Annotated in this window: 36 protein-coding genes and 5 pseudogenes; 19 read left to right on the forward strand and 22 right to left on the reverse strand. The window is 58.1% G+C overall.

Annotated features, from left to right (window positions below; translation table 11 throughout):
- Positions 1-142: 142 nt before the first annotated feature.
- The 3 genes from SO156_RS33130 to SO156_RS33140 all read left to right on the forward strand — a co-directional run bounded on the left by SO156_RS33130 (position 143) and on the right by SO156_RS33140 (position 3025).
- A complete protein-coding gene (locus SO156_RS33130) occupies positions 143-886 on the forward strand; it encodes a GMC oxidoreductase (RefSeq protein ID WP_498537695.1) in 744 nt (247 codons plus the stop codon).
- Positions 887-913: 27 nt separating this feature from the next.
- Positions 914-1291 carry a c-type cytochrome gene (locus SO156_RS33135; RefSeq protein WP_498537696.1) on the forward strand — a complete coding sequence of 126 codons (378 nt, stop codon included), beginning with the start codon at positions 914-916 and terminating at the stop codon, positions 1289-1291.
- 681 nt (positions 1292-1972) lie between these two features.
- Complete coding sequence (locus SO156_RS33140; protein ID WP_498537733.1) at positions 1973-3025, forward strand: hypothetical protein; 1053 nt, start codon at positions 1973-1975, stop codon at positions 3023-3025.
- Between the two features lie 302 nt (positions 3026-3327).
- Here SO156_RS33140 and SO156_RS33145 read toward each other — a convergent pair whose 3' ends face one another.
- Both SO156_RS33145 and SO156_RS33150 read right to left on the reverse strand, forming a co-directional pair.
- Complete coding sequence (locus SO156_RS33145; protein WP_498537734.1) at positions 3328-3735, reverse strand: helix-turn-helix domain-containing protein; 408 nt, start codon at positions 3733-3735, stop codon at positions 3328-3330.
- A 51-nt stretch (positions 3736-3786) separates the two neighbouring features.
- Positions 3787-4197: an AraC family ligand binding domain-containing protein gene (locus tag SO156_RS33150; RefSeq protein WP_498537697.1), complete on the reverse strand. Its 411-nt coding sequence runs from the start codon at positions 4195-4197 to the stop codon at positions 3787-3789.
- Positions 4198-4564: 367 nt separating this feature from the next.
- On the opposite strand from SO156_RS33150, the gene SO156_RS33155 reads away from it, so the two are divergent.
- Positions 4565-5707: an MFS transporter gene (locus SO156_RS33155; RefSeq protein WP_498537698.1), complete on the forward strand. Its 1143-nt coding sequence runs from the start codon at positions 4565-4567 to the stop codon at positions 5705-5707.
- Between the two features lie 41 nt (positions 5708-5748).
- Positions 5749-5820, forward strand: a pseudogene (locus tag SO156_RS33160) (hypothetical protein); the annotation flags it as partial.
- Between the two features lie 129 nt (positions 5821-5949).
- Here SO156_RS33160 and SO156_RS33165 read toward each other — a convergent pair.
- Positions 5950-7395, reverse strand: a complete 1446-nt coding sequence (locus tag SO156_RS33165) for an MFS transporter (RefSeq protein ID WP_498537699.1) — start codon at positions 7393-7395, stop codon at positions 5950-5952.
- A gap of 32 nt (positions 7396-7427) precedes the next feature.
- Positions 7428-7904 (reverse strand): redoxin domain-containing protein, encoded by a 477-nt coding sequence (locus SO156_RS33170; RefSeq protein WP_498537735.1) that lies wholly within the window; start codon positions 7902-7904, stop codon positions 7428-7430.
- 1056 nt (positions 7905-8960) lie between these two features.
- On the opposite strand from SO156_RS33170, the gene SO156_RS33175 reads away from it, so the two are divergent.
- A complete protein-coding gene (locus SO156_RS33175) occupies positions 8961-9287 on the forward strand; it encodes a hypothetical protein (protein ID WP_498537700.1) in 327 nt (108 codons plus the stop codon).
- Between the two features lie 563 nt (positions 9288-9850).
- Here the strand turns inward: SO156_RS33175 and SO156_RS33180 are convergent.
- A pseudogene (locus SO156_RS33180) lies at positions 9851-10131 on the reverse strand (DUF427 domain-containing protein).
- 185 nt (positions 10132-10316) lie between these two features.
- The gene (locus tag SO156_RS33185; protein WP_498537701.1) at positions 10317-11234 is read right to left on the reverse strand and encodes an NADP-dependent oxidoreductase; all 918 of its coding nucleotides are present in this window, start codon (positions 11232-11234) and stop codon (positions 10317-10319) included.
- A gap of 594 nt (positions 11235-11828) precedes the next feature.
- Between SO156_RS33185 and SO156_RS33190 the strand changes: the two genes are divergently transcribed.
- Entirely contained in the window at positions 11829-12515 is a 687-nt protein-coding gene (locus SO156_RS33190) for an antibiotic biosynthesis monooxygenase family protein (RefSeq protein ID WP_498537702.1), read from the forward strand.
- A gap of 340 nt (positions 12516-12855) precedes the next feature.
- Here SO156_RS33190 and SO156_RS33195 read toward each other — a convergent pair whose 3' ends face one another.
- From SO156_RS33195 to SO156_RS33220, 6 genes are all read right to left on the reverse strand, one after another.
- Complete coding sequence (locus SO156_RS33195; protein ID WP_498537703.1) at positions 12856-13440, reverse strand: carboxymuconolactone decarboxylase family protein; 585 nt, start codon at positions 13438-13440, stop codon at positions 12856-12858.
- A 16-nt stretch (positions 13441-13456) separates the two neighbouring features.
- The gene (locus SO156_RS33200) at positions 13457-14092 is read right to left on the reverse strand and encodes a nitroreductase family protein (protein ID WP_498537704.1); all 636 of its coding nucleotides are present in this window, start codon (positions 14090-14092) and stop codon (positions 13457-13459) included.
- Positions 14093-14842: 750 nt separating this feature from the next.
- On the reverse strand, positions 14843-15055 hold the full coding sequence (locus SO156_RS33205) for a LysR substrate-binding domain-containing protein (RefSeq protein WP_498537736.1): 213 nt from the start codon (positions 15053-15055) through the stop codon (positions 14843-14845).
- A gap of 3 nt (positions 15056-15058) precedes the next feature.
- Positions 15059-15331: a LysR family transcriptional regulator gene (locus SO156_RS33210; RefSeq protein WP_498537705.1), complete on the reverse strand. Its 273-nt coding sequence runs from the start codon at positions 15329-15331 to the stop codon at positions 15059-15061.
- A 182-nt stretch (positions 15332-15513) separates the two neighbouring features.
- Positions 15514-16176 carry a peroxiredoxin-like family protein gene (locus tag SO156_RS33215; RefSeq protein ID WP_498537706.1) on the reverse strand — a complete coding sequence of 221 codons (663 nt, stop codon included), beginning with the start codon at positions 16174-16176 and terminating at the stop codon, positions 15514-15516.
- A gap of 512 nt (positions 16177-16688) precedes the next feature.
- Entirely contained in the window at positions 16689-17150 is a 462-nt protein-coding gene (locus tag SO156_RS33220) for an OsmC family protein (protein ID WP_498537707.1), read from the reverse strand.
- 215 nt (positions 17151-17365) lie between these two features.
- Between SO156_RS33220 and SO156_RS33225 the strand changes: the two genes are divergently transcribed.
- Entirely contained in the window at positions 17366-17500 is a 135-nt protein-coding gene (locus SO156_RS33225) for a hypothetical protein (RefSeq protein WP_498537708.1), read from the forward strand.
- Between the two features lie 195 nt (positions 17501-17695).
- Here SO156_RS33225 and SO156_RS33230 read toward each other — a convergent pair whose 3' ends face one another.
- The 4 genes and pseudogenes from SO156_RS33230 to SO156_RS33245 all read right to left on the reverse strand — a co-directional run bounded on the left by SO156_RS33230 (position 17696) and on the right by SO156_RS33245 (position 21606).
- Complete coding sequence (locus tag SO156_RS33230) at positions 17696-18577, reverse strand: LysR family transcriptional regulator (RefSeq protein ID WP_498537709.1); 882 nt, start codon at positions 18575-18577, stop codon at positions 17696-17698.
- Positions 18577-18906 (reverse strand): annotated as a pseudogene (locus SO156_RS33235) (carboxymuconolactone decarboxylase family protein); the annotation flags it as partial. The pseudogene SO156_RS33235 and the gene SO156_RS33230, both read right to left, overlap by 1 nt.
- A gap of 436 nt (positions 18907-19342) precedes the next feature.
- On the reverse strand, positions 19343-19858 hold the full coding sequence (locus tag SO156_RS33240) for a Dps family protein (RefSeq protein WP_498537737.1): 516 nt from the start codon (positions 19856-19858) through the stop codon (positions 19343-19345).
- On the reverse strand, positions 19855-21606 hold the full coding sequence (locus tag SO156_RS33245; protein ID WP_498537710.1) for a GMC family oxidoreductase: 1752 nt from the start codon (positions 21604-21606) through the stop codon (positions 19855-19857). Before SO156_RS33245 ends, SO156_RS33240 begins: the two co-directional genes overlap by 4 nt.
- Between SO156_RS33245 and SO156_RS33250 the strand changes: the two genes are divergently transcribed.
- Positions 21526-21945, forward strand: coding sequence for a hypothetical protein (locus SO156_RS33250; RefSeq protein WP_498537738.1), 420 nt, complete (start codon positions 21526-21528; stop codon positions 21943-21945). The two genes, SO156_RS33245 and SO156_RS33250, sit on opposite strands and share 81 nt — an antisense overlap.
- On the opposite strand, the gene SO156_RS33255 is transcribed toward SO156_RS33250, so the two are convergent.
- The 3 genes and pseudogenes from SO156_RS33255 to tnpA form a co-directional block, all read right to left on the reverse strand.
- Positions 21877-22044: a hypothetical protein gene (locus tag SO156_RS33255; RefSeq protein WP_498537711.1), complete on the reverse strand. Its 168-nt coding sequence runs from the start codon at positions 22042-22044 to the stop codon at positions 21877-21879. The two genes, SO156_RS33250 and SO156_RS33255, sit on opposite strands and share 69 nt — an antisense overlap.
- Before the next feature lie 1516 nt (positions 22045-23560).
- Positions 23561-29083 carry a trifunctional serine/threonine-protein kinase/ATP-binding protein/sensor histidine kinase gene (locus tag SO156_RS33260; protein WP_498537712.1) on the reverse strand — a complete coding sequence of 1841 codons (5523 nt, stop codon included), beginning with the start codon at positions 29081-29083 and terminating at the stop codon, positions 23561-23563.
- Between the two features lie 191 nt (positions 29084-29274).
- Positions 29275-29680 (reverse strand): annotated as a pseudogene (gene tnpA, locus SO156_RS33265) (IS200/IS605 family transposase).
- 163 nt (positions 29681-29843) lie between these two features.
- Here tnpA and SO156_RS33270 point away from each other — a divergent pair.
- The 5 genes and pseudogenes from SO156_RS33270 (at position 29844) to SO156_RS33290 (ending at position 34477) form a co-directional block, all read left to right on the forward strand.
- Positions 29844-30862 (forward strand): annotated as a pseudogene (locus SO156_RS33270) (transposase).
- Positions 30863-31186: 324 nt separating this feature from the next.
- Positions 31187-32164 (forward strand): TRAP transporter substrate-binding protein, encoded by a 978-nt coding sequence (locus SO156_RS33275; protein ID WP_498537713.1) that lies wholly within the window; start codon positions 31187-31189, stop codon positions 32162-32164.
- A gap of 239 nt (positions 32165-32403) precedes the next feature.
- Positions 32404-32856 (forward strand): TRAP transporter small permease, encoded by a 453-nt coding sequence (locus SO156_RS33280; RefSeq protein WP_498537714.1) that lies wholly within the window; start codon positions 32404-32406, stop codon positions 32854-32856.
- On the forward strand, positions 32853-34133 hold the full coding sequence (locus SO156_RS33285) for a TRAP transporter large permease (RefSeq protein WP_498537715.1): 1281 nt from the start codon (positions 32853-32855) through the stop codon (positions 34131-34133). Before SO156_RS33280 ends, SO156_RS33285 begins: the two co-directional genes overlap by 4 nt.
- 92 nt (positions 34134-34225) lie before the next feature.
- Positions 34226-34477, forward strand: a complete 252-nt coding sequence (locus SO156_RS33290; RefSeq protein ID WP_498537716.1) for a hypothetical protein — start codon at positions 34226-34228, stop codon at positions 34475-34477.
- 90 nt (positions 34478-34567) lie between these two features.
- On the opposite strand, the gene SO156_RS33295 is transcribed toward SO156_RS33290, so the two are convergent.
- Entirely contained in the window at positions 34568-35227 is a 660-nt protein-coding gene (locus SO156_RS33295; protein ID WP_498537717.1) for a response regulator transcription factor, read from the reverse strand.
- A gap of 567 nt (positions 35228-35794) precedes the next feature.
- Here SO156_RS33295 and SO156_RS33300 point away from each other — a divergent pair.
- The gene (locus SO156_RS33300; RefSeq protein WP_498537718.1) at positions 35795-36322 is read left to right on the forward strand and encodes a response regulator transcription factor; all 528 of its coding nucleotides are present in this window, start codon (positions 35795-35797) and stop codon (positions 36320-36322) included.
- A gap of 136 nt (positions 36323-36458) precedes the next feature.
- Here SO156_RS33300 and SO156_RS33305 read toward each other — a convergent pair whose 3' ends face one another.
- The gene (locus SO156_RS33305) at positions 36459-36773 is read right to left on the reverse strand and encodes a sensor histidine kinase (protein ID WP_498537719.1); all 315 of its coding nucleotides are present in this window, start codon (positions 36771-36773) and stop codon (positions 36459-36461) included.
- Positions 36774-38090: 1317 nt separating this feature from the next.
- On the opposite strand from SO156_RS33305, the gene SO156_RS33310 reads away from it, so the two are divergent.
- The 3 genes from SO156_RS33310 (at position 38091) to SO156_RS33320 (ending at position 41805) form a co-directional block, all read left to right on the forward strand.
- Positions 38091-38897 (forward strand): sensor histidine kinase, encoded by an 807-nt coding sequence (locus SO156_RS33310; protein ID WP_498537720.1) that lies wholly within the window; start codon positions 38091-38093, stop codon positions 38895-38897.
- A 684-nt stretch (positions 38898-39581) separates the two neighbouring features.
- Positions 39582-40556 (forward strand): LysR family transcriptional regulator, encoded by a 975-nt coding sequence (locus tag SO156_RS33315; RefSeq protein ID WP_498537721.1) that lies wholly within the window; start codon positions 39582-39584, stop codon positions 40554-40556.
- Between the two features lie 850 nt (positions 40557-41406).
- Positions 41407-41805 (forward strand): hypothetical protein, encoded by a 399-nt coding sequence (locus tag SO156_RS33320; RefSeq protein ID WP_498537722.1) that lies wholly within the window; start codon positions 41407-41409, stop codon positions 41803-41805.
- A gap of 1518 nt (positions 41806-43323) precedes the next feature.
- Here the strand turns inward: SO156_RS33320 and SO156_RS33325 are convergent.
- A complete protein-coding gene (locus tag SO156_RS33325; protein ID WP_498537723.1) occupies positions 43324-43680 on the reverse strand; it encodes a hypothetical protein in 357 nt (118 codons plus the stop codon).
- Between the two features lie 1462 nt (positions 43681-45142).
- Here SO156_RS33325 and hemC point away from each other — a divergent pair.
- On the forward strand, positions 45143-46294 hold the full coding sequence (hemC, locus tag SO156_RS33330; protein WP_498537724.1) for a hydroxymethylbilane synthase: 1152 nt from the start codon (positions 45143-45145) through the stop codon (positions 46292-46294).
- Positions 46295-46756 lie beyond the last annotated feature (462 nt).

Raw genomic sequence — 46756 nt, forward strand, 5'->3', positions numbered from 1 at the left:
ATGCGTCAGGCAGACTGAGCTCCGCATGAGGCGACCCTCGCTTTTAGCGCAGAGAGAGGGACGCCTCGCACATGGATGATCACGCAATTATGCCGCGATCAAAAAAAGTGGACTGCACCTCCAAAAGTGGACTGCAACTCCGATGACCAATGACCAAAGCGACAAAACCTTCCATCTGAACCGTCAAGGCCGTCTCGGCGTTGCCGCTGCCACGGGCGCTGCTTCGCCGGCTCCGGGTGTCCTGATAGGCACCGCCGCGACGACCGCGGCTCTCGCGGAAGCATCCGAACCGGCCCTATCCCAATCCGCAGGCGCTTCCTCGAGTACTCTCGCTGCCAAGTCGCCTTCGCCAATCCCCGGCTATCTGTCATTTGGCCCGGACGATGGCGGTCTCGTCGAGGTAATGATCAACGTGATGTGTCCTGCGGATGTGCTGACCATCGACCGACAACTGACGGGCAGTTTCGGTAACGGCGCGCGCCTTTATATGCGCGGCCCCTGGCAAGAGGGTAACCCTGAACCGGGCTATCAATTGCCGCTCACACCCAGCAGTTTTTCGAGGTGGGACTCGCCGGCGCGGATGCAGCCTGCCGGAAACGTAAAAGCAAGGCCTTTGGAGAATTGGGTGAGAGTGGCCGACCGATTTCTCCATGAAAGCGTCCATCAGACCACCCATGTCACAGGCGGCACGATCATGGGCAGCCATCCCGTCACCAGCATCGTCTCTCCTCATCTGCAACACTGGGATGCGGAGAACCCGTTTATCGGCGGTGCATCCATCTATCCCTCCAATGCCGGCTACAACCCGACAGGCTCGTTAGGGGCGCTCGCGCTTCGACTCGGCGACGATCTCAACGATTACGTTGCGTGGCCGCGCCACCTCTGATCCCGATCCAAAAAAAGGATATTCCCAATGAAAGGCGCAGGAAAGATTGGCACGATTATCGCGGCGCTCGTATTTGCGGCAGCAACCGCAAATCCAAGCTACGCGCAGGACGCCGAGCACGGAAAAACCATCTTCAAAGCTTGCGCAACGTGCCACGCTACGGATCAGGCGGTTCGCGTCGGGCCGGGTCTGGGAGGAATCATCGGCAGGAAGTCGGGTACGGTTCCCAGCTTCCACTACAGTGACGCGATGAAGATGTCCAATATTGTCTGGGATACGAAGATCCTCGACGCGTATCTGGAATCGCCACAGAAGGTGGTTCCCGGAAACAGGATGCCCTACGCTGGGCTGAACAACCCAACGGACCGGGCCGACCTCGTTGCCTATCTTGCCACGTTAAAGTAGCGGCTCGTTCAGCGAGACGTCAGCAAGACACCCTCCATTTGGACATTAACATCGATACTGCCGCCTTGTGTGTTTGACCGGCAGAGCACGCGCGGCCGCTTCGACATTGATTGAAGCCACGAGCGCATAGAGGTCAGCGTGTCCGCTCGGACCATGACATCACTGTTCCTGTCATGGCGTCCCTGATGCCCTGCATCAGGGACGCCATGAACGACTATCTCGACGCGCCCAAGTGCTCGAACGGTCCAAGAGATTTGAGCCTGGGAGGATTCTTGGCGAGCGACTCGCGCCCGACATGCTAAGTTCGGAGAACAGTTCTCGGTAAGCTGGACCAGCCTCCGCGGAAGTTTCGGCTCCTTCGTCCTTTGGTTTGACACCGATCGGCGCTCTCACTGGCTCAACGATGACGGTGATCGTCAAAAAGGGACATTTCGCGAATTATCTTTGAAAGCGAGAGGTGACATTTTCTGCCACGCAACCCGGCAGGGAAATAGGACAAAATAAAGAAGCGACTCTGCCTTCGTTTTCGTGAACGTTCTTTGACAAAGTGTGAGTTTATATGAACATCGAAATGATCAAGACTCGACGCACTGACGCAAGGCGACACGCAAAGGTAAGTTTTCAACACTGTCTTGTAAGTCGTCTCGCACATCGGCTTCTTTGTGGCGACTCTATAGGTTGATGATGGAAGCATTAATTCTCCCGCGGAATCGCAAGAGGTTGTTTGAGAAGCGCTTTGACTCTTTGGCTCTGGTTCCCACGGCGGCGGCGATTTGTTATCCATTTCTGCTCAATGCTTTTCATGCTGTCGTCGGCACGGAAGCCGTAAGCCCATCACCGCTCGCAATCGCCAGCGCGACCTTCATCCTGGTCGTTGCGTTCGTCGTGCCGTTTCTTGGGATCGCCCTGGCTTGTCGTCCCACGTCCGCCCCCGGTTCAAGACGCCTCGCTTATGTCAGCGTTGTGTCGCCAACGCTCTATGTCTTTCTCGGCGTCGTCCAGACCTTGATCGAGAGTCCTATTCCCGACGAGGTCGTCTGGTGCGCGATATGGCTCGCGATCGCGATCTGGTCGCAGTCTGCCCGAGATCCGGTCGCTGCAACTGTGCCTGCAGTCGGGGGATGGCGGGTTGTCCACGGGCTAACGGCCGCGGTCCTGTCCCTATATGTGGTGTTTCATCTCACCAATCATCTGTTCGGCTTGATAGGTCCGGATGCGCATGCGGCCGCTATGAAGATCGGACGCGTGGTTTATCGCTCTGCCGTAGGTGAACCGTTGTTGGTGGCGACCATGCTTTTCCAGATTGGCACCGGCCTCTTTCTGGCATGGCGGTGGAGCGCCGCGGCGCATGACTTCCAGCGGACCTATCAGGTGGCTTCGGGAACCTATCTCTCACTGTTCATTCTCGGCCACATGAATTCGGTCTTCGTCTACGCCCGAGGCTTTCTCGGCATATCGACGGATTGGAATTTCGCGATCGGAGCCCCGACTGGGCTCATTCATGACGCATGGAATATCCGTCTGCTGCCTCACTACGCGCTCGGCGCCTTCTTCGTCCTGAGCCACCTTGCTTCAGGGCTGAGAGTGGTACTGATCGCACACGGTGTCGATCAACGTAATGCCGACCGCCTTTGGGGTGTCTGCGTCGCGATGAGCACCATCGTCGCGGCCGCGATCATCGCGGGAATGTCCGGCGTCAGGATCGGTGCATTGGCTTCGCGACTTGCGAAGTGATTATCGCGCTCGTATGCGCCGCTCCACGCAAAGCGCGGGAGTCCCCGACCAAGGTGGCGCGCCGTGTGAGAGTTTCTCCTTTTTTGTCTCCTGTCGGACGCTCTGGGAAACAACGGAGCGTATCGTCTTGCGGAGCCAATCGATGACCAGCGTCGGGCGACCAACGAAGGAGAGTTGGCTCTGAAATCGTCGTGACTGGCCGCAACGTCACTCAGCAGAGTGGCGGAGACTACGTGAGAGACGGGCGCGGTGTGCACAGCACCAGTCGAGGCCTTCGACGTGATAATCTTCGGGGCCGATCTTCAGAGCGAAGGCCCACTTTTCCCGTGCGATCCTCCCGGGGAATCCTCACTCGACCTATCTAAAGCGCGCGCTACCGCTTTCTCATGTCGGAGATGATGAAGAAAGGCGGTCGGTGTCACTTTCGTTACTTGTCGGAAGGAAAACGAGAACGGCGAAGTACTGCCGAAGCCCACATCCGCCGCGACCTGCGAGATCGCCCGCCGCGCCGAGAGTTGATCGATTGCGAGGGTTATTCTTGCTCTTTGTCGCCAGGCTTTGAAGGTCAATCCTGTTTCTACTGGAAACATGCGGCTGATCGTACGAATCGACGCTGCGGCGCGAACGGCAAGGTCACTTATGCCGAGGAGCACCTGCGAATCCGCTAACGCCAGATCAGCGACGCGTCTTCCGACCATGCTTGTCGGCATCGGAAGGAACACCGGAACGTCGGGTGCCTCGGTAAGCTCGTGAAGAATCAATCAGACTGCAAGCTCGGCTTTTTCGGACTGTGTATCGACGTTGAAAGCGGCGACGATTAATTCCCGTAGAAGCGGTGTAACCGCCAAGGCGAATATGTAATCGAGTGGCCTTTCCGGCGCCCACTTCTGCAAAGCCGATGGGTGCCAATAGATCATCCGCAATTCGGTATCGGAAAGCATGTCGACCCGATGAGGTATGCCGGCCGGCATCCAGAGTGCAAGTTGGGGCGGGACGAACCAGCGTCCTGATACGGTGTAAACATGGAGTGTTCCCGAAGCAGCAAAGATCACTTGTGCTTTTTCATGTGCGTGCAATCCGACGGCCGCACCTCGGGGGAACGTCCTGCTAAGAATCCCGAACGGCATCGGTAGCTGCGCTTGGCGCGTCATATACGTCGATTGGCCACTCATCGTTGACACGCCTTGCTATCATTGCGCGACGAGCCGGTCGAGCGTCCTGTCGCAGACCGTGTTGCCCATGTCGACTCCGACACCTGTTCTAACGAGAGAGCTCATGTTGAAGAGAATACCGGTCACTGGTGTGCAGTTATGGCCAACACAACTCAACTGTTCGCATAACACTAAACGTTTCGCGCCGGAGATTGCATCCTGATGGACGGCGTCGAATGTTTAACCGCGTCGAAGCGCCGCCGGGCAATGCTCTGCATCTTGCTTGGACTTGGTCTAAGTTCCCTCGGAAGCGCTATCGTGAATATCGCCTTGCCAAATATCTCGCGCTCATTCGCAAGCAGTGACGCGGCGACCGTTTGGGTCGTGAATGCCTATCAGCTTTCGGCAACGGTATGCTTTGTTGCCCGTTGCAAGTCTGGCCGAGTCACTCGGTCTGAAGCGCGTTTATGCCGCCGGTCTAGCTATTTTTGTCCTCGCGTCGTTGGGTTGCGCTTTCGCTCCAACCTTGCCGATGCTGGTAAGTGCGCGCTTGATTCAGGGCGCTGGAGCGGCCGGCGTTTCTGTGGCCGGCATTGCATTCGTACGCGTGATCTATCCGTACCGCATGGTCAGTAAGGGTCTCGCGCTGGTCGCATTAGCGGTGGCGATACCCGGAGCATTGGGGCCTACCATCGCCGCGACAATACTTGCCGTCGCAAAATGGCCCTGGTTGTTTCTGGTGAATGCGCCGTTCGGCCTCGCGGTACCGCTATTTATTGCAGCTGCACCACCGGACATTCGGGTTGCTCGCTCTCTCGATCTGACCGGGACCGCTCTCAATGCGTTGGCGTTCGGGCTTTTCGTCGTCGGTGTCGGCACGCTGGGTGTTGGCGATGGGCGCATTGCGATGGGAGAGATCGTAGCAGGTCTTTCTGTCTTTGGCCTCTTCGTTCGACAACAGCTCCAGCACCCTATGCCAATGTTGCCATTCGATCTTTTCCGTGTACCTCTGTTCACCCTATCGATGTGGACATCTGTCTGCTCCTATGCAGCACAAATTCTGGCTTACGTCTCCTTGCCGTTTTTTTTGAGACGGGGATGCATCTTTCTTGTGACGCCCTGGCCGTTCACGACTGCGGTCACGGCTCCGATCGCCGGTCGTTTGACAGTCCGCTACCCCGCGTCGGTGCTTTGTAGCATTGGTTTGGCGTTGTTGGCGGCCGGTTTGCTTCTGATGGTCTTCTTGCCGACAACTCCGGCGAAGTGGGATGTCGTATGGCGGCTGGCGCTTTGCGGTATCGGCTTTGGCCTTTTCCAGACCCCAAACAACACTGCGATGAGGACGACTGGACCCATAGGGCGTAGTGGGATGAATGCTGCGGCTCGCTACGTCGGATGGTCGCTTGGTTCTGCGTTGGTCTCACTGATCTTCGGCTTGGGCGGAGATCATGGCGCGGTCTTTTGTTTGGCCGCCGGAATGGCCTTCGCTCTGATGGGAGCCGCTACCAGCAGCGCTCGTCGGTTCAGGTAGCGTCTCCGAATGCGGGACGCCCGCACCTCGTCGAAGGTTGTGTGGCGATTTGTTCGCCGCTAGACAGACGTAGCTTTCGACGAGCCGCCGCCGAACTCGGGGTACAGGAATCGACGATCAGCCGTGGCATCCGAGAGTTGGAAGATGAAGTCGGGTTGCTTTATACGTCCCCCTGGTGGCGTAACGCTCACCAGTGCGGGCAGAGTTATGCTCGCGTTGCGAACGGTCGTATCGAATACGCCTTAGAAGATGGTGGTGGCCGGAGTCGGGGTTATTGCAGCCGTAAAGGCGCCGCCGATCGAGGTCACGGCGGCAACGGCGAGACCGACCTCATAGCCAGATTCGAAAGACGCGACGCCGGCGGCCAGCGCCACGCCGGTAAGCTGCGCAATCCGGCTCGCCGCATTGTTGATGCCGGAGGCGAGCCCTTCGTTCGTCTGGTCAACGCTCGACATGACGGACGCGGTGAGCGGCGCCACGAGCACTGCGAACGACAGGCCAAGCAGCGTCATGGGTGCGATAACGCCAAGCATCAAAGGTTCCTTCTGACCGAGCGCCATCCAAACATACGCCAGAGCGGCACCTGCCGGTCCCGCGATAAGCATGGTTCGCGCGCCAATCCTGTCCGCCAACCTGCCGAAGACATTCGACAGGAGTCCCACGCCGAGCGTGAAGGGCAGGAATACCAGCCCGGCATCGGTCGACGACAGAGCGCGGCGATCGACGAGATCGAAAGGTAGCAGGAAGAACATGATCGAGATCCCCGTATAGATCATCAGGGTCGCGACGTTCAGCCCGAGGAAGGCGTGGTTCTCAACAAGGCGGGGTGGCGTCATCGGGTGTTCGCTTCTGCGCTCCCAGAATGCGTAGACCGCGAGCCCAACAATGCCGAGCCCGGCGACGATCGCGAGCGCCGTGCCCGTCCGGGCCGGAGCGTCCGCGGCGCCCTGAGCTTCACTAGGTCCGATCTGGCTGAGCGCCCAGGCGAGCGCCCCGAGCGCGGAAGCCAGGATCGTGGCGCCGATCACGTCGAACGGGCGTCGGATGCGGCCATCTTTGGGCGCGAAGACCAGCAGAACTCCCACTGCTACGAGCGCGAGCGGCGGGTTTATCCAGAACACGGAGGGCCAGCCAAGCGTTTCGGTCAGCCAGCCGCCCAGGACAGGACCTCCGGCGGTGGTAAGAGCCGATGCAGCGGCCCATACTCCGATCGCTCGATTTCGCTCCGCGCGCGGATAGGTGGCCCCGATCAGGGCGAGACTGGCGGGGGTGACGATTGCTGCGGCCGCTCCCTGAACGACGCGCGCGGCGATCAACCAGGCGGGCGAAGGCGCCAGAGCGCAAATCGCGGACGCCAGACCGAACAGGACGCAACCGAGCGCGAGCATGCGCGCCTTGCCGTAAACATCGGCGAGCGCGCCGCCGATCAATGTCAGCGAGGCGAGCGCCAGCATATACCCGTTGAGAACCCATTGAATGGAGGCGAGGTCCGCACCGAGGTCAGCGCGCAATCTCGGCAACGCGACGGGCAGCGCCGTCCCGTCGATGAACGCCATCGAGGATGCGAGCACGCAAGCGGCCAGCACAATGCCCCGGTGTCGACCCGCCTCTCCCCGCCCGAGCTCTCCCGGGCCCGATTCCGCATCGATAACGCCGCGGCTGCGCGGCTCTACAAACGGCTGTGCCATTCATCGATCTCCCCGCTATCTGCCGCTGGTCGTCAGTTCTTTGCCAAAGATTTGAGGTGGCGGACAAAGCCGAGCACATCGTCGGGCATCAGACGGCCGATCGCGCGAGTCGAATAGACGGCCGTCACCACCCGGCCTTCGGGATTGAGGACGAAGCCGGTCGCTTGGAGGCAGACGGGATCGTCATTGACGAACGCGCCGGTGACTGCGGAAACCGCTCGCGCGTTGGCGCCGTAAGCGACTGGGAAACCGAGCTTGTGCTTTTCGACGAGCGTTTCCGACTTTTCCCGATCGTCTACCGATACCGAGACGACCTTGATGCCTTCCCCAGCGAATTTGTCCGCCGCTCGCGCGAAAGCGGCAAGCTGGGCGTTGCAGTACGGACACCAGGAACCGCGGTGGAACAGGACCACACCGAACCCGCCGGCCAGATCGCCAGGCAAATGCATTTTGCAGCCACCGACGCGATCAAAGGTTAGAGAGGGAAAGACATCGCCATTTCGCAGCATCACGATTGCTCCGTTGTTTGAGCTGCCTGGCGCTCAAAGTGCCCGCGGTTCCCGCTAGAACGCCCGTCGCATCCGGGAATAGGATAACTTCGCTGATCCCACCTCCGAGAGGCGTGACGGCTTCGATGACGTCGTTGCGAGCCTCCTGGCTTCTCAATCCGGCATCGCGTGTCGGTCGCGGCACCGAAATTCTATGACGACGTTTTGGAGAATGACCATGCAACGCCAGGCGAGGGAAATCACAACTTGTCATCGAGTCGATAGACGATCGTTATTGCCGCTTGCCACACCGCGTGATGCCATAGCAGGAATGCCACCAGCCGGATCTGCAGGGATTCTAAACCCGTTCCACCACGGCATTTCACTGGGGAGATATTGTTTCCATCCCCACGCGTTTATAGCGACGATGAGGTGTCGAGCGTACGTAGAGACGGCTGCTGCTCTAATCTCCAGCCGGCGAAGACCGTGCCGCCTGTCCGCAATTCACCTAGGCAACCCACTCCTCAAGCGTGCTGTCGCGTCGGGCGACATAATCACTACGCCATGTTCGGTTATCGGTTCAGGGGCTGACTAGCCTGACCAACGGATTTGCGTCTCCTGCAGAGTGCGATGTCTTTGTTCATCGCATGGCCTTATTCCAACGTGGCGCCGTGCGCTCGAATGTCAAATCGGTTATTGGTTGCCTGACTCTGCGTCCGTCGCTATCGCGCCACAATCAGCCAGATACCTCATCGAGTTTCAAGCAACCCGCCGAACACCCGAAGAACACAGGTGCGTAGAATGAAATTTCTACTCGAGCGCTTGTCTGACCTCATGCGCGGGTCGTTACCGTCTGAAAGCTTTAGACCCGGGGCGCCGGAGAGAATGAAAACAATAGCGATCCGGCATTTCTAACAACGCGCAGACGGGAATACCCTTCCCATACACCTCATCGATACTTGGTGGCAGCACGGGGGCCCACCGATCACAACGCGGTTGATCCGCGTTCGTGTGTGCGGCCCCTACTCTCGATGTCCAAGAACTCGATCGAGCAGTCCAGCATGAAGGAGTTGCGCCATGCCCTTTCGCTTCATCGCGAAGTCTATCCACACCTACCTAATCGACTATCCTGTTGCCATCGTCTTGATGGTTGCGCCATTCCGGCTGAACTCAGTCAACAGCGGTCCTGTCGCGCTGTGGCTTTCGGCCGTGCCCCGCGGCGCGGCACTGCTGCTGCCGGCTTTCACGGACCATGCGACCGGGCTCCTCTGGGTCATGCGTTACTGGCTGCATACCTGGGTGGACCACGCATTGGGTGCAATCTCCATCACTGCCCTCTCTGCTCTCCATTTTACTGGCTTTGACGCCTGGCACTACTGGTTTCTCGCCGCTGGATCTTGCTGACGACCTCAGTTCTCGGCGCGCCCGAGGTGAGCGCCGCCCAGCGAGCGAACCTCGCCACGCTGAACTACCATGTGAGAATCGGTTCCGATTTTGGCGCCGCATCCCGTTGCGGATGCGATCGCAAGAAAGGTGTGTCGCGCCAATCGTGGTCGAATAGACTGTAGCCAATGACACTACGATCAAGGCCACATATGGCCACCTATCTCTTCGATCGCAGTAAGACCCGCGCGTGAGTTAGCGGAGACAGGTGGCGCCTACTTTCTACACTGCGGGGCCTTGTCCCAGGAGGCCGAGCTCTTCTTCCATCGAGACGTTACTTGCGCCATTCAGGCAAGTGGTCGGCTAGCGGTTACCCCATGTCGGGGTTGATCGCGAATTCCTGGGACCACCGGATTGACGAAGCTGATGAACTTCGTGTGGGCAGCCATTCGACTGGGCAGCATAATCATCAAGACCGATACTAATGGTTCGTCCAAAGTAGCGTGAGTCTGAGCACTCTTCTTGCCGTGACCCCGATTGGCCGCCGTCAGCCTTTAAGGTGGGGGAGTACTGTGGTCATTCCATTACCTTACATCCACACCTTTCCAGAATGCGATGTAGCCTTTGATGACCGCAGCTGCATCGGAGAGCTCGGCGTAGTACCACGCTGCATCTTCATTAGTTTGCCATCGACGACAAGCGAATAGTAATTCGCAAGACCCTTCCATGGACACCGGCTGGTCGTCGTGCTCTGCCTAAGATATTGCGTATTGACGGAATCGGGCGGGAAGTAGTGGTTGCCTTCGACGATAACGGTCTTGTCCGATTTCGCTATCATAGTCCCGTTCCACGTCGCGACTGCCATTTCTCATTCCTAACATGCGATAAGCTTGAGCGGATACAATCCATGCTTGATCCGTTCGGTCGGCGCTTGATAGCGTGGTCCGCGAATGCGCGGTCAAACCGGATTGCGAGCTTCCTCCTCCTCGAAGGAGACGGGACGACCTGGACAGCGCCGGTCGGCCGCGTGCATCGATAGGCGCTTGTCGCTCACGGACGAACGCGGATGATGGTCTTCCCATTGATCCGATTGGCTTGGTTGAAGGCGGCCACGGCGTTCTCGAGGGTCGACACAGTGCCGATGTTCGTCCGCAGTCGTCCGTCCCGCACCCGCTGAACGATCTCACCCAGCTGGGCACGATTGGACTCGACAACGAAGTCGACCGCCAGACCGTCGTCGGGCCGAGCCTCGCACGGCCCGACGATGGACACCAACATTCCTCCGGCTCGAACCAGGCGCGCGGACCGCTTCCCGATGTCGCCGCCGATGAGATCGATCACCAAATCGACGCCGCCGACGTCTTCCAGGTCGTCGTTCTCGAGGTCGACGAACTCTTGCGCGCCGAAGTCGAGCGCCTTCTGACGGTGGGGGGCGCGTCCGGTGCCGATCACGTAGGCGCCGGCCTCACGTGCGAGTTGGGTCACGATCGACCCGACCGCGCCGGCCGCGCCGTGCGCGATGACGCTCTGCCCCGCCCGAAGGCGGCCGTGCTCGAACAGTCCCTGCCACGCGGTCAGGCCCGAGATCGGCAGGCTCGCGCCCACCGTGAAGTCGACGTCGCCCGGCAGCGGCGCGAGGTTGCGTGCTTCGACTGCCACGTACTCCGCCAGAGTGCCGTCGCGATACCAGTCGGCGAGGCCGAACACTCGCTGTCCGACCGACAGCCCAGTCGTGCCATAGCCGAGGGCGGTAACCACTCCGGCCAGCTCGTGCCCAGGAATTGACGGTGTTCGGTCACGGTCGAGGCGATCGGTCCAGGTCGAAGGCCACGCCAACTCAGTTCCGACGAATCCCGACGCATGAACCTGAACGACGACGTCGTTTATCGCAGCCTGCGGCTCGGGCCGCTCCACTAGCTTCATTCCGGCCGTTCCCACAGCCTGGTCCGTCACCACTATCGCTTTCATCGTCCACCTCTTCGAGTGTGGTATGTCGTCATCATTCGAATTCCTTTGCAGATCACCGAAAATACGACGCAAAACTCGATGGTCAAATGACGTGTAGCTATGGAATCAATGCCATCGGCGTAAGAAGCGGACGTTTGTACCGCACCTTTGACTATCGCGCGCTGCGTTGACAGTTCCTTTCGACGCCGGAAATTGATGATTTCGAGACGGCGCCGGTAGTCAACCGCGCGCCGGCTCGCCGCGACAGCCGGTCGGCGGGTGATTGGCGCGAGCGCGTGCGGCGCTAGGTGTCGAGAGCCGTGCCGGAACATCTATCCGGCGAGAGTGCGGCACTTCCCTCCGCGAGGACTCGCTCGAGCGAACTCTTGGCGACCGCGACGAGGTGTTCACGTGCCGGTCCACTGGTCGCGACCGTATTACACGCGGTTATCGAAATCATAGCTTTACGAGTCGATTCTTTGCCAATAACGCTGTCGCAGTGAGCACGGTCGTCAGGCCGCGGCCGACGGCGTAAAGCTCGCGGCAGTTTAGAATTGCGAGCACATCCGGAGCCGAGGTGATTACGTCGCAGCACTCTAGGAGCGAGATACGACGATGTTTTCTGTGATTTTCGAGGCGCTCCCCAATAAAGAGAACTGGGATGAATACCTCGACTACGCCAAGATACTGCGCCCCGAGCTGGAGCAGGTCGAAGGCTTCGTCGACAACATCCGCTACAAGAGCCTGACCCGCGAGGGCTGGATCCTATCGCACTCGAACTGGCGGGACGAGAAGTCGCTCGTGCGCTGGCGGATCCACATGCGCCATCACGAGGCCGAGCAGAAGGGCCGCGACGAAATCCTCGCTGACTACCACCTGCGCGTCGGCCAGATCACTGCTGACAATCAAGTGCCGCCGGGGTATGCCCTCACGGAGCAGAGGCTCGAGGAGACCGAAGTCGGGGAGGGAACGACGGTCACGCTGATTAACGCGACTCGACCCGCGGAGTGGAAGCAGACCAACAACCCGTATGATTGCGCCGAGTGGCTTGGCCTGAATCCGTGGGCCGCCGACACCACCTCCTGGGACATCTTCGAGGCCTTGCTCAACCCCGGCGACCTGATCCTGCTTATATCCTGGAAGGACGCAGCTGCAGCTCAGGCCTACGAGGACGCTTCCACGCTGAATGACAAGGCGAGGGTCCGGAGGGTGCGGATCGTGCGCGACTACGGGAAATACGACCGTCGTGAGGCGCCTCAGTATTACGCGGACGCCAAGAACGGCGAGACCCTCCACGCCTGATATCGCTCCGTCCAGGACCCCGAGCGGACTGAACCGTGGCTTCAGCGTCGACATGCTTGTCGAAGCTTAACCACCCTCCTTCACTATCTGAGAGAAGATTTGTTGCCAGCCAGGTCCTGAACAGGGCTCTGGCTTCGCGCGCGTGTCGGCTCCTTGAGCGTGCCCACCGACGTGGACACGATGGACGAGGACCCGGGCGCTTGTTGGCGATCTCGGTGTCCTGTCATGCTAGGTCTTCAAGGAAAGGCGGCAGCGCGGCCCCCAGCGAGCGGCCGTCGGCACATGTGAAAGCCCAGATGCGTTCCCAAGAATCTTTCCTGGCTGCATCTGGGCTGTGCCGTTACGCTCCCATGGAGATGGTCGACGTGACCGGATAGAGTTCAGACGAGCCGGCTGGCGTAACGACGGGAAAGTCCTTCTCGGGATCGAACACGTTATTGAAAAAGTTCGTCAGAGAGTACATGGCCACCAGCGCGACGATCTCCATGACGTTCGCATCCGTGTAGCCGGCAACGCGGACGGCTTTCAGATCGGCGTCACTGACATTGCCTCGAGTCTCGACGACTTTGCGCGCAAACTGGACGGCGGCGTCCCGCTTCGGGTCGGTGGCATGGCCCCTCCGAGCGAGAATGATTTCATCGGCCGGCAGCTTTGCCATATGCTCAGCCGTAAAGCTGTGAACCGTCAGACAATAGTTGCAGCCATTTACTTCGGAGACAGCAAGGCCGATGCTGTCGCGGGTTTTCACGTCAAGCGCTTTGCTCAAGGAGCCGAGCAGGGTGGCCCAGGCGTTGAACGCGATCGGGCTCTGCGCGAAGGTCGCCATCATATTTGGGGTGAACCCGATGTTCCTGGACAACGCATCGACCGCCGGTTTGCAGTCGGCCGGCACCTGTTCCGGCCTTAGTGCCGCGGTTCTTGGCATCGTAGTCTCCTAATTACTACACGAGATCCAGCACATCAGCCACCGGACGGCGCGGCTTCTGCGGCCAATTTCCCGGACGCTCCGCCCCTACGGACAACAGCATGACCGGTACTTCGTCCTTGGTCAGTCCGAACTCGCGGTGCACCGCGTCGGCATCGAAACCGATCATCGGCGTCGAACCCAGACCCAGCGAACGGGCCGCATAGATCATCGCCGCCGCGCCGAAAGTGCCGGTGCGTACTGCTTCGTCGCGCTGACGCTGCGGGTACTCCATGTACAGATCACGTGCGGGGATTTCCCATTCCGGCACCATCTCTGCCGGCATGATGCCTGCTTCCACCAGCGGTGCCAGCCGCTCTGGTACTACGCCGGAATCGGCCAACTGGCCGCAGACGATGAAGGTAACGGCCGCTTCGGTGATCGCGGGCTGACTCCAAGCGATCGGGCTCAGCCGAGCTTTGGCTTCAGGCGTGCGCACGGCGATGAAGCGCCAGTTCTGCAAGTGGAAGGATGTCGGCGCGGTGGTGCCGATTCGCACTAGCTCGCGGATTTGGTCGTCGCTCAAGATGGCGGCGGGGTCGTAATACTTGGCGGCGCTTCGGCTCAAGATACATTCGATGACGGCGTTGGTCATGGTGATTCCGTTGGTCATGGTGCTCCCGTTGGTCGTGGTGTTACTTAAGCGTGCAGGAAATGTTGCGGTGATGGAGCCCAATCGACATCTCATGCCAGGGACATGGGTAGTTCCCTCAGGTTACCGCGACGAGTCTGCTAGACTGGATGTCGCCGGCCACCGTCACAACTATTGCCTTCATCGTCCATCTGCTCGTGTGCGGTGGGTCGTCCTCTCTCGAATTCCTTTGTATACGAACGAAAATATTGCGGCGAAATTCGATGAGCCAATGACCTTTGGTTATGGAATCGATGCCATCGAGGCGGCGCGCAAAACTCGATGGGGCGGTCGAATACATGCTTCTAACGCCGAAAGGGAGCGTTTGATGGATGGAGAAGCATTGATTTCGAGGAGCGCAAGCAGCCCTCCCCGAGGGCTGCGACGAAGGGATCTCCGAGCGCCGGTGATATGGTGTGAGCTTTCGCCAATTCGACGATGGACGACGCAACTGCCTGTTTGCGCGGGAATTGGCAGGAAACAGAAATTGTCACAACCTAAATTGCTTAATCAGTTTCCGAACTATTCCGAACCGCGCGGCGGCCAAATGCTGCAGGTGCAAGTCCCGGCTGCTGCGATGATTGTAATGCGGCAGCGCGTCGGGAAAGCAGAGACGCTGACATTTCGGAGCCACGTCACAGTTGAAGTGTCCCAAATAGTGGCTACGCGAAGCGCTTCCATTCCAATCACCGGAAGGCCCGCAAGTTCATACGACGGGGCGAGCACGGTGAATTACCGTTCGAACAACGCCCAATCGTCGATACGTTCTGGCGTATCGTCGAGATCACCAACCAAGGCGACATCTGCTTCGCCATCTAGCAGAAGCTCAACCAAGCGGCTTGGCGGCCCTTCCCGAAGCTCGGCGCGGAGGCCAGCGAGGAAGTTGCGAATCTCAGCGATTGGCTCCAGAACAAGCGAAGCGGAAACGGATGGGGCGAGACCGATAGTTCATGGAGCTACTTCCTTTTGCCGAAAGTCACGCGCTTCGAACAGCCTCCGTCGATGCAAGTACGCGCTCGAATATCGGAAGCACCGCCTTCCCCAAGTCAGTGAGGTGGGTGAGTTGACGCTCTCGGTAGATAAGCTGACCCCGAGCTCCTGCTCGAGCTTTTGCATGTCCTTGGTCGGCGCCGGTTGCGTGACGTTGCACATCTCCGCAGCACGCATGAAGTTCAAAGTGCTTGCGACGGCTAGAGAGTACTGGGCCTGGTGGAGCTCCATTGGATGTCCACTCTCAACTATTCTTGCACTAGTGACGTGTGATGGCAACGCAGCAACACGCGGCGCTGAGGCGCACTATTCTAGCGCCACGTTGCCACTAGTGCGGGCGCGATGAACCTGTTTGCGCGTTCCCCGACTAGCGCACACGCTTTCTGGAATCCAGAGCTGCTCACGGCCGAGGATCAGTGCGCCAATCGTGCGCGAATCTGGCTTAGGACGGGAAGGAGCTCGGTTGGGTCACAGCGCCGAGTGTAATCGGCGCTGATATCGGCGTACTCGACGATCCCTTCTGGGCTTATTACGTACCGAGCTGGCATTGTCAGTGTCCAGCTTGACTCGCGATTCACGGCGGCGAGGTCGAGACCACATTCTACTTCAGTGGCTCGCAACTCCCGGGGCAGCTTCCAACGCAGGCCGAAGGCGTGAGCAACCTTTCCGCCACGATCGACGAGGTTGGGGAATGATAAGCCGTTCATTTGCTCAGTGGAGCGGCTCTCGTTCGCAGACTGCTGAGAAACCGCTATGATCGACGCACCCGATGAGCGGAGCTGCCGCGCGACAGCCTGGATCGCGCGCAAATCGAGCTTGCAATAGGGGCACCATCCCCCCCTATAGAAAACAATCAGAACTGGGCCGCTGTTTAGAACGGCGTAGGATGAGATCGCTTTGCCATCGGGATCACGCAGCCGGAATTCGGGAGCATGGTCTCCAGCGTGAATAGCTCTTTCGGCGATGCCAGAGGACACCAACTCGTCAATGGCTTCCTGGCGGACACGCCTAATATGCAGAGGGGTGTTTTCATAACACTTGTCCCTAAGTGCATCGAGCTCATCTTGGAGTCGCATTGCGGTTTCCTCACCGTATATCGACGTTATGGAGGTGGCGGCAGCCCGGCGGTAGTGCCGAAATGCAAATTTGACATATTCTCGCACGACATGAGGGGATGCTCTATCGCACAACCTCCGTCTTGGTCTCGTGCCACTTCTGGAACTTATCTCAGCTTTGCGAGGACGTCGTGTCCAAGGACTTCGGCACGCGAAAACGGCAAAATCGACGAAGAGGCGCATTTTCAGTGGCAAGAGCGCCTGTCGGATGTGAATAATATGGACCGGGGTCGGGGGTTCACAATTCTTATAGAATGAGGGACTGCTTCTCCTCGGAGACCGCTTCACGATTTGAGAGGACGTTTGTAATGCCCGATACCTGCAACGAGGACAATCGCCGGTCGTCGAGAGGCGACACACAGATTGTACGGAACGGGTCCGATAGGCTGCCAAGCCTCAACTGCGGTGATCGACCGCCGAGAGACCCTCAATCGGGATCGATGTAGGGGATCTGGAGTTCAGCCAGATCATCCTCATAGCTGGCCTGAGTGCCTTCGTCGCGGCCGGAAGTAGTCGCCCGCGCGCGTGTGTATATCCGCACTGATGCCGAGAATTTCGCCAACGGGGCAGAGGTTTGCGGCCTCCAGCAAGAACGCGCGTTGTTGCCCATCAAGTTCTCCCTCCAATACAACAGTGCGTTCGAACGAACCTCTTTCGCCCTCGGCGTTGTGATGGAAGCTGACACCCACTTCTAGCCTTTCCAGCGGAAGTTTCTGGCGCCGAGCCTGAAATCGAACGGTCATGGCGGTGCATGCAGCGAGAGCTGCGCTGAGAAGGTCGTAAGGATTGGGACCGGGTGATATATGGCCAACGCCATCCGGACCGCCGATAGGAAACTGAGATGCGTCGACATGGCCAACCAGCGCGCCATGATTGGTGGGATCGTTTGCGACGACAACTTCGCGGATCCTGCGTGCGTTTTTCTCTTGTATCATAGAGTGTCCTTCCATTGTGGTGAGCGGGTCATACAAAGCGGCGTCGGCCGGCCGCCACGGAAACGGGTCCCAACTCCTCTGATCGAAACCCACGCAACGACGAGGATGATCTGGAAACTTTCAGGAGCCCATGACGCCTGCGACCTTGTCTGCCACACGTTGACCGACTGAGAGCTACTCAATCGGATCCCACGTGTCAGTCGGACGAAAGCGCAATGAGCGGCGCAGCCGCCGCAATTGGCGAGCGATTCACGCTCAGTGGGCTCCATGCCGTCGATTCCAGTTCTACGGATTTGATGGCCCTGATCCTCATCCGTCCGCTCTATTACATTTCCAATCAACCGCGTTGAGGCGGCGCCACATCGTCCAACTTATTGATCAACCGGCATGTACGCGCGTAGGTCGATAGCAGCGCAAAGTAGGTCTTGGAATTCATCGCAGATCTCCGTGCCGTATCTACCCCAATCAGTGCGTTCGGTAATTAAATTCGGCGACCATTCGAGCAAAGCTATCATATCCATAACTGGCAGGATTGCTCCGTGAAGTCAGTCTCGAAGCTCCCTGATGAGGAAATCCGTGAACGCGCGCGCGGCTGGCTTAATGGTCTTTCCGCTCACGAATAACGCATTGACTTCCATCGAGCCGAAATCCCAGTCGGACAGAATACGAACGAGCGCACCGCTTTCCAACTCTGCCTTCGCACCGATCAGGCTTGAGGCGACGATACCCAGCCCAGCCTTCGCGGCGGCAATGGCGCCTTCAGTGATTGTCACAGCCAACTGACTTTGCACACGGACGGACGCGACGCGCCCGTCCTTGCGGAACGAGTACGTCGGTGAGAGATGGGCAGGGCCGATAATCATCGCATGGTGTGCAAGATCTGACGGCATCAACGGCGTGCCGTGCTCTTCGAGGTACAGGGGGGCGGCTGCAAGAATGCGCGGAACGTCGATCACCTTCCGCACGGTGGCGCTTGAGTCAGCCAGGCTTCCAAACCGGAAGGCGACGTCAATGCCCTCGGCGACCAGATCCTGATATCGATCGTTAGACAGCAATTCGACACGAAGCGCCGGATGCGCTGACAAAAATTTCGACAGCCTCGGAGTAATCTCCCGGAGCACGAAACTCGACGAGGTTCCGACGCGAAGCACCCCTCGCAGTTCTCCGGTGCCACGAGCCTCGTGGTCGGCCTCCTCAAGCGAGGCCAGGATCGCCTCTACACGCATTAAGTAGGTTGCTCCAGCCTCCGTCAGCGTGACCGCTCGGGTTGTCCGGCTGAACAGTGTCGCGCCCACGTCGGCTTCCAACGCGGCGATAAGGCGTGAGGCCGACGGCTGAGAGAGACCGAGTTCACGACCGGCGCTCGAAAAGCTCCCGACGCGACCTGCGCGGGCAAACAGTTTCAGCGCTGTAAGTCGGTCGTTCATCTGTGGGCACTGCCCGGCGCCCCAGTCTTGGCGACGCGCGGCACGCTCTCGGCCCACACAAGCGCCTCGCGTTCGGTCGCGCTGGAAAGACAGCCGCCCTCCTCCCAAGCCTGCACCAGTGGTAGCTTCTCGACCTTCACCCTTCTCTTGGTGATGTCGTGCGTGTGCATGTCGAGACAAGAGGCACAGTTGTTGATCTGCGAGACCCGCAAATAGATTGCGTCCAGCAGTTCACTCGGCAGACCGCTCTCGATAACATAGCGATGGACGCCGCCGAGCGCCTTGGCCCCGTTGGGAACGATCTGGTTGCAATCGAGCCTCTTGGTCATAATTCTGATCGGTTCGATTTACTTCACAGCGGTGGTGAGCGCCTCGTCGTCGGAGTCGACGACGCAGACTGCGAGCGACTTCACCGGCTCGGTCTTGCTCGCGTTACGGCTGATCGAATGGGTTGAGTTCGGCGGTTCGGACCAGCGCTCGCGGGTCTCGTAGATGGGTCTCAGTTATTCGCCTTCGATTCGATCGCGCCCGAGATCACATGGGCGTAGATGAACGCGGGCTTTGCACTAGCCGCCTGACGCAGGCTCGTTCATGGAGATGACGCAGGGACTTTGCGTACTTCCAGATCGGCGTGCCGGCGACCGAGAGCTTAACCGCCACAAAATGCCATTCCAAGCGAACGAGTCTGAGGTCAAGGCCCAAGAGGGGATCTTTGCGGGAGCGTACGCAGTCACTCGAACTTCGAGGGTGGGCGTGCGCTCGGGGTTAAGCTCTCCTGGTCGCCTCGAACAGGAACCATGTGCGACGTTCCGCCTCGTCGATCCAGTTTTCGATTAGGCCGGCCGTGGCGACATCGCCATGCTCGTCGCAGACATTGCGTGTCTGCCGCATACGCTGGGTGAGCGCTAGGTTGTCTTCCTTCAGCTCGGCCAGCATGTCTTCGGGTGTGACGTAATCGGCATCATTGTCCTGGATATGCTTCACCCTGGCGATTTGGCCAATCGAGCGGATCGTTGTGCCGCCGATCTTGCGAGCTCTTTCCGCGATGTCGTCCGTCATCGCGAAAATCTGCGCGCCCTGCTCATCAAGAAGGAGGTGATAATCCCGGAAATGCGGACCTGAAATGTGCCAATGGAAGTTCTTGGTCTTGACGTAAAGCGCGAACACGTCTGCCAGAAGGACAGTGAGGGCGGCCGAAATATCCTTGGTGGCATTGGAGCCGAGATTGCTCGGGGTGTCTAGTGGCGCCTCACGGCGTTTTCTCGCGTCCTCTACACTCATTTTGATCCCTCCTTCAGGGATGCTGCCGGGGATGGCTCTGAACAAGCAATTTTGCAAAATAGAGTCTGCACGTTTGCAAGGGCTCGGCCCTTTGTTCCGCCTCCGATGACTATCGACTTCGGGCCACCCACGTCGGCTTGCGCCAGAGCTCCCCAAGTCCGGTTCAGATCCTCGACCAGCATCGCCGTGGCGTGGCGCGCGAGTGCCTGGGTCGGGGCGCTCGTGTTGCCGCTAGTGATGCTCGGCATGATCGAGGCGTCGATCACGCGGAGGCCGTCGACCCCGCGGACTCTGAGCCTTGCGTCAACCACCGCTCGCGCATCCTGGCCCATTCGGCACGTGCCGACCGGGTGAAACATCGTTGTCACGACACGCTTGACCCATTCGCCGATCTCGGCGTCCGATTGGATGCGCGGGCCGGGCTCGATCTCTTCCTCGATCACCGGCGCCAGCGACTCCTGCGCCATGACCTTGCGGATCGCGCGCACCGATTCCACCGCGGCCCTCAGGTCTTCTTCCTCACCCATGAAGTTCGGGTTGATGAGGGGCATCGACGTCGGGTCGTTATCGGCCAACCGCACCCAGCCGCGGCTCTTGGGCTGAAGCACTACGAGCTCGAAGGTGATGCCAGAGCGGTCGCCCGTCGGGCTGATTCCATCGGCCGCGATGATAGGCACGTGATAGCATTGGATCGTGGGTTCGGCGGTGAAGTCGGATGGATTCCAGTGGGAAACCGTCTCGATACCGTTGCCCGACGCCGGGCCATCCTTGGTGGCGAAATAGCGCAGGCCCGCCTTCACGCTGCCGAGGCCCTGCGCGGATGCCTGATAGCCGAGATCACCCTTTACGTAGGCACGGACTGGCACGATCGCGTGGTCGTGGAGATTTTCGCCTACCTCCGGAGAATCGACGATTACCGCGATGCCGTGCTGGCGAAGCTGCTCGGCTGGCCCGATGCCAGAGTGCATGAGGATCTTCGGGCTATGGACGCTGCCGGCCGACAGCACAACCTCGCCGGCCGTGATCCTCGCGAGGCCCGTGTCCATGAGTTCGACGCCAACGGCCCGCTTGTTCTCGACGAGGATGCGAAGGACGGTCTTGCCGGTGAGAAGGGTCACGCGGCCCGAGGCGAGGTGGGGGCGCAGATAAGCGTCGACCGCGCTGCACCGCCGCTGATCTCCAACCGTAGATTGCACCGGGGAGACGCCGATCTGTGTCTTGCCGTTATAGTCGGGATTATAGGGGATCCCATATTCCTGGAAGGCCTTGAGGCAATATTGGTTCAGCTCGTTGATGCCCTTGGGCAACTGAACCGCCAGACCACCATCGATGCCGTGATATTTGTCGTGGAAGGTGTCGTTGTCTTCCTGCGCCAAGAAGACGGGAAGCAAATCTTCATACGACCATTTACCAGTGTCGCCGACCGCGTCCTGCCACGCGGCGTAGTCGCGTATCTGACCACGGACGTAGGCCATCGCGTTGATCGAAGAGCCGCCGCCGAGCACCTTGCCTAAACGATATGCTCGCTTGGTGCCGTGCTGGGGAACCGTCTCGTATTTCCAGACATGCCGGTCTTGGGCTAGTATTTTGGCGAAGCCGGCGGGAATCTGGATGAATGGATCGCGATCCGTATCGCCCGCTTCTATCAGCGCGATCGAAGCATCGGAGTGTTCGGCGAGATAACTCGCAACGACGCAGCCGGCCGCGCCCGCGCCAACAATGACAATGTCGTACGCTTCTTGGGACATCAGCGTCTTTCTCTTTCACGCCATTTGTATCGTTCAACCAACAGCAGTAGCTGGCGGAGCGCCATCGCGGCGCCTGATCCTGAGATTGATCGGACTATGCATTTGGAGAGTGACCTTGCAACGCCGGCGAGGGAAATCACCTCTCGTCATAAAGTCGATAGACGATCGTTATTGCCGCTCGCCGAGCGGCGTGATGCCGTAGCGAGGAATGCCACGAGCCGCCTGGCACGCGAAGCCAATTTCTGTTCTGCAGAGACTTCTAAGCTGCGTTCAGTCGCCGAATCGGCAATCAATGCCGTCGCGGCTTCCATAACTGGTGCCGCGAAATTCGCGCAGTGAGCCCGAAAGATGTTCGTGCATTTGTACGAGAACGGCAGGAAGCGCGCGGGCACTGTGGGCATTCATGATCCGCGTGAATAAATTCAAACGCATTTTCATGGTCTAGCGCCTCTTGGAGAGATTTTGCGCGCCAACGCATTCAAAGATCACGCAGGAGGCGGCGCGACTCTGCGTCTTTCAAACGATAACCAATGCACCTGTCAAAGTTACAGTGTGATCGCTACGCCCCGCGTGCTGGTCATGGCATTTCAAGGCGTGGCGCCATGGCTCTCGTTCCGTACGGAACCGACCGAGAATCGGCAGATCCCTCCTGCCGTAATCGAATAGGAAGATTCAATCGATGGCGTACCGTTCAACCGCAAACCTCTCAGCTGAACCGGCGGATTACTTCGAACAGCCGACCGCACGATCGAGCCAAGTGTTTCGTCGGCGCGGTCGCGACGCCAAGCAGAAGCACCCTGCCGATCGTTCGGCGGCTACACGGAATTGTACGCCAGACGGCGCCGTTGGGATCAGATGGCTCTGTCCAAGGAGTCTCTTTCTAGTGACACAGCAGGGAGACTGCGGCCGAACCGGGGGCCACGTTCCCGCCCCTTGCGGGGCGCGCAGGACTGGTCTTTAAGCCCAAGTAATCGCATCTCAAACGAATGGAATGCACTCGTAACCGCCTTGCAATGTATCGGTCTACCTCCTTGTGATTAGGTGAAGTTCGACGGCGGTATGCAGTTGGAGCTCGATCATGCAAGCGAAATGCTGAGCAAAGAGTATTTGAGAACGGCACACAGCATACTCCCGGCGACCAAACAATTAAGGCGCTTGCTGAGACTATCAACGGCGAGCTGCGAAAGCCGCGCGCGCTGATGCGGCTAAAACATCGGCATCGGCGGCCTCGGGCTGAATGTAAGCGCTGACGTGGGAGTTTTCGCCGAAGGCCTCGTCGAGGCGGTCAAGTCCGGCAAGGCGCGCGCGGTCAGCGTGGCCAATTTCAATGCGGACGGCAGAGCTCGGACTAAGTGAAATTAGGGCCAATGCACCGCGGTACGGTCATGCGAAAGATGGGAGCTCACTCCCTCGCGGATCTGGTTCGTAGGGAGACACCATCAGGAGCAGACCGCGCTGAAAATTGGTTGGGAGTACATGAAGGGTGGCACGTGGCAAAACTAACTCATCCGTGCCTACGAAGGGCAAGCAGACGGCTACAGACATGATTACCGTTGTAGATGACGATGCCGCGGTGCGGGAAATGCTCGTCTCGCTGGTTCGATCACTTGGATATGATGCCCGTGCCTCGCGTCTGCTGAAGACTTTCTGGCATCGGATGATTTTGGTAGGTTCACTTGCACGATTACTGACATTCATATGCCAGGAATGAATGGTTTCGAGCTCATGGAGCGACTCGACGCGCGCAGTGATTATTTTCGGTCATCATGATCACCGCCCATACCGAACCTGATCTCGAGGAAAAGGCCATTTTCAGTGGCGCGCTATGCTTTCTGCGCAAGCCCTTCGAAATCGACGTTCTGGTCGGCTGCATCGAGAACGCTTTGAGAGACTGAAAATCAATTCCAAGAGCCGCGCTCTGCAGCTTCTCCACATGATGCCGCGAGGGACCTTATCACCGAGCTATGGGGATGGTGATATGAAAGGCAGCGCCCCGTGGGACGTTCGCTGTCACCCAAATTCGTCCTCTGTGACTTTCGACGATGGATTGGCAGATGGACAGTCCCATCCCCATGCCGGCCGGCTTGGTCGTGTAGAATGGGTCGAAAAGACGTCCAATATCTTCCGCGCTTACGCCTGGTCCCGAGTCTCGTACGGAGATGGTGACGTCGGGCGATGCGTTCACCGAAGTACTGATCGACACTTCGCGCGGACCCTTTGTGCCCTCAGCCAATGCCTGGATGGCGTTGATGATCAAATTCAGAATCACCTGTTGCAGCTGAATCCGATCAGCTTCGACGAAAGGCAAAGCCTCTGCAAGCTGCGCATGCACCGTGACGCCGTTCTTCACCGCCTCGCTGCGCGTAAGCTCAATCACCTCGTCGATCGCGCCATTGAGCTCCGTACGTTCCATACGTGAGGGGCTCTTTTTGGTGAGGTCCCGAATCCGGTCGAGGACATTGCTTGCTCGACGACCGCCTTCGGAGATTCTGCGAAGCAGCTGGCGAGTTTCTTCCAGATTCGGCGGCTGATGTGCCAGCCAACGCAGGGCCGCATCAGCGCTACTGACCGTTGTGGCGATCGGCTGCTTGACCTCGTGTGCGATCGAGGCAGTGAGTTGTCCCATGGTCGCCACGCGGCTCGCGTGCGCAAGCTCTGTCTGGACCTCGCGATATCGCCTCTCGCTCTCACGCGCCACCGCTTCAGTTTGCCTGCGTTCAGTTAGGTCAAGCACGAAAGCGACACCTTGATTTCCAGTTTGCTCGAAGCGTGCGGCGCCGACCAGCACCGGCACGCGGCTGCCGTCCTTGCGGTAATACTCCTTTTCGGAGGCCTGTGAGGTGCCGGTCATTTTCACTTCTTCAATACGCTGCGCGTCGCGGTCGCGCCATTCCGGCGGCGTCAGGTCTGTCCAGCGCATCCGATCTGTGACGAGATCCTCTCGATCGTACCCAACAATCCGGAGAAACGCGTCATTGGCCTCAATAATGCGACCTTCGATATCAAAGATTAATATGCCAATGATGTTGGCGTCCACTAAGCGCCGGATCTTCCCCTCTCGTTCCTTGAGATCGCTGTAAAGACGGGAATTCTCCAGGGCGACTGCTGCCTGCGTCGACACTAATTTCAGCACCTCGACCCGGCTCGGCGCGAAGACGCCGGGAGCCAGGTTATTCTCAAGAAAGATCACGCCGATCAGTTTGGTCTGATTGAGCAACGGCAAGCAGAGAATCGACCGGGCCTGGTGCCGACGGACATATGGATCGGCCACGAACGTAGATTGGATCGCAGTATCGTCGATAATGACGCTTTCGTGGGTACGCAGTACGTAGTGAAGCACTGATTCCGGCAGCAGCGCTTCCGCTACCACCTCGTCTTGCAAGTGCACCGTCACTGTATCGCCGCTGGTTGTCGCTTCCGCTGCGATCCGGAATTCGTTGCCACGCCACAGGATCAGTAAACCTCGTTCCGCCCCGGCCTGCTGGAGCGCGGTGCTCAGGAGCGTGCCGATCAGCTTTTCGAGGACAATTTCCCCCGAGACAGCTTGGGATACTTTGAGCACGGTCGCGAGGTCGAGGTGTTCGACCGGGGCAAGAAACGTGCTTGTGGGATTAGCTAGTTGTTCTACCCCAATGTGCGGATACAACTCATCAAGTTGCCGCAGCTTTCCGTGCGCGCCCCAACGAAGGTAACCATGACGAGCGACGCGAAGGTAGGCATTCGCGATGATCTCACGTCCATGCTTCCGATAGAAGCGTACCGCCATTTCGCCTGCTAACGCTTCGTTATGCACGAACCCGCTCTCTCGAGCCGATTTAATCGCCTGGTCGTACAGACGTTGGGCATCAAGCTCTCGACCTTCGAGGCGGGCGATCTCTGCGCCCACAAGCGCGGTTCGATTCTCGAAATTTGCAGGGCAATTCTCCGCCCATTCTGCGAGCTGTTTGTAGTGGGATACCAATGCTTCGAAATGCTCTGCGCGCCGGCTTGAACATGCGGAATCGAAGAGCGCAGCACGGGAAAGGGCGCTATAGAAATGATACTCCGCCGTTTCAAACGTCGATGTTAATGTCCAAATCAGCTGTTGCGCTTTGAGTGATGCATCGATGGCAGCCTCGTAGTCGCCGGCCGAGAAGCATGCCTGCAGCTTTCGAATCCAGTAGCAGCACGCGGGAAGCGCCATGGCCGAGTTGTTCGCCAAACGACGCTCAAACTTGCGCTCATCAAACTCACCATCATCGAAGGAACCGAATTTCGATGTCACCCCGCGGAGAGTGCGGATAAGCCCGAGCTGAAGCCCTATGGTGTCGATCGAGTGGACAAATCGAGCACTCCGCGCAAGCTTAAGGCTGTTTTCTGCTTCACGTTGCACGTCAACGAGCGGATCCCCTGTCGCAAGAAGGTTCGTGTTCAGGTTCTCACAGGCGACCGTCGCATAAGGAAGGTCGCCGACCTTGTTTGCGGCATCGAACGCCTGACGCAGCAGATCGCGACTCGCCCTGACATGTTTTGTCCAGGGCATGACATGATTTCCGAAGATCACATAGGTCCTATCCCGGAAGCGCTTGAAGTTGCGCTTCTGGACCAGCTCATAACCAAGCTGACCGAATTGAAATCCGGCCCTATAGTTGCCGAAGTGCGGTCCGGCTATGACGCCAAGGGAGGCATAAGGAATACAAGAACCATCGCTGTTGCCGCGCTCGACGCTTAAATTCACCGCCCAGCAGACGGCCAGGCAATATAGATTCGCATCCGTGAACTTGGCTGCCAGCAGGACCATTGTCAGCACGTCCAGAGTTGCACGCGATGCCGGATCACTCATAACAGGCAGATCAATGAGCTCCTCGATTGTGCGACTCCCAAGCTGTGACCAAATCCGCTCATATTCGCGATGTGCTTGCTCCTTCGTCGGATGCGGTGACCATTCAACGCCCAGATGCCGAAGGAATTCGAGGCAGACAGTAACTGCACGATCGCACTGGTTGAGCATCGTGAAGAGATTCATGTGCAAGCACGCAACGGTAGCCAGTTCGACCGTGCCCGCTGCGCGGGACGAAAGCAGGGTCAAGTGCTCCGTCGCCGCCTCCGTTTCACCAGTTAGAAACTCGCATTCCGCGCGGTGCAGCTCTAAGTCGAAGATGAGCTCATGCCGGCGCTCCCAACAGTCGTGCGCCAGCAGCAACGCGCCAGCACTAAAATATTTGAGCGCCGACGCGTACGCCGATGAGGCCTTGGCCCGCTTCCCGGCCGCGAGATTGAGTTCGGCGAGCTGTTCGCGCTCGTCTCGCGAGGTAATCAAAGGGGCGCCGCGATTGAGCTGGCCAACGATCTCGAAGATGTTTTCGTCGCGCTTTCCGGATGGCGTATTTGCCGCAAGGCGCCTGCCTATTTTGAGATGAGCAGCCGGACGGGCCTCCTCGGGAATCAGAGAATAGGCCGCTTCGTGCACGCGGTCGTGGGCAAATCTGTAGGAGCTATCCGAGCGTACGATCAATTCGGCACGAAGAGCCTCCCACAGATCGGCGGTAACTTGCTCCTCGGCCGTCTGGTGCACGACCGAGAGTGTAGCGATGTCAGCACTGTTTCCGAAGCAGGCCAATTTCTGGAGTGCGCTTCGTGTCGTGAGTCCTAGTCGGCTCAGCCTACCGACCATCAGGTCGATCACGTTGTCCGCATAGCCCTTGCCGCGGATTTGATTCAGATCCCAGCGCCATCGGCCCTCGTCGCGGTCGAACGAAAGCCATGTCTCTTCGGTCATAGCCCGGATGAACTGGATAGAGAAAAACGGATTGCCCGCCGTCTTCTCATAGATCAGATCTGCCAATGGCTCGACTTGTCGCATGTCGCAACGCAGAGCATCTGCAACCAACTGCGTCAGATCCTCGTGGGCCAGCGGCGCCAGCACGAGCTCACTGACCGCCGCGCCGTTTTGGCGAATTGTCCGGATCTTGCGCATTAAGGGGTGACCGGGGCTTACCTCGTTGTCGCGGTAGGCGCCGATGAGCATCAAATTGCGGACGTCCGGCTGTCTCAGCAGATCTTCGATCAGGTCCAGCGTCGCCGCATCTAGCCATTGCAGATCGTCGAGGAAGAGGGCAAGCGGATGTTCTGGACGCGCGAATACGTCGATGATCCGGCGAAGGAGCAAATGGAACCGAGCCTTGGCCTCCTGCGGTGGGAGATCAGGAACAGGCGGTTGTTCGCCGACGAAGAGTCTCAGTTCAGGCACGAGATCGATAATGAGCGCGCCGTTCGGACCCAACGCTTGGAGAAGGTCATCGCGCCACTTACCGAGCTCGGCTTCCGGCTTGCTGAGAAAGGAGCGAACCAAACCCTGAAACGCCTGTGCCAGCGTCGCGTACGGGACATCTCGCATGTATTGATCGAATTTTCCCGACGCGAAGAGACCGCGCGGCAGAACAAGCACCTTGTGCAGTTCATTGATGACGGCGGACTTGCCGATGCCGGAATAGCCGGAGACCAGCACGAGCTCCGGTGCGCCGCTTTTCACGACGCGATCGAAAGAGGCGAGCAAAATCTCGACCTCGCGCTCTCTCCCATACAGCTTCTCGGGAATCAGCAGCCTGTCGGGCGTGTCCTGTTCGCCCAATGGAAAATCATCGATGAGCCGTCCGGCCTCTAAATCGATGAGGCAGCGCCGCAGATCGTGTTCGAGTCCAGCCGCCGTCTGATAGCGATCCTCAGCCGTCTTGGCGAGGAGCTTCATGATGATCGCCGATACGACCGATGGGACAGTCGCCGATCGCTCTGCCGGCGCTACCGGCCGTCTTGCGATGTGGCAATGCACCCATTCCATCGGGTCCGCAGCGGTAAACGGCACTGCACCGACGAGCATTTGATAGAAGGTGACGCCGAGTGCGTAGAGATCGCTGCGGGAGTCGATTGACCGATTCATTCGTCCCGTCTGTTCGGGAGCCATGTAAGCTAGTGTGCCAGCAATGGTCTCGGGCGGCTCAGGTGACTGCCGCTCGCGCGGAAGACGCGAGGTGAGACCGAACCCAGAGAGCTTGACCTCTCTGGTGGCGCTGTTTACGAGGATGTTACTCGGCTTGAGATCTTTGTGAATGAGGCCGCTTCGGTGAAGTTTGCCCAGCGCCACAGCGATGCTCATCGCGAGGCGCAAGAAATCCGCCGTTTCCATCGTCATGCCCAGCAGTCGATCGAGCGGCTCGCCGCCCGTATCCTCAAGGACCAACATGGTCCGCGGGCCATCGCGAATTAACTCGAGCGGCCGCGCCGCCCATGCCGCGTCTAGGTTATCCCTCAACTCGTATTCGCGCTTGAGGCGATCGAGGATAGCGGGCGTCGGATCTTCGGCGGCAGGCAATACAACCAGCACGGCGGAGTGGTCAGCGGTGCCGTGCCTGAAACCTCGGCAGAAGACACGTTCGCCGTCCTCCCACAAGACCTCGAACTTGCCATTGCCATCCGTGCTCAACAGAGTGGAGGAAACCAATTTCCTCTCTCCAAGCTCAAGCGAACCACCGCCTTGCGGCTATCGCGGCATACCACGAACAATGAAGGGTGACAATTTCCGGCGTTGGCCCGGAATTCAAGCCGGCATTTCGTCTTGCAAGCCGATATGCCGATATCCTCCAGCAAAGCCGGAGTTTGATTGGGAACCGCCAAAGGCGGTTTTAAGGGATGTTAGGACGATTGATTGGATTTTTGGGCAGCTGAGATTTTCAGCTCAAGCTGCTCCAATTCCCGGTCGGCTAGTTCTTGGTTACGGATGCAGGCTCGGATCACATCCTCATCCCGACCTACGGTAGTGACAAAATATCCGCGCGCCCAGAATTTGTGGCCGAGAAAATTTCGCATCTTCCGTTCGACATTCTGCGCGATCCAGATCGAACTCTTCCCTTTTATGTATCCGATGATCTGTGCCACCGAATATTTCGGAGTATCGAAATCAACATATGGACGTGATCGGGCATCAGATGGTCCTCTTCGATCCGGCACTCCTTGCGGCGTGCGAGATCGTGAAACACTTGGCCCAGATGCCGTTTTATCTTCCCGAACAGCATCTTCTTCGCCACTTCGGCGTAAACACGACGTGGTACTTGCACTCTCAGGTCGCGTGATTAAGATGATTGAACTCCTGTTTTCGCCCCGCCGGGGATGTCCCGAGTTCTGCTGAATTTCTGAAGAGGTCGGCGTTGCCCTCCTTGAGCCGGTAGGCTTAGGGTGCTGATTCCACAAAGGAGAGCAACGCCATGACGAGAGATATCACACCGGCTGGTTCGCCGGCGACCGGGGCTGTGGACTAAGCGTTTGCAGAAGTGCGGGCGAGCTTCGATCGGTTCGGCCTTGCGGCAGAGATCGAGGCGCTCGGCACGATGATGGAGGCGGATGTCACGGCGGCCTGCGGGCCGCGCCACGGTCGCGACGCGGCGCGGCGGGCGCATCGTTGGGGCCGAACGTGGGGACGGGTCGGCTTCCACGGCGAGCGCCCGCGGGTCCGGGGCGTGGACGGCCGCGAGGTCACGATCCCCAGCTGGGAAACGGCAGCGCACGAGGACTGGCTCGGTCGCTGGGCGATGAACCTTATGCTGATCAATGTGTCGACGCGCCGGTTCGGCCGCGCTGTTCGGCTTCCCGAGGGTGACGTGCCGGCACCGCCCGGATCGGGGGTTTCGAAGTCTGCGGCCTCGCGGAGGTTTGTGGCGCTGTCGGCGGCGCGGCTGGCGGACTTCATGGCTACCGATCTGTCCGCGCTCGACCTTCTGGTGGTCCAAATCGACGGGCTGCATCTCGGCGACGATCTCGTGCTGGTCGCCGCGATCGGGGTTGACGGCGAAGGCAACAAGCATCCGCTGGCGCTGGTGGAAGGGGCGACCGAGAACGCCGCAACGGTTCAGGTCCTGCTGGACAACCTGGTCTCGCGCGGGCTCGACCCGACGGTGCCAAGACTGTTCATCGTCGACGGCGCGAAAGCGTTGTCGAAGGTGATCCACCGCAACTTCGGTTCGGCCGCCGCGATCCTGCGCTGCCAGATCCACAAGGCGCGCAACATCATGGAACGCCTGCCGAAAGAGCACCATGCGGCCACCCGTCGGGTGCTACCAGATGCCGGTATGGCCTTGCGATGGGTCGCGGCGGGCATGATCGAGGCCACAAGGGCTTCCGACACCTGAAGGCGCATAAGCAATTGTCGGTTTTGCGTGCGGCCCTTCAGGCTGACCACGATCGCATGACGATCAAGCCCGTTGCCCACGTCACGAGGGCCGCGTAACATTCCTTCCGGCAAACGTCGGCCCGAGGTGGTTCAACAGCGATCGGAACATCTCCCGCCCCGCCATAGGCGGAGGCTTAGCAGGTTTGGTTAGACGGTATAACACGCATACGCCGTTGCCCATAAGGGTCTTCCGGGTCTGGAGAAAGGGCTGATCGACCTGCACTTCGATCCTCGGCGCACGGCGAGCGAGTGTGTGCGACGGCATAATGTGCCACGCCATCTTTCATTTCATGGTGCCGGCCCATCTTGAGACGAAATCGAAGAGACGGCGCAAGTAGGGACGGGACTGGGTTCAGACCGGCATGTCAAAGGAGCCTGGATATGAATTTGTTCACGCCGAAAACAGCAAGTCTAGTAGTGGCCATGGCATTGGTGCTGGCGTGCTATCACCCCGCACGCGCGGGGACGGAAATCCGGATGGCGCTCACCGATCCGGCTGGAAGTACTGTCTATCGTGCAATAACCGAGGTTTTTAAGAAGCGAGTTGAAGAGCTTACTAACGGTCAAGTCGCCGTTACGCTGTTTCCAGGCTCGCAGCTGGGGACATACAAAGAAGCGCTCGAACAAATCCGTGCCGGTGCTCTCACATCACTCTACGACAGCATCGGCACTATTGGACCCTGGGATCCAATCGCCGGAATCGAAAGCGTCCCCTATCTTTACAAGGATGAATCGGACTTCTTTAAAAAATGGCGCAGCCCCGTAGGTCAACAATTACTCGATCAGCTCGCTAAGGATTCCGGGTTTCGATTGATCGGTCCGGCGTTTCGCGGCTTCCGAGTCATGTCAGCGAACCAGAAGGTCGAGAGGGTTCAAGACGTATCAGGGATGAAGCTTCGCGTCCCAGCGATTAAAATCTATATGGACACTTGGAAGGCATTCGGCGCTAATCCAACACCGATTGCTTTTGAACAGGTCTTCACCGCCCTTCAGCAAGGCGTCGTAGCGGGCCAAGAAAACCCTGTCAGCGTGATTTATGACAATCACTTTGACGAGGTTTGCAAATATCTAATCCTCACGAATCACGCCGCCGAAACAGTCGGCGTGATTTTCAACGACAATTGGTGGCAGAAGCAGTCGCCCGAAGACCGCCAGGCGATCGAAACAGCAGCCGCGGCTGTTTCTGATTGGCTCCGAGATTTCACTGACCAGAACGAGGCTCGGCAAATCGATAGTCTTCGCGCTAAGGGAATGACGGTGATCAAGCCAGACATTTCCGGCTTTGTGACTCGCGGCAAGAACGTACCCCTCGATCCAAAGCTTGAAGTTTGGGTCAAACGTTTTGAGGCACTAGATTAGTGTGTCGGTAACATCCTTGGGATTCGTTTCGTCCACGCTTGGCCGTCGTACGCGATCCTCAACGAGAGATCCGCTAGCCAGATCTCCGACTGAGAAATGCGAACAGTCGGAGGACTAGGAACGCAATGGCGGGAGCCGCAAAGTATCGGTCCGCGTAACCATTCAGGTAGATGAAGCAGCTTCTTTGTAAGTCACTACTAACACTAAGAATCTTGCAGGATCGACTTTACCAGGTCGTGATGCTGACCCTTGTTCTTCTTGCGACCTTGATGGTCGCCTCTTTGTGCGCACAAGTATTTTGGCGCTACTTTCTAAATGACTCCCTGATTTGGCCCGAGGAGGTCTCCCGCTACGCCTTTATCTGGGTATCATGCCTTGGGATGTGTGCGGGTGTCCGACGTGGCGATCTGATCGCGATTGATGTTCTATGGGTTGACAGACCGAAGCGAGTACGTCTGTTCGTTTCTCTTATCGCGCGCATGCTAATCATACCACTGCTGATCGTATTCATCTGGGAAGGATCGGCTCTCATTGATGTTGTTGCTGGCCAGCGCACGGCGGGCACGAACATACCGGTTGGATGGGTCTATCTGGCACTACCACTTTCATCGGTGTTCGCTCTTTTGTTTGTCTTTGAAACAATCGCTAGAGATATTTGCGAGCTGTCGATACCAGAGGATCACTCAGAATGAGCCAACTGCTGGTAATCGTCGTAGTGAGCGTAGGCTTGCTATTGCTTTCGGTCCCAGTGGCGTTTGCACTGGGATTGAGTTGTCTTGTCGTGATGGTCCTATGGCCAGGAACGCCTTTTATCTTAGTCGCGCAAAAGACTCTGAACGGGATGGACTCTTTTCCTCTTCTTGCGATCCCGTTCTTCCTATTGGCCTCAGGCGTTATGAATGCCGGCGGGCTTACGGATCGGGTCGTCAACGTGTTCAACAGCATCGTTGGCCCGTTGCGCGGTGGGCTTGCGATGGTCAATGTCGCGGTCAATATTTTCTTCGCTGGAATTTCTGGCTCGGCAGTTGCTGACGCGACCGCTACCGGTTCAGTTCTGATTCCAGCGATGAAACAGAGCGGCTATCCGGGCCCATTTGCAGCAGCATTGACCGCCGCCGCGGCCGCTTGTGGACCAGTTATCCCTCCAAGCATAGCTTTGATTGTCTATGCCGTCGTAGCCCACGTCTCCATTTTCAGGCTCTTTCTCGCTGGTTACCTTCCCGCACTGTTGCTCGCCAGTCTTCTCCTCGGCTACGTCTGGCACGCAGCAGCCAGCCGTGGCTTTCCAAAACAGCCGAGAGTTGGATTGCATGAGATCACTTCGCGGCTAAGACATGGATTCTGGGCGCTCACGATGCCGGTGGGGCTCGTGCTTGGCATATTGCTTGGTGTGTTCACGGTTGTAGAGCTTGGAGCGGTCCTAGTGCTCTACGCTCTCCTAGTATCTCTGATGTATCGTCAGCTGCCAGTCCGAGAAGTACCCAAGATTCTACAGCAGATAGGGCTCGATGCCGCGAATATAATGTTTATTGTAGGGGTCAGCAGCCTGTTAGCGTACCTGATTGCGATAAATCGTATTCCAGATCTCGTGCTCACAGAAGTGCTGTCATTTACACAAAACAAATGGTCGTTTTTGATAGCTGTGAATGCGATATTGTTAATCGCCGGCACGTTACTTGATTCTACCCCGGCCACGATCATCCTCGTTCCTATATTCTTGCCCATTGCTAAGGAGCTCGGGATAGACCCAATTCATTTTGGCATTGTTTTTGTATTCAATTTGAGCATCGGCACAGTGCATCCGCCGGTCGGACTTAACCTTTATGTGACATCAAAGATAGCCCAAGAGACGATTGGCCAAGTAATGATTGAACTCATACCCTTGTACGCCTTGATGCTCATAGTTCTGATATTTGTTACGTTTTTCCCGGAACCGCTATTGTGGCTTTCGAACTTCATGTCCCACTGAGCCGCTCGAGCGTCCACCCCTATCGAGCGCGTCAGCGGTGGCTGAGCCGACCCACTCATCGACTGGCTCGAAAACGTGCGTGGTTGGTTTCATTGGCCGCAGATGATCAACCGCGAAAGGACGGTGACCGAGACGCGCTCGATCGGGCTCGGCCCGAGGACGTCACCATCACCGACGAGGAGACGGAACAAGGCGGCAGCGCCGCGTGCGTCAAGGTCCGCGTCGTCGATCTCGATGTGTATCTCTGCGCCAAGTGGATCGAACCGGGCGACCAGCACCGCAAGCCGGGCTGCTTGATCTTGCGGAACGCACTGCCCCTCCGCTTTCTATTTCACTGGGCTTGACGCCTGGTACTACTGGGTTCTCGTCGCCGAGTCTAGCTGACGACCTAAGCAACGCGCCCGTGGTGAGCGACGTTGCGCCATCCGCCTGTGTCACGGACCTGTCGGACCGAGCCCGAGCGTTTCCGCCATTCTCACCAGATGAGCCAACGATCTCGCTCCCATCTTTCTCAAGACGTTGCCGCGATAAAGCTTAACTGTAGCCTCGCTAATGCGCATTTCGGCCGCTATCTGTTTGTTCGCCAGCCCGACAGTCACGAAGGTCATCACCTGTTGTTCGCGTGCGGTCAAGGATTTGAAAAGAGCTTGAATGTCAGAAACGCTCGTCTCGTGTTGGCGCCTCTTCTGATCCCGGTCGAGTGCCGTTGAAACTGCGTCGATGAGATCCTGGTCGCGAAACGGCTTAGTGAGGAAGTCGACCGCGCCAGCCTTCATCGCTCTTACCGACATCTGGATATCGCCATGTCCGGTCAAAAAAATAATTGGAATATGAATGTTCACTCTTGCCAATTCAGCTTGAAGGTCAAAACCACCTAGACCGGGCAACCTGATGTCGAGAACCAGACAACTAGGAACGTCCTCTAATTCGCTTTGTAGCAATTCCGCAGCAGATTCAAACAGTCGAACCCGTAAGCCAATCGATCGAAGTAGGCTACTGAGCGTCTCACGCATGGGAGGATCATCGTCGACTATGTAGACCATGGGGTGCGCTTTAGGCGGGTCGCGGCGCTGTAGATGGGAGCGATTGATCATGACAAAATCGCATGAGTCGGCAGCACGGTGAATTGAAGGGTCGTCCCCCATCCGAAGCTTACACCCGCCTGTCGCAAACTTCGATAGTCGGCGACGGTCCGGTTCCCTACCGAGGGGTTGATGCGGCCGCACGCACCGACTTGGGCGGCACCGCAACGAAGCAGCCGGGGGCGACAACAAGGCGAACGGAACCTCTACCAGTCCCAGCTTCTATACGTTGGTATTATTTTCTACGCCGAACGGCTAACTGACACGACTCAAGTCGGGTGGCAGGTCGGATCGCGTCGGATTAGCGTTACAATTGAAAGCAGATGATTTCGGCAGCGCCGCCATAAAGATGATCGACCTAAGGGTTCGGTGCCGGGCGCGCCCTTTTAGGCCGAGGTATGACCCCGCATCGCCCGCAGCGCAGCCGAACGGGCAACTGCCCTGGCCGATGTGATCTTGCTCTCGTCCGGTGCCTGTATCGAGTACAAGAGGCTCAAGGAGGAGTGTCTTGGAGCGGACCAATTCACATCGCGCTGCGATCTTCCGGATCCGAACCAAAGCCGCGATAGCTCCGATCGCTTGGACCTCACGCAGCGGGACAACTGCGGCAACAAGGACGGCAAGCACTTTTTCGCTGGAGCATGCGAACGTACACTGTGTTCGGGCTTGCCAACGCTTCTGCGTGCGCCGGGTATACTCGTAATGGATCGGGCACATGCAAAAGCGCCTGTCGTCTCGATTGTGGACGATGACGATTTGATGCGTTCGGTCGTGCGCAGCTTTGTAATGTCGCTTGGACTCACAGTATACGACTTTGCCTCCGCCGCCGAGTTTTTGCAATCTCCCTGGCTGAGCGAGACGTCGTGCCTGATTTCGGATGTTCAGATGCCAAATATGAGTGGCGTCGAGTTGCAGAATGCTTTAATCGCGCAGGGCCGTCGTATCCCTATCATATTCCTTACGGCTTTCCCCGATAAGACTCTTGAGGTGCGCGCGATGAATGCGGGCGCCATTGCTTATCTAAGCAAACCTTTCGATGAACATGAAATGATCAGATGCATCGGCAAAGCCATAAACGCGGCCGGGCTCGGCAGCTCAGAGAAATAGATGTACTGGCGGGCTGATGCTCCTGAATGGCTTGGCGCCACGTTACAAAGTGCCGCGTGGCGGCACAGGCAACGTGAATTGAAAGACCGCCCCTTTGGACGGCTTCGCTGTTGCCCACACTCGACCCCGTGGGCTTCTATGACCGAACGGCAATCGACAGTCCGATGCCCATGCCGCTAGGCTTGGTTGTGTAGAACGGGTCGAAGAGATGCTTGAGAGTCGTAGGGCTCAATCCTGGGCCCGAATCTGCGAGCGCGACGAGGACGTTGCTCGAACCATCGTCGGCGTTGCTGATCAGCAGCTCGCGCAATTCTTCTCTCACTTCTTTCATCGCTCCGACCGCGTTCATGATTATATTGAGTATAACTTGTTGCAGTTGGACGCGATCCCCGCAAATGAATGGCAAGCCTTGCGCCAGTTCGGTCTGCACCGAGATGCCATTTCGCAGCATTTCGCTCCGTGCCAGTTCAAGGACATCGATGATGATTGCGTTGATATCCAGCTGGTCGTTCCGCGGAGGCAGCTTTTTGATGCTGGCGCGAATCCGGTCGATGACATCGCTGGCTCGATTGCCAGCCTCGAGGATACGACAGAGCTATTGCCGCATCTCCTCTGGGTTTGACGGCTTTGCTCGGCCAACGCAAAGCGGTTTGGGCACTGCTAACTGACACTGCGATCGGCTGCTTGATTTCATGGGCAATCGACGCTGTCGGCTGCCCCATCGTGGTGACGCGATTAACGTGTGCAAGCTCCACTTGTGCTTCGCGGTGTCGCTGCTCGCTTTGACGTAAGCCTTCCTCGGCGCGCTTGCGCTCTGTCAAATCGAGCACGAATGCAGGCCCTCGTCGCATCCTTCATTTGAACAGCGCGGCGCCAATAAGGACGAGAACGCGGATGCCATCTTTCCGAATATACTTATTTCTCGAAGGCTGGATGATCCCGGTTGAGTTTAGTTCAGCCTGGGTGAGTACGTCCCGCTCGCGCCATTCCGCGGGGACAGCTCGGTCCAGCGCACGCGGCCCGAAACCAAGTCTTCACGGCCATATCCTACGACACGTAGAAACGCGTCATTGGCTTCAAGTAGCATCCGCAATGGAGAGGGTGTCTGGTTGCGAGCGATCGCCTTTCATTCCCATGCGTCCCGCGTTAACGGATGCAGTTGCGCTCATAATCGCGGCTCAGACACATCCTCGGCCTAGATGGAACAAGCTGACCCGGAAAGGCGATTTCGCTACCAGAGTCTCGACATCCTAACCAAAGGTCTCGTGACCGCACGAATTCCACTACGCCGATCCGCCGCAGGTGCAGTTGAGCCTTGCGACGCGCGCCTCTAGCTTGTGGGGGTGCAGGGGCAACACCGGCTCCAAAGCTCAAAGGTGAAATCACAATGCGCGGAGCAGATGTCATTCATCCAGCCGTTGCGATTTCTCCACTCGATATCGTGACGCTTCGCCAGCGCGTAAACCAAAGGGAGGTTCGAAATGAGTGATTTCTTGGCCTCGTATGTCTTAAGAGTATTGTTTGCGCCCCCTCATTCGGCGCACGGAGGCAATACGACCGCGCGGCGTTGGCGCCGGCTGGCGCCTTTTCCATTCGAACAGTACCGGCCAGAGCTGCACTATATGCGCGGCCCCGGCCCGAAATGGCGAGAGAAGCATAAGCGCGGCGCCGGGCAGCCGCGGCACGATTAGTCGTTTAGGCTAGGACGCACTTTGTAACTGCCGATCCATTTGCACCACGTCTGTTAGTCGCCTGAAAGAGGAACATCATGCGCGAATCGAGCAATTGCATCGAAACGGCCGAACGGAGTGGGAAGCGAAAGAAAAGCGATGTTGTCCTCGAGCCAATCACCTGGAGTATGACTGCGACCTCCGATCCGCACCTAGCTCACAACTTCGAAACTCTGTTGCTTGCCATAGCCGGTCACGATCTCCGTCAACCCCTGCAGATCCTTCAGAGCGCCAACGAGCTCCTAGGGCTCGGACCTCGGACAAGTTCCGAGTTGCGACTCCTTCGATCCAGTCAAGATGCGATTGACCGGTTGAACGACCAGTTGGCGCAGCTAGTGACGGCCCTTCGGTTCCGCGAGCGCACGAAGGAAGCGAGACTCGCGCCAGTGCACGTTGGCCAAGTCATCCGGCAGGTGCGGCGCGACAATGAAGAGACGGCTCTGAAGAAGGGCATCTTCATCCGCTCCGTTCCATCAGATGCATTGATACTAAGCGACCGTCTGCTTCTAAGCGCCGCGCTGCACAACCTGGTGAGCAACGCGGTAAAATATACCGAGCCGGGTGGCCGTATCGTGCTTGGCTGCCGCAACGTAGGCCCGTTCATCCGTATCGACGTGTACGATAACGGCATAGGCATCCCAGGCGATCGGGTGTCCAAGGCCTTCGAACCTTTTACCCGCCTGGATGCTACGCGACGCGACGGCCTCGGCATCGGCCTGTTCATTGTTTGCCAGGCGATCAGACTTCTTGGACACCGCATCGACGTCGCTTCCACTCCATGTCGGGGATCTCGTTTCTCCATTTTCGTTGGCCGTGCGGCGCAGCAGGATTGTGATCAAACATGAAAGACTGAGAACGAGCTTGAGCATCCGGGAGTACGGCCATGAAATTCGTACTGGTCAATCGCAGGACACCTGTCGTTCCGTCGAATTGCGCAGCGTGTCGCCGTCCGGTGGAGAAAGGCTATTTACGCGATCTCTCTACTCTAAGACGGTATTGCGGAGTGGAGTGTTACCCCGGACGGAATGGGAACGTTCCACCTCTTCGACCATACGCAGAGATCACTCCATTCGAGCTGATCGTTGAATGGCAGGAGTCAACGTTCGACATCGTCTCCACGGTATTCGGGTTGGGATGAGCACCAACACGCTGCCTCTTCTGACAGGATCATTCCGAGCATTGCGTATGGCATGTACCGCAGAAATCACGGGAGTGTGTGCTGACCGACTAGTGGTTCATAGTGGTTCGCTGACACCACGCTTATCGGGCGGAGAAACGTTGGCTGATCCGATCCCGATGCAAACCCTGACATTTAGCTGGTCTCGCCTATGATGTTCTACGCAGCCGCGACGTTAATAGGAAACAGCGTCGGTGAGAACACTTTCCGCAACGCGGGTCGACAATTCCGAGCTGGCGCGCAATATCTGTTTCCCCGGATGCTCCGCGACATACACCTTCTTCATCGCCCCTACCTACTTTGGCAACGAACTGGAACGGTCCGAACCACGGCAAATCTTAGAGTATGAGTTATGCAGCTGCAGCTTCATCAGGTGCGATATTTCCTAGCCCTGGCAAGGACACTCAATTTTACGCGGGCTGCGGAGCAATGCAATGTGACTCAGCCGGCGCTGACAAAGGCGGTACACAAGCTGGAGCAACAACTCGGTGGCGCGTTGATTCACCGTGAACGTCACCTCACCCAGCTGACCGAGCTGGGCAAGATGATTTTGCCCACGATGGAGAAAATACTTGCCGCCGCGGAGGCGGTACGGTTTCAGGCGCAAGGCTATCAAAAAAAGACAATCGCCCCGCTCAAGATCGGGCTGGTGCCGTCAGTCTCCGCCGCGCTCATCACGGAATTGTTCTTGGAGCTCGCCAGGATCATCCCTGACTTTCGAGCCGATCTGCACGAGGCAGATGCCGACAGGCTCGTTGCAATGCTTTTGGATGGCGAGATCAACGCCGCATTCGTCGGTGACGCCATGGAGATACCCGAGCGTATCGACCGTTGGCAGCTGTTCGAGGAGCGGTACGTGCTCGTCCTGTCTCGGAAACATCCGATGGCAATGCAAACTGTTATCCCGCACCAAGACTTGCATGAGGCGGTGTTTCTCGAACGGCTCGGATGTGACGTCGCAGACCGATTCAAGCAGGCTTGTTTTGCTGACCATCCAGGCCCTAAAGTTGTCCACAGGAGCGCTCAGGAGTGCCATCTTCAGCAAATGGCATCCGCCGGTTTGGGGGCCATCCTGGCGCCAGAACACGCCCCCAGGCTGCCGTCGCTCGCCGCTATTCCAATTGAGGGCGACCCCGTCCGGCGCGAGGTGCAGCTTTTGGCCGTGGCGGGGAGACAGTATTCGCCGGCACTTGACGCCTTTATCAAGGTTGCTCGTGTTCGCGACTGGATGAGTGCGCTGGACAAACTCCGACACGCATCTGCCCCTGCCCCGAACAAGGACAATGTTCGTAAGGCTGACCCACAAGGCGCAAGCTCCTTGATCTAAATCACGGGCCCCGGTCCCGCCTCGAGTTTGTCGCGGGCACGAAGTCGTGGATGGCCGGGAAAAGCCCGGCCATCACGCCGTTACAGTCGCCACGCGTAGCCTCTTGAATTGACTCGTCTCATTTCCGCGAGGCTTAGGCCCATCCAATTCGGACAGAGCAGCAGCAAGCACGGTTTCGGTCGTCGCTCCCGTGATGGAGTTCAATGCTGGCTTGATTGGTATAGCATGGTGCTCTGCCGACCTAGCGAGGTCTCGAATGTGACGCTCTCCTGCACCGGCAAGGGTATCGAATTGCGAAATCATGAAGCGGCATCGATACATTGTCGAAGACTCCGCAGCGCTTATGAGAACGCGAAAGTTGGCGCGCTGTCTTAAGTCACCGCTCGCAAGCGACGAAAAAGCCTCATAATTTCAGGGAGTCGAGTCCGGACTATCGTGTCGCCCAAGAACAAGGTCAACCGTCGCGAACCTGTGTGTGTGGCCGGGAATGACGCGGATGACGTGTGGCGCGGTCCGGGCGATCTTCCCAGCCTTTCCTGACGTCGAGAGCCAGACACTGAAGCATCGTCGCCTCGTGCGCCTGAAGTTCACTCCGCTCTCGGACTGCCGGACGCTCAGCGCCACACTAACCCACTTCCATGGCGACGGGTGAGTGGAATGGAAACAATAACGACCAGGCATTTCCAATGGTTGGCGTATCGGCATAGGCTTCTGTGCGTCTAACCGGGCTGACCCGTGGCGGTTTGTACGGCGTGCTTGCCAGCATAGGGCGGCGTGATCGTCGTCTTGGGTGGCTGCACTCGACGCGTCGCGAGGACCGTTCGGGCAACCAAGCACGTAGGAGTCACTGATGTCGTTCCGCTTCATCACCAAGTCTATCCACGCCTATTTAGTCGACTATCCCGTCGCGATCCTCTTGATAGCAGCGCCGTTTGTGCTGAAGCTCGGCCAGAGCGGGCCCGTCGCAATGTGGCTTTCGGTTGTTGTCGGTGTCGCGGCGCTATTCTTGGCCGCCCTGACCGACCATCCCACCGGGCTCGTCCGCATCATTCCCTACTGGCTGCACCTTAGGGTCGATCGCGCCATCGGCGTGGTGTTTGTCGTCGCCCCGTTTGCTTTCAAATTCTTCGGGCTCGACGCCTGGTACTACTGGGTCCTCGCTGCCGCCGTCCTGCTAACGACCTCAGTCTTTAACGCGCCTGACGAGCCGTTCGCGCGTTTGGGGTTGAACACGCCCGCAGCGGGTTGAAGGCGGCGACGTCGTGGGTCGCGACGTTTGTGTTCGTCCCTGAGCACTCGGGAAGTGCGAGCGGTTCTGCTTCCTTACGAGCGCTCAGAAGATGACGGTACATGGCATTCCGGGGGCACCATTGATGTCGTCGTCCGAATGCTCGCGGGATTGTGGGCTAAGAAAGGACGCCCATCCTTGGCTTCGGATCGAGCGCTCGCACTGCAAAGCGCCGCACCAGGTCGATCTCGCTACCGTGTCCCATCCGTCGACAACCTTCGTTCATGATCTCGGCGGCATGGCTACGATATCCGGACGAACTCAAGAAGGGCCTGATGCTGCCGTTTTGCCCCTCGCTTCTGCTCCGACTAGCATTGTCTTGAAGGTGATTTCGATGAGCTATTCAGGAAAGGCCGGCCTTGGCACACCGGTCACGTTACTTGCACACTGAGGTCTTGCCGTGCCGTCGGCCTCCTTGCGAACTTTGCCCGCCGCGAACGAATGCGGCGTCGACATCGAGGACATAGAGCGTCTCCTCGGCGACGTTGTCCAACGTTGCCGAAGCGCGCCAATCGCTTGACGGCATCGGCGTAGTCGCCCGCATCCGCTGTTCCCTCATCGAGAACTCAGCCGGCTTGACGGATTCATCGAGAGACGCAAGCGCGATCAGGTTCCGCCTCTCGTCGTAGCTAAGCTCCCCGGAGACATGGATCGTGTGGCCAACCATGATCGCGTGTGTGTATCGGTAGGCATCTTCTCACGGCAAACCGACATAGGCCGCCTCCTTGCCATTTACTCAGCTGCACTTACGTCGTTGCTTTGCATATCGAACCTCCTGGCTTCTCAGCCCGGCATCGCGTCTCGAGTGGCGGCACTGAAAGCTTCGGTACGACAATGCCTTGGAGAAGGACGTTGCAACGCCCGCGACGGAAATCACCTCTCGCCATAGGGTCCACAGACGACGTTATTGCCGCCCCGCCACGTGATGCCGTAGCGAGGAAAGCCACCAGCCGCTTCTGCAGAGATTCCCGTTGCCGCCCTTAGACCAATCGAGGTGACGCACGCCAACGCGCCGCTCTCGTTGACCATGATGCCGCTCCTACGGTTTAGACCGCGCTGAACTGTGGTTATCGCCTTCACTGAAACACGATCCGCTAGCCGGCGTTGGGAGATCCCCGAGCCACACTCGGCCCTGACGGCCTCCCGGCATTGCCTTTATCTCTGGAGTGAGGACAATCATGTTGATTCCAATCTCGCTGAATGGCTGCGCCCAAGCAGATTCTCATTGCGTGTCGGCAATAACCCGCGCTCATAAGCAAGCTTGTAGGCGTATGCGGCCGATAGTCCCTTGCTCATCGCAAGTTCGGTTCCTTTGATGGGATCGCCTAGATAAGCATACAGGATTTGCTCGCGAATCACTTTGGTGATCCTGTTGCGGCTATTCCATCGTCCAGTTGTCAATTGACGCCTCCTTATGCATTGCAACACGCGGCATCAGACGAGTTGGAGCTAGTGGGCGGATCGGCCTTCGACTCGCGCTCAGCCCATGCTCCCCGGCATGAAGCAGCGCGCCTTGGGGTGACCATTTAGGTTGTAAGGCCAAACCATCGTACGGCCAGCGCGGTTCGGTCCATCCACGACAGCGTCGCTCGGAACATCAACCCACTCGCCATCAATGCGTACGCGATAGTGGCCATCCTTAGTTTCCCAATCGGCATCATCAACGCGCTTCGCATCGCTGCCATCGCAGCAGGGCCCATTGCCGCTGTGCAGGCTCTCATACCAACTGTTCAACTCAGGATGCTGATAATCGTGGGCGCGGGCGCGGCCAATTGTAGAAGTCGGCGCCATGACGGCGAATACAATAAGCGTTGCATACCAAATGTGATTGTTCATCTCACACCCGATTCCGGAATCTCTCTGTGCAGTCGGGAAATCTAACCATCCGCATCATGCGACGCGTTCTGAGACCGCCGCTGGTGGCCGTCGGCAAGGGTCTTAAGCCGATCAGCAATCGCCAAGTCCGTCATAGTTCTGGCAGCGCGGAGCAAAGTCCGTGCCGTTTCTAGATATTGCTTGCCTCGTCGTGAAATCTGCAATGTCATGAAGCCCTCGCAGGGTTCTCGGGCGGCTGGTTGAAGGCGATTTGGAGCCAGCCCACCCAATCGCGGTCACTTTCCCTGCGAACTCTGAAGCGATCGACGCACTTCTTGGAGCAAAGCGGGGTTCGCCACGAGTAATGCCGGACGAGACCAAACTTGCCATCACAAACTGCACATCGCGCGGCTCTGCCAGATTTAAGACTTTCCGAAAAGCCGGGCATTGGAGTCTCCTTCCTCGCTGTTAAGTCCTCTTTTTCACCGTCGCATTTCATGAGCTTGTGCGCTTTTAAAACGCACGCAGCGTAGGACGATCGCGATCAGCGGCTCAATTGAACCTAGGTAACCGTCGGGCATCATAAGGGGGCAAAGAACGATACCAAGGTTTATGGCGCTCCCGGCTAAAGCCACACTTCCGCATAGGGTCTAAAATGCGAAGAATCAGTGTGACCACATCTAGTGCGCCGTACCTCGCTAACCAGACCTCGACAAGGCATATGGCCACTTCGCTGATGTGCCTAGAGGCGACGTAACTCGTCCGGGTCAGCTCGGAACGAGTGGCGGTCGGGAGACTTGGCTTCGTGCCACCGCCAGTCCTGAGTGTGCAAGAACAGTTTGATCGTTACCCATGTAACGCAATTCTGCATTCCGAGTTTCTCTGTGGGCATCCAGCGCATCTGCAAAATGACGATGTCTTTCCCTCTCTTACTCGGTCCGCCACCGGCGACGACGTCGCGTTGGTACGCGCAACCTCGAATTGGTCTGAGGGCGGCGACGGGAATCTCTGCAGAATCGGCTGGTGGCATTCCTCGTTACGGCGTCACGTGGCGGGGGCGGTAATAACGATCGTGTATCGACACTATGGCCAGAGGTGATTTCCGTCGCGGACGTTGCAAGGTCATTCTCCAAGGCATCGGCGCACCGAAACTTTCAGTGTCGCCACTCGAGACGCGATGCCGGACTGAGAAGCCAGGAGGTTCGATATGCAAAGCAACGAGGTAATTGCGGCCGCAGTAAACGGCAAGGAAACCGCCTATGTCGGTGTGCCGTGGGATTCCACGTCTATGAATCCATTCGAATGCGCATTCCGAGATACGAGCTCAACGATGAGCTGTGGCTACTGACCTATCCGGACATCCGAAAAACAGGACGAATATACGCCTTCGTGACACACTGCGTCGAGGCGACCAGAGAGCGACGCGATCTAATCCAGGGGCTTTGGCTCCTCGACGACCGGGGGCACCCCTTCGTTTAATGTGATGCCGCACACGATATTTCGATCACAGTTCCACGACCTTTATCGTTCCGTTATGAAAACAGGTGATGGCAGCTCACGTGCGGCGTTTCATTTCGACACCTTCGACCTGAAAGGATGCACGGTCGCATTCGGTGCACTCGTATCCGAAGATGCAAACTCCATGCAACTTAGCAGCACTAGAGGTTGGCGAACTACTCAAGAAGCAAGAGGTTTGATCGTGGAAATCCGGATCGGTACCAGGCGAAGTGATTTAGCCCGCTGGCAAGCCAATCACGTCGCCGATCTTATTCGTAGCGTGGAACCGGCCGCTAAGGTACAAATGGTCTTCGTCAGTTCCCTTGGCGATAAAGATCGACGGTCAGGATTTCAGCAGATTGGCGGCATTGGAGCATTCACGAAGGAGAGTGAAGACACGCTTCTGCGCGACGAAGTTGACCTGGTCGTTCATTCCCTCAAAGATCTTCCGACAAAGTTACAGCCCGGCTTGGTCTTGGCGGCCGTTCCCAAAAGAGAGGATCCTCGCGACGCGATATGCGGCGTTACACTAGATCAGCTACGACCGGGGCTGCGCGTCGGCACTGGATCAATTCGTCGCAAGGCTCAACTTCTCGCTCTATGCAGTGGTCTGGATATTCGACCCATCCGAGGGAACGTTTCTCCAAGGCTGCGTAAGGCAAAGAACCGAGAGGGAATAGACGCGACTCTTTTGGCAGCGGCGGGGTTGTCCCGGCTAGGATTGCTACATGAGACCTCACAGATTTTAGACGCGCATGTTTTCCCGTATGCAGTCGGCCAAGGTGCTCTCGCGGCCGAAGCTCGCGAAGAGGATACGGCACTCATAGCGCTGCTTCAAAAGATTGAAGATCGGCAATCGCGCACCGAAGTGGATGCAGAGCGCGCATTAATGAGAAGTCTCGATGCGGGTTGCAGCCTACCCGTCGGGGTCTCTGCCACATGGCTCGCCGGGACATTAACACTTCGAGGACAGGTGACCCATCCGGACGGCCAAACGAAGATTGCCAATGAAAGCGTGGGTCTTGCCGATCAAGCCGACGCAATAGGCAGAAGTCTCGGGCATAAACTTCTTCAGCAAGGTGCGGAGGAGATATTGAAGGCCGCGCGACGTTCCGTGGAACACCAAAGGCCAGACTGAATTCGCTACCCGGCATGACAACCTTATGTTCTTGGGACGCCAGCATAGCTGGCCCGCCGGAACGGCCGCTCGGCTTAAGCGCACCGCCTCACCGCGCCAAGCCGATGGGTCAAGGTCGCGCAACGCCCGCAGGCCTTTTGCCTTGATACGGCCGGGTTGGTGCGGCCCGGAATCAAAGCGTGATCTTTGAACGTCCGGCCAGAGCTACTTGCGGAGGTCGGAAAAAACCATCCCGGATCGGGCGTCAGTGATGCCGACCTTCGTAACAACCTTATGTTCTTGGGACGCCAGCATAGCTGGCCCGCCGGAACGGCCGCTCGGCTTAAGTGCACCGCCTCACCGCGCCAAGCCGATGGGTCAAGGTCGCGCAACGCCCCGCAGGCCTTTGCCTTGATACGGCCGGGTTGGTGCGGCCCGGAATCAAAGCGTGATCTTTGAACGTCCGGCCAGAGCTACTTGCGG

The sequence above is a fragment of the Bradyrhizobium sp. UFLA05-125 genome (assembly GCF_059803515.1).

What these genes read in the sequence shown, in the direction of transcription:
- SO156_RS33130 (WP_498537695.1), top strand. Translation starts at nt 143, where the DNA reads ATGACCAATGACCAAAGCGACAAAACCTTCCATCTGAACCGTCAAGGC.
- SO156_RS33135 (WP_498537696.1), top strand. Translation starts at nt 914, where the DNA reads ATGAAAGGCGCAGGAAAGATTGGCACGATTATCGCGGCGCTCGTATTT.
- SO156_RS33140 (WP_498537733.1), top strand. Translation starts at nt 1,973, where the DNA reads ATGATGGAAGCATTAATTCTCCCGCGGAATCGCAAGAGGTTGTTTGAG.
- SO156_RS33145 (WP_498537734.1), bottom strand. Translation starts at nt 3,735, where the DNA reads ATGCCGACAAGCATGGTCGGAAGACGCGTCGCTGATCTGGCGTTAGCG.
- SO156_RS33150 (WP_498537697.1), bottom strand. Translation starts at nt 4,197, where the DNA reads ATGAGTGGCCAATCGACGTATATGACGCGCCAAGCGCAGCTACCGATG.
- SO156_RS33155 (WP_498537698.1), top strand. Translation starts at nt 4,565, where the DNA reads ATGCCTATCAGCTTTCGGCAACGGTATGCTTTGTTGCCCGTTGCAAGT.
- SO156_RS33165 (WP_498537699.1), bottom strand. Translation starts at nt 7,395, where the DNA reads ATGGCACAGCCGTTTGTAGAGCCGCGCAGCCGCGGCGTTATCGATGCG.
- SO156_RS33170 (WP_498537735.1), bottom strand. Translation starts at nt 7,904, where the DNA reads ATGCTGCGAAATGGCGATGTCTTTCCCTCTCTAACCTTTGATCGCGTC.
- SO156_RS33175 (WP_498537700.1), top strand. Translation starts at nt 8,961, where the DNA reads ATGCCCTTTCGCTTCATCGCGAAGTCTATCCACACCTACCTAATCGAC.
- SO156_RS33185 (WP_498537701.1), bottom strand. Translation starts at nt 11,234, where the DNA reads ATGAAAGCGATAGTGGTGACGGACCAGGCTGTGGGAACGGCCGGAATG.
- SO156_RS33190 (WP_498537702.1), top strand. Translation starts at nt 11,829, where the DNA reads ATGTTTTCTGTGATTTTCGAGGCGCTCCCCAATAAAGAGAACTGGGAT.
- SO156_RS33195 (WP_498537703.1), bottom strand. Translation starts at nt 13,440, where the DNA reads ATGCCAAGAACCGCGGCACTAAGGCCGGAACAGGTGCCGGCCGACTGC.
- SO156_RS33200 (WP_498537704.1), bottom strand. Translation starts at nt 14,092, where the DNA reads ATGACCAACGGAATCACCATGACCAACGCCGTCATCGAATGTATCTTG.
- SO156_RS33210 (WP_498537705.1), bottom strand. Translation starts at nt 15,331, where the DNA reads ATGGAGCTCCACCAGGCCCAGTACTCTCTAGCCGTCGCAAGCACTTTG.
- SO156_RS33215 (WP_498537706.1), bottom strand. Translation starts at nt 16,176, where the DNA reads ATGCGACTCCAAGATGAGCTCGATGCACTTAGGGACAAGTGTTATGAA.
- SO156_RS33220 (WP_498537707.1), bottom strand. Translation starts at nt 17,150, where the DNA reads ATGATACAAGAGAAAAACGCACGCAGGATCCGCGAAGTTGTCGTCGCA.
- SO156_RS33225 (WP_498537708.1), top strand. Translation starts at nt 17,366, where the DNA reads ATGAGCGGCGCAGCCGCCGCAATTGGCGAGCGATTCACGCTCAGTGGG.
- SO156_RS33230 (WP_498537709.1), bottom strand. Translation starts at nt 18,577, where the DNA reads ATGAACGACCGACTTACAGCGCTGAAACTGTTTGCCCGCGCAGGTCGC.
- SO156_RS33240 (WP_498537737.1), bottom strand. Translation starts at nt 19,858, where the DNA reads ATGAGTGTAGAGGACGCGAGAAAACGCCGTGAGGCGCCACTAGACACC.
- SO156_RS33245 (WP_498537710.1), bottom strand. Translation starts at nt 21,606, where the DNA reads ATGTCCCAAGAAGCGTACGACATTGTCATTGTTGGCGCGGGCGCGGCC.
- SO156_RS33255 (WP_498537711.1), bottom strand. Translation starts at nt 22,044, where the DNA reads ATGAAAATGCGTTTGAATTTATTCACGCGGATCATGAATGCCCACAGT.
- SO156_RS33275 (WP_498537713.1), top strand. Translation starts at nt 31,187, where the DNA reads ATGAATTTGTTCACGCCGAAAACAGCAAGTCTAGTAGTGGCCATGGCA.
- SO156_RS33280 (WP_498537714.1), top strand. Translation starts at nt 32,404, where the DNA reads ATGCTGACCCTTGTTCTTCTTGCGACCTTGATGGTCGCCTCTTTGTGC.
- SO156_RS33285 (WP_498537715.1), top strand. Translation starts at nt 32,853, where the DNA reads ATGAGCCAACTGCTGGTAATCGTCGTAGTGAGCGTAGGCTTGCTATTG.
- SO156_RS33295 (WP_498537717.1), bottom strand. Translation starts at nt 35,227, where the DNA reads ATGATCAATCGCTCCCATCTACAGCGCCGCGACCCGCCTAAAGCGCAC.
- SO156_RS33305 (WP_498537719.1), bottom strand. Translation starts at nt 36,773, where the DNA reads ATGCTGCGAAATGGCATCTCGGTGCAGACCGAACTGGCGCAAGGCTTG.
- SO156_RS33310 (WP_498537720.1), top strand. Translation starts at nt 38,091, where the DNA reads ATGCGCGAATCGAGCAATTGCATCGAAACGGCCGAACGGAGTGGGAAG.
- SO156_RS33315 (WP_498537721.1), top strand. Translation starts at nt 39,582, where the DNA reads ATGCAGCTGCAGCTTCATCAGGTGCGATATTTCCTAGCCCTGGCAAGG.
- SO156_RS33320 (WP_498537722.1), top strand. Translation starts at nt 41,407, where the DNA reads ATGTCGTTCCGCTTCATCACCAAGTCTATCCACGCCTATTTAGTCGAC.
- SO156_RS33325 (WP_498537723.1), bottom strand. Translation starts at nt 43,680, where the DNA reads ATGAACAATCACATTTGGTATGCAACGCTTATTGTATTCGCCGTCATG.
- hemC (WP_498537724.1), top strand. Translation starts at nt 45,143, where the DNA reads ATGCCGCACACGATATTTCGATCACAGTTCCACGACCTTTATCGTTCC.